Source organism: Nonomuraea turkmeniaca, assembly GCF_005889735.1.
Classification (GTDB): Bacteria; Actinomycetota; Actinomycetes; order Streptosporangiales; family Streptosporangiaceae; genus Nonomuraea; species Nonomuraea turkmeniaca.
The window spans coordinates 1-42,082 of sequence record NZ_VCKY01000077.1 but is presented as its reverse complement, the minus strand read 5'-3'; the positions used below and the strand labels follow the sequence as shown (position 1 = coordinate 42,082).

The 42,082-nt window shown below is 71.3% G+C and carries 25 protein-coding genes; 11 read left to right on the top strand and 14 right to left on the bottom strand.

Annotation, left to right across the window (positions count from 1 at the left end; translation table 11 throughout):
- From ETD86_RS23035 to ETD86_RS23025, 3 genes are all read left to right on the top strand, one after another.
- Positions 1-627: thiamine pyrophosphate-dependent enzyme (locus tag ETD86_RS23035; protein ID WP_211370245.1), on the top strand; the 627-nt coding region annotated here is incomplete at its 5' end.
- Positions 628-632: 5 nt separating this feature from the next.
- On the top strand, positions 633-1,634 hold the full coding sequence (locus ETD86_RS23030; RefSeq protein ID WP_138668235.1) for an alpha-ketoacid dehydrogenase subunit beta: 1,002 nt from the start codon (positions 633-635) through the stop codon (positions 1,632-1,634).
- Positions 1,631-2,737, top strand: a complete 1,107-nt coding sequence (locus ETD86_RS23025; RefSeq protein ID WP_138668234.1) for a 2-oxo acid dehydrogenase subunit E2 — start codon at positions 1,631-1,633, stop codon at positions 2,735-2,737. The genes ETD86_RS23030 and ETD86_RS23025 overlap by 4 nt, the downstream gene beginning before the upstream one ends.
- 11 nt (positions 2,738-2,748) lie before the next feature.
- Here the strand turns inward: ETD86_RS23025 and ETD86_RS23020 are convergent, their stop codons facing one another.
- Genes ETD86_RS23020 through ETD86_RS22985 form a run of 8 tightly spaced genes read right to left on the bottom strand, consistent with a single transcriptional unit; the run spans position 2,749 to position 17,781 of the window.
- Positions 2,749-5,760, bottom strand: coding sequence for a non-ribosomal peptide synthetase (locus ETD86_RS23020; RefSeq protein ID WP_138668233.1), 3,012 nt, complete (start codon positions 5,758-5,760; stop codon positions 2,749-2,751).
- Positions 5,757-7,637, bottom strand: a complete 1,881-nt coding sequence (locus ETD86_RS23015) for a non-ribosomal peptide synthetase (protein ID WP_138668232.1) — start codon at positions 7,635-7,637, stop codon at positions 5,757-5,759. The genes ETD86_RS23020 and ETD86_RS23015 overlap by 4 nt, the downstream gene beginning before the upstream one ends.
- A 15-nt stretch (positions 7,638-7,652) precedes the next feature.
- Positions 7,653-7,817, bottom strand: coding sequence for an MbtH family protein (locus ETD86_RS23010; protein WP_138668237.1), 165 nt, complete (start codon positions 7,815-7,817; stop codon positions 7,653-7,655).
- A gap of 8 nt (positions 7,818-7,825) precedes the next feature.
- Positions 7,826-9,133, bottom strand: coding sequence for a condensation domain-containing protein (locus ETD86_RS23005; RefSeq protein ID WP_170223223.1), 1,308 nt, complete (start codon positions 9,131-9,133; stop codon positions 7,826-7,828).
- An 8-nt stretch (positions 9,134-9,141) separates the two neighbouring features.
- Positions 9,142-9,381: a phosphopantetheine-binding protein gene (locus ETD86_RS23000; RefSeq protein WP_138668230.1), complete on the bottom strand. Its 240-nt coding sequence runs from the start codon at positions 9,379-9,381 to the stop codon at positions 9,142-9,144.
- Positions 9,375-10,895 carry a condensation domain-containing protein gene (locus ETD86_RS22995; protein WP_138668229.1) on the bottom strand — a complete coding sequence of 507 codons (1,521 nt, stop codon included), beginning with the start codon at positions 10,893-10,895 and terminating at the stop codon, positions 9,375-9,377. Before ETD86_RS22995 ends, ETD86_RS23000 begins: the two co-directional genes overlap by 7 nt.
- The gene (locus ETD86_RS22990) at positions 10,892-12,430 is read right to left on the bottom strand and encodes a class I adenylate-forming enzyme family protein (RefSeq protein WP_138668228.1); all 1,539 of its coding nucleotides are present in this window, start codon (positions 12,428-12,430) and stop codon (positions 10,892-10,894) included. The genes ETD86_RS22995 and ETD86_RS22990 overlap by 4 nt, the downstream gene beginning before the upstream one ends.
- Positions 12,427-17,781 carry a non-ribosomal peptide synthetase/MFS transporter gene (locus ETD86_RS22985; RefSeq protein ID WP_138668227.1) on the bottom strand — a complete coding sequence of 1,785 codons (5,355 nt, stop codon included), beginning with the start codon at positions 17,779-17,781 and terminating at the stop codon, positions 12,427-12,429. The genes ETD86_RS22990 and ETD86_RS22985 overlap by 4 nt, the downstream gene beginning before the upstream one ends.
- 544 nt (positions 17,782-18,325) lie before the next feature.
- Here ETD86_RS22985 and ETD86_RS22980 point away from each other — a divergent pair.
- Positions 18,326-18,589 (top strand): hypothetical protein, encoded by a 264-nt coding sequence (locus tag ETD86_RS22980; protein WP_138668226.1) that lies wholly within the window; start codon positions 18,326-18,328, stop codon positions 18,587-18,589.
- Between the two features lie 229 nt (positions 18,590-18,818).
- On the opposite strand, the gene ETD86_RS22975 is transcribed toward ETD86_RS22980, so the two are convergent.
- The 3 genes from ETD86_RS22975 to ETD86_RS22965 all read right to left on the bottom strand — a co-directional run bounded on the left by ETD86_RS22975 (position 18,819) and on the right by ETD86_RS22965 (position 21,997).
- Positions 18,819-19,670, bottom strand: coding sequence for a phosphotransferase enzyme family protein (locus ETD86_RS22975; protein ID WP_138668225.1), 852 nt, complete (start codon positions 19,668-19,670; stop codon positions 18,819-18,821).
- A gap of 170 nt (positions 19,671-19,840) precedes the next feature.
- Positions 19,841-21,067 (bottom strand): MFS transporter, encoded by a 1,227-nt coding sequence (locus tag ETD86_RS22970; protein ID WP_138668224.1) that lies wholly within the window; start codon positions 21,065-21,067, stop codon positions 19,841-19,843.
- A gap of 333 nt (positions 21,068-21,400) precedes the next feature.
- The gene (locus tag ETD86_RS22965; RefSeq protein ID WP_138668223.1) at positions 21,401-21,997 is read right to left on the bottom strand and encodes a helix-turn-helix domain-containing protein; all 597 of its coding nucleotides are present in this window, start codon (positions 21,995-21,997) and stop codon (positions 21,401-21,403) included.
- 90 nt (positions 21,998-22,087) lie between these two features.
- On the opposite strand from ETD86_RS22965, the gene ETD86_RS22960 reads away from it, so the two are divergent.
- The 3 genes from ETD86_RS22960 (at position 22,088) to ETD86_RS22950 (ending at position 26,099) form a co-directional block, all read left to right on the top strand.
- Complete coding sequence (locus ETD86_RS22960; protein ID WP_138668222.1) at positions 22,088-22,723, top strand: class I SAM-dependent methyltransferase; 636 nt, start codon at positions 22,088-22,090, stop codon at positions 22,721-22,723.
- Positions 22,724-23,164: 441 nt separating this feature from the next.
- Positions 23,165-24,682 carry a Na+/H+ antiporter NhaC gene (nhaC, locus tag ETD86_RS22955; RefSeq protein ID WP_138668221.1) on the top strand — a complete coding sequence of 506 codons (1,518 nt, stop codon included), beginning with the start codon at positions 23,165-23,167 and terminating at the stop codon, positions 24,680-24,682.
- A gap of 121 nt (positions 24,683-24,803) precedes the next feature.
- Entirely contained in the window at positions 24,804-26,099 is a 1,296-nt protein-coding gene (locus tag ETD86_RS22950) for a threonine/serine exporter family protein (RefSeq protein ID WP_138668220.1), read from the top strand.
- 28 nt (positions 26,100-26,127) lie between these two features.
- Here the strand turns inward: ETD86_RS22950 and ETD86_RS22945 are convergent, their stop codons facing one another.
- Positions 26,128-26,793 (bottom strand): ATP-binding protein, encoded by a 666-nt coding sequence (locus ETD86_RS22945; RefSeq protein ID WP_246148090.1) that lies wholly within the window; start codon positions 26,791-26,793, stop codon positions 26,128-26,130.
- 67 nt (positions 26,794-26,860) lie between these two features.
- Between ETD86_RS22945 and ETD86_RS22940 the strand changes: the two genes are divergently transcribed.
- On the top strand, positions 26,861-27,961 hold the full coding sequence (locus ETD86_RS22940) for an epoxide hydrolase family protein (protein ID WP_138668219.1): 1,101 nt from the start codon (positions 26,861-26,863) through the stop codon (positions 27,959-27,961).
- 190 nt (positions 27,962-28,151) lie between these two features.
- Here ETD86_RS22940 and ETD86_RS22935 read toward each other — a convergent pair whose 3' ends face one another.
- Positions 28,152-28,871 (bottom strand): hypothetical protein, encoded by a 720-nt coding sequence (locus tag ETD86_RS22935; RefSeq protein ID WP_138668218.1) that lies wholly within the window; start codon positions 28,869-28,871, stop codon positions 28,152-28,154.
- 196 nt (positions 28,872-29,067) lie between these two features.
- A complete protein-coding gene (locus ETD86_RS22930; protein WP_138668217.1) occupies positions 29,068-30,060 on the bottom strand; it encodes a serine hydrolase domain-containing protein in 993 nt (330 codons plus the stop codon).
- A gap of 538 nt (positions 30,061-30,598) precedes the next feature.
- On the opposite strand from ETD86_RS22930, the gene ETD86_RS22925 reads away from it, so the two are divergent.
- From ETD86_RS22925 to ETD86_RS22915, 3 genes are read left to right on the top strand one after another with little or no spacing between them, the layout of a single operon-like run.
- Positions 30,599-32,041 carry a thioesterase domain-containing protein gene (locus ETD86_RS22925; protein WP_170223222.1) on the top strand — a complete coding sequence of 481 codons (1,443 nt, stop codon included), beginning with the start codon at positions 30,599-30,601 and terminating at the stop codon, positions 32,039-32,041.
- Positions 32,038-36,666, top strand: coding sequence for a non-ribosomal peptide synthetase (locus ETD86_RS22920; protein ID WP_138668215.1), 4,629 nt, complete (start codon positions 32,038-32,040; stop codon positions 36,664-36,666). The genes ETD86_RS22925 and ETD86_RS22920 overlap by 4 nt, the downstream gene beginning before the upstream one ends.
- Complete coding sequence (locus ETD86_RS22915) at positions 36,663-42,062, top strand: type I polyketide synthase (RefSeq protein ID WP_138668214.1); 5,400 nt, start codon at positions 36,663-36,665, stop codon at positions 42,060-42,062. The genes ETD86_RS22920 and ETD86_RS22915 overlap by 4 nt, the downstream gene beginning before the upstream one ends.
- Positions 42,063-42,082 lie beyond the last annotated feature (20 nt).

Genomic DNA, 42,082 nt, shown 5'->3' with positions numbered 1-42,082 from the left:
GTCTGCGGGGGCGTGGGCGGCAGTCAGCACATTCTCTCCGGCCGCTACCTGTCCACCGGGATCCAGGGCGAGAGCCTGCCGGTCGCCGCGGGCGTCGCCCTGCAGCTGCGCGACGCCGAGCCGGGCGCGCTGGCGCTGGCGTACGTCGGCGACGGGACGTGGGGGCAGGGCGCCGTGTACGAGGCGCTCAACATGGCCGCGCTCTGGCGGCTGCCGCTGGTCGTGGTGACCGAGAACAACGGGATCGCGCAGACCACGCCGACGTCGGCGCAGATGGCGGGCACGATCGGGGATCGGGCGCGGGCGTTCGGGTGCCGGTTCCTGCACGTCGGCTCGCGGGACATAGGCGAGATCCGGGACGGGCTGCGGCCGCTGTTCGAGCGGACCAGGGAGGGCGCGGGGCCGCTGGTGGTGGAGTTCGCCACGCACCGGCTCGGGCCGCACAGCAAGGGCGACGACACCCGCTCCGCCGAGGAGATCCGGCACGCCCGCGACCACGACTGGTACCCACGCGAGGGTGCTGCCATGTCCCCCCGCTTCGCCCGCATGGACGCGGAGGCGAGCGCGTTCGTCGAGGTGGTGGCCGGTGAGGTGCTCGGACGGCCGCTGTCGGCGCGGGAAGGCTGAGGGCGATGCGGGTCGCGGAGAGCCTCAACCGGGCGCTGCACGAAGTGCTCGCCGACGATTCGTCCGTGCGGGTGCTCGGCGAGGACGTTCTCGATCCGTACGGCGGCGCGTTCAAGATCACGAAAGGGCTGTCCAGCCGTTTCCCCGGCCAGGTGCTGGCCACCCCGATCAGCGAGAACGGCATCGTCGGCGTGGCGGGCGGCCTGGCCCTCGCGGGCGGCAAGGCCATCGTCGAGATCATGTTCTCCGACTTCGTGACCCTGGCCTTCGATCAGATCGTGAATTTTGCCAGTAAATCGGTCTCCATGTACGGCAGGCCCTTGCGGCTGCCACTGATCGTGCGATGCCCGTCCGGAGGCGGTCGCGGCTACGGCCCCACGCACAGCCAGAGCCTGCAGAAGCACTTCATCGGCGTACCCGGGCTCGCGGTGTACGAGGTGTCCCCCTTCGACGACCATCGCGAGCTGTTCGGCGAGATGCTTGCCCGCGGCGAGCCATGCCTGCTGTTCGAGGACAAGATCCTCTACACCCGGCAGATCTTCGGCGGCGGGGTCGCGGACGATCTGTTCCAGTACGACGTGCTGCCGCAGGCCGGCCAGGTGACCAGGGTGTACCTGGACGATCCCGGGCAGGCGGACTGTGTGATCATCGCGCCGGGCGGGATGGCGCACCGGGCCCTGGCCGCGATGCGCACGCTGCTGCTGGAGTGGGAGATCTCTTGTCTGCTGCTCGTGCCGCGGCGTCTGTACCCCTTCGACGTGGCCCCGCTGGCGCCGCTGCTGGAGCGGGCCGGCGCCGTGGTCGTCGCCGAGGAGTGCACCGCCGGCGGCACCTGGGGGGCCGAAGTGGCGCAGCAGGTGCACAGCCGTCTCTGGGGGCGCCTGCGGCGTCCCGTGTCCCTCGTCCACTCGGCGGCCAGTGTGATCCCGGCGGCCGTCCATCTTGAGCGTGACGTGCTGGTGCAGGACACCGCGATCGTCCGCGCCGTACGGGAGCTCCTGCCATGACCGAGCTGCGCGTGCCCAAACTCAACAACAACGACACCGAGTACCTGCTGGTCGAGTGGCTGGCCGAGGACGGCGCCGGGGTGCTCAAGGGCGATCCGGTGGTGGTCCTGGAGACCTCCAAGGCGGCCGAGGAGCTGGCGGCCGAGGCCGATGGCGTACTGCGGCGGGCGGTGGAGACCGGCGCGACCTGCGTGCCCGGGGACGTGATCGCCTACATTTCCGACGACTCGGCGCCTCCGCCGGCGGCCGTCGATGCGCGTGCGGCGTCCACCGCCGGGCCGATCATCACCGCGCCCGCCCAGGCGCTGATCGACGAGCACGGCGTGGACCCGGCGCGGATCCGCGCGCTGGGAAAGAAAGTGATCAGGCGCGCCGACGTGGAGTCCCTGCTGGAAACCGCCGGCGACAGCGCGTCGTCATCGTCGCAGACGCGGCCGCTATCGGCCGTTCAGCGGGCCGTGGCCGCCGCGGTCACCCGTTCCCATCACACGATCCCGGCCGCCTTCACCGCTGTGAAGCTGGACGCGGGCCCCGCGATCGCCCGGGCCCGCGTCCTCAGCAAAGAGGCCAGGGCTCTGATCGGGCTGGCTGAGCTGCTGGTTGCTGCGGTCGCGTCGCTGCACGGGCAGTTCCCGATGTGCTTCGCCGAGCCGGTGGTGGGGGACGGGCCGGGTGGCGAACTGGCCGTACGCCCCTCGCCGGCGCCGAACGTCGGTGTCACCGTCGACGTCGGCCACGGCCTGTACGTCCCGGTGCTGCCCGGCGCCGACCGCCTGTCGCTCAAGGAGATCGCGGAGCAGCTCACGGCGTACCGGACGAAGGCGTTGCGTGGGGCGTTCCGTGAGGAGGACCTGGCGGGCGGGAACATCGTCGTCACCTTGCACACCGACGCGGCCGTGCTCCTCGCCGTGCCGATCGTGTTCCCGGGGCAGACCTGCGCGCTGTCGCTGTGCGCGCCGCAGCACGAGTTCGCCCTCGACTCGGCAGGAAACATCGTGAAGCGCACCACGGTCACGGTCGGACTCGCGTTCGACCACCGCGTCGTCAACGGCCGCGAGGCGGCGATGTTCCTGAACGCCGTACGCAAGATCATCGCCGCCTGAGGAGGGGCGCGTCACCCGGTCAGGGCGCGCCTCGCCTCCTCCTCACTCATCGCGTCGATCTCCTCGATCAGCAGGTCCTCGACGGCCTCGGCGAGCCCGGCCACGGTGCCGCAGCCGAACACGATCCGGATCGGCACCTCCACCTCCAGCATCGCCCGCAGCCGCGCCGCGACCCGGGTGGTCATCAGCGAATGACCGCCCAGCTCCAGCAGATCGTCCAGCACGCCGACCCGTTCGAGGCCGAGCACCTCGGCCCAGATCTCGGCGACCAGCGCCTCGCTGTCGGAGCGCGGCGCCGTGTAGTCCGTCCTGGTGACCCGATCCGGCTCGGGCAGCGCGGCCCTGTCGACCTTGCCTCGGGAGGTGAGCGGCAGCTCCGCCAGCCGTGACCAGCGGGTCGGCACGAAACCCTTCGGCAGCCTGCCCGCGGCGTGCGCGCGCAGCTCGGCGGGGTCGGCGGGACCGGTGAAGTACGCCACCAGGTCCTCGCCGCGCGCGGCCACGGCCACCTGCCCGGCGCCGGGGTGCTCGCGCAGGGCGGCCTCCACATCGCCGGGCTCGATGCGCACGCCGCGCACCTTGACCTGGTCGTCCAGGCGGCCCAGGAACTCCAGCAGCCCGTCCGAGCGCCACCGCGCCCGGTCACCGGTGCGCAGGCGCCGGGCGCCGGGATCGCCGTACGGGTCGGGCTCGAAGGCGGCGGCCGTGCGGCCGGGCAGCCCGGCATATCCGCGGGCGACCCCGGCGCCGCCGATCGCCAGCTCGCCCGCCGCGCCCGGCGGCACCGGCTCCCCCCGGGAGTCCAGCACCCGCACCGACGTGGCGGACAGCGGCCTTCCGATGGGCGGGCGGCCGCCGGTCCCGTCGAGCTCGGCCCAGGTGGCGATGACCGTGGCCTCGGTCGGCCCGTACGTGTTGACCAGCCGGGCCCCCGGCCCCTCCCGGTGCCATCGGGCCACGGCAGCCCCGTCGGCCTGCTCACCGCCGAGGATCACCAGCCGCAGCGCGGGAGGCCACGCCACCTCCTCCGGCGACTCGACGAGCCGATGCCAGTACGCGGTCGGCAGATCCAGCACGGTGATCCGCCGCCCGTCCGGCCCGGCCAGCAGATCGGGCAGGCTCGCGGGGCCGTCCGGCAGCGACACCACCGACGCCCCGGACGCGAGCGCCGGGAAGATCTCCTCGACGTGGGTGTCGAAGCTCAGAGACGCGAACTGGACCACATGATCCCCCGGCCCCAGGCCGTACTCCCGCCGCATCCACCCGACCCTGGCCGCCACCGAACCATGCTCGACCAGAACCGCCTTGGGCAGCCCGGCAGACCCCGAGGTGGTCATCACATAGGCGATCCCCTTGGCCGGGCTCCCCTCCCCCACAACACGGACCCCGTCCTCGCCGATCAGCCAGGCGGCACCCGCGGCGGCCATGGAGTCGGCATGCCGGGCGGGCGGGTCGGCCGGGTCCAGGGGCAGGTACGCGGCGCCCGCCCGCCACACGCCCAGCAGTGCGGCGACCACCTCGGCGGAGGGAGCCAGCCGTACGGCCACCACGTCGCCCTCCCGGACGCCGCTCTCCCGCAGGGTGCCGGCGAGCGTGCCGGCCCGGTCCCAGAGAGCCGCGTACGAGACCACCTGATCACCGCAGCGCACGGCGACGGCGTCCGGTGTCCGGCGCACCACGCCCGCCACCAGCTCCAGCACCCCGTCCGCAACCGGCTCAGCGGGCCCGGCGGCCAGCTCGGCCATCGTCTTCTCGTCTCGTTCCGTCCACGCGGGAAGCCGCGAGATCGGCGTGTCGGGCCTGGCCACGGCCCCGGCCAGCAACGTCAGGTAGCGATCGGCGATCGTCGCGACCTCGTCGGCGTCGAACACCGCGCCGTCGTACTCGAAGCAGATCGCCAGCTCGTCCCCCGCCGGCCAGACCTCCACGAGCAGATCCACCACGATCTGGTCGCGGTGTTCCCCGAAGTTGGACACGCGGACTCCTCCGCACACGCGGTCCTGGCCGGCGGCGTAGTCCTGCATGATGAACACGGTCGGCAGCAGCGTCTCGACGCCGCGCGCCAACCGCTCCAGCAGCGGCGCGGGCCGGCCCATCACGTCCAGCACCACCCCTTTGACCCGCCCGAGCAGCTCGGCGAACGTCGGATCGCCCGTCAGGTCGCCGCGCAGCGGCAGGGTCTGGGTGAGGTACCCGACCATCCGCTCCAGCTCGACCCGGTCCCGCCCGGCGACCACGGTGCCGACCACCATGTCGTCCTGCCCGCTGTGCCGGAACAGCAGCGCCTGGTACGCCGCCATGAGCACCATGAACGGGGTCGCCCGATGGGCCAGGGCCAGCCGCTCCACCTCGGCGAGGTGACGCGCGCTCACCCGTACCCAGTGATATCCGCCCTCCCGGACGGCCGCGCGCGCTCCGGGACGGGCGAAGGGCAGCTCGGTGACCGGAGGCGCGGCCAGCGTCTCGGCCCAGTACGGCATGGCCTTGTCCGCCCTGCGGCGCTGCCAGCGGGCGTAGTCGCTGGGCAGGATGCGCAGGTCGGGCAGGCGGGCGGGGCGGTGCTCCACGGCGGCGGCGTAGTACTCGCCCAGGTCGTCGAGCATGATCTCCAGGGAGTGCCCGTCGGCCAGGATGTGGTGCAGCGTCAGGCACAGCACATGATCGTCCGGGGTGATCTCGATGACGGCGACCCGCAGCGGAACGCCCGCGGCCAGGTCGAAGGCGGCGTTGGAGCGTTCGGCGACCAGCGCGCCCACCTGCCCTTCGGCCGCTGCCAGCCACTCGATCGGCGGCGCCCAGCCGACCGGCGCGGCCACCGCCCAGGGCGTGCCGTCCACCTCCGCGAAGGCGGTCCGCAGGCTCTCGTGCCTGGCCACGAGCGCCCCGACCGCGCCGGTGAACGCGTCGCGGTCGAGCGGGCCGCGCAGGCGCCGAACCAGGTACATCGTGTACGAGGCGTCGTCGGGCACCAGCCGCTGGAGCATCCAGAGCCGTTCCTGCGCGGGCGACAGCGGGGCCCTCATGACCCGGCCGCCAGGTCGTCGAACAATCCCTGGAGCTCCTCGGCGCTGAGGCCGTCCAGCTGGTCGCGCAGCGCGGCGACGTCGGTCAGGCTGAGATCGGCGTCGTCCATGTCGTCGAGCCTGGCGGCGAACCCGGCGATCGTCGGATGCTCGAACAGCGTGATGATCGGCACCTCCAGGCCGTACCTGGCCTGGACCCTGGCGATGATCTGCGTCGCGGCGAGCGAGTGGCCGCCGAGCTCGAAGAAGTCGTCATCGGCGCCGATGGGCTCGGTGGCGCCGAGCACCCCCGCCCAGATCTCGGCGAGATCGGACTCGACCGCGGTGGCCGGGGCGCGGAAGGCGGCGGTGCCGGGGCGCGTCCATGATGGGGTGGGCAGGGCGGCGCGGTCGAGCTTGCCGTTGGGGGTGAGCGGCAGGGACGTCAGGGTCGTGTGCCGGACCGGAATCATGTAGTCGGGGAGCGATGCGCGCAGTCGTTCCCGCAGCACGGCCCAGTCCACGGCCTGCGCCCGCGGGACCAGGTAGGCGACCAGATGCCCGTCGCGGACGGCGACCGCGGCGTCCTTGACCTCGTCGGCCGCTCGCAGGACGGCCTCGATCTCGCCTAGTTCGATGCGGAATCCGTGGATTTTGACCTGCTGGTCGGCGCGGCCCAGGTACTCCAGCCGGCCGGCACGCGTGATCCTGGCCAGGTCGCCCGTGGCGTACATGCGGGCGCCGGGGGTGTCGGCGTACGGGTCGGGCAGGAAACGCGCCGCCGTCTGAGCGGGCAGCCCGTGGTACCCCCGGGCGACCCCCGCGCCGCCGATGTGCAACTCGCCGATCTCCCCGTCGGCGACCGGTGTCCCGTTCTCGTTCAGCAGGTGAACCGAGGTCCGCCCGATGGGCGACCCGAGATCCACGGCCTCGGGTCCCGGCCGCACCCTGCCGGCCGTGGACCACACGGTGGTCTCCGTGGGGCCGTACACGTTCCACAGTTCGGCGCCGTCCGCCAGCAGCGCGTCCGCGAGATCGCGGGGCAGCGCCTCACCACCGCACAACCGGGTCCTGATCGTCGCGGGGATTCCGCCGGACTCCAGCAGGATCCGCCAGCCCGCCGGTGTCGCCTGCATGATCGTGACCCCCTCGGCGGCGGCCCGTTCGCGCAGCGCCCACCCGTCGGAGACCTCCGCGGTGGCCGCGATCACCACCCGGCCTCCCGTGTACAGGGGCAGGAGTAACTCCAGGACCGAGATGTCGAACGACAGCGTGGTGACGGCCAGCCACCGATCCTCCGGCCCGATCGGCAGCAGGTCGGCGAACGCCTCCAGCAGGTTCGCCACGGCGCGACGCGGCACCGCCACCCCCTTCGGGCGACCGGTGGACCCCGAGGTGAACATCAGGTACGCCAGCCGATCCACGTCTGGGGACATGGCCGGGACCTGCGCGGGCGAGCGGGGAGCCCCGTTCACCGGTCGGCCCCCGGGTGAGAGCGTGAGAACGGTGGGAACGCCCTCCAGCAGTGCGGGATCGACGCCCGCCTGGGTCAGTACGAGGCCGATGCCCGCGTCATGGCGCATCATCCGCAACCGTTCGGCCGGAAACGCCGGATCCAGCGGTACATATGCCCCGCCGGCCGTCCACACGGCGAGCATCGCCACGAGCATCCCGGTGGTCCGCTCCACGCACAACCCCACGGGCGCCTCGGGGCCGACGCCATGTCCGCGCAGCACGGCGGCGAGGTCCTCGACGCGGCGGTACAGCTCCCGGTAGGTCACCTGGCCGTCGGAGCCGGTCACGGCCACCGCGTCGGGAGCCTTGTCCAGCCACCGCCATATCGTGCCGGCTCCGCCGTTCACAGCCCCCGGCGGGGGCGGCGTCGTGTCGTCACTCAACGTCGATATCGCCTTTCAATCTCGCAGGCTGAGCGGGCGCATGTCCGTCCAGACCGTCTCGATGTGGGCCAGGCACTCCTCCCGGGTGCCCGCGAACCCGGCGTCGGACCAGCCGGGCGGCAGTTCGCGGTCGGCGACCCAGATGCTGTACTGCTCTTCGTGGTTGACGACCACCCGCATCTCGGCACTCACGTGTTCTCCTCGTTGACCAGTAGCGTCTCGACCTCGCGCAGCATCGCCTCGATCGCCTCCCGGGGCAGGAGGGCGGTGTCGGCTAGCAGGTCCAGCCGGCAGGTGTGGGTGGCGGGTCCGACGGAGAGGAACACGTCGGCGTCCACCTCCGGCCAGGCCCCCACCGGGAAGATCCGGCCGAGGCTCGCGGGCGGCTGCGATGGCAGGTTGGGCCAGCCCCCGGCGACCCGGACGTCGTTGAAGTAGGCGGTGGGCGGCGGCCCGGTCTCCTCGATCAGCGCCCGCTGGGCGGCCGGATCGTAGCGAGCATGCCGGTACGACGCCAGCACCCCCTGGTGTGCGGCCCTCACCACCTCGGCGAGCGACGAGCCCCGTGCCACGTCCAGGACGAAGATGCCATCCTGGACGAGGGCGGCCACCATGGGCGCCAGCCGGGGATCGTGCCGATTGCCCACGACGAGCTGCATGGCGACCGTGCCGCGGCCGGTCAGCCGGGACAGCAGCACCGCGTACGCCCCGAGCAGCACGCTACCGGTGCTCACCCCCCAGCCCGCGGCCAGCCTGGTGACCGCTGCACCGAGCGCCGCCGACTCCATGCCCAGCTTGACGAACCTGGACTCCTCGGGCGCGCCCTGCGGCGCGGCGAACAGCGGGCGCGGCATCCGATCCAGTGCCGCCCGCCAGTATCTGAGCGCCCGCTCGCCTCGTGCCGCGCCCTCGGGCGACCCTTCCTCGGCGGCCAGGTCGAGCGGCTGCGGCACGGCCGGCGGCAGCGGCTCCCCGGACAGCAGCCGCGGCCACTCGCCAGCGATGACGTCGAGCGCCCGCCCGTCAACCGCCATGTGCGTGAACGCGAACGCCACCGCGCGCGGCCGCCCGCCGTCCATGACGACGGCGCAGCGTACCGGGAGCTCGTCGGCGTAGTCGAAGCCCTTGCCCGCGAGCTCGGCGGCGATCTCCCCGGCCAGCGCCCTGGGCCGGGCCCCGGCGGCATCGACCAACCCGACCGTCAGCCACCCATGCCCGGCGACCCGCTGTACCATGCCGCACTGCTCCGCGCCCTGGTGGCCGATGACATCCGACCCGGCGATCCAGTTCGTACGCAGGCTCTCGTGCCGTCCGAGCAACCGCGCGAGGGCGGCGAGCACGGTCGGCAGGTCGGGCTTGCCGTGTACCGGCAGAGCCCACGGCATGTTGAAGTAGGGATCGCCAGGGGGCAGCCACTCGGTGAGCCGCCAGATCGCCCGCTGGCCCCAGGTGAGCGGTCCCTGGCCGGACCTGGCGCCGGCGAACTCGACCGTCACGGGGCCGGTCATGACGGGCGGCCCGCCAACCGGGACAGGTGGTCCACCAGCCCGTCGAGCGTGTCGAGGCTGCCGTCGAGCTCGATGTCGAAGCCGAACTCTTCCTCGATCGTGTCGATCAGCCGGATGTAGCCCAGCGAGGTGAGGCCGAGCGCCGTCAGCGAGCAGTCGGCCGCGAGCACCTCCGCCGTGGTGAGCTCGCCGTCGCTGGCCTGGGCCACCAGCGCGGCCACGCGCTCCCTCAGCATGCCTGCTCCCGCAGGCGGGCGACCTCAGCCGCGACGCCCATCGCGGTCGCGTCGTCGATGAACAGCTCGAAGGAGAGCTCCACGCCGAACAGCTTCTGGGTCCTGGCCATGATCTGGGTGATCGTGAGGGAGTGGCCGCCGAGATCGAACAGGTCGTCGTCGGGTTCCACGTCGTCCAGTTCGAGCTCCTTGGCGAAGATCGCCTGAATCTCACGCACGAGATCGGCGCCCACCGGCCCATCCTTGACCGCGGCGGAAGCAGCGGTGGCCGCGGTGACGGCGGTCACGGACGCCGCAGGAACGGGACGGGGCAGCGGCAGCCGGTCCAGCGGCGCCTCCGGGTCCGCGGCCACCGCCGTCAGCAGGGCGGCGAGGTCCTCCCGGATCCGCTCGGCCCCCGCCCGGTCGAGGAGCGCGGGGTTGTACTGCAGCCGCGCCGCCGTACCCGCGTGGTCATCGACGATCTGCAGGTGGAGCGTGTTGCGCACCCAGCCGTTGAACATCATCCACTCCACCGACGCGCCCAGCCCGGGGAACAGCGGGCTCGTCTCCGGCCGCAGGCGGTAGCTGAGCGACACGGGCGTGAGCGCGGCGCGCGGGCCGATCCCGTCCACGGCCCTGGCCAGCGGAACCTCACGATGCCGGTACAACCGCCGCAGATCGCCCCGCAGGCTCCGGGCGAACTCGCCGAACGTGCCCCCCTCGGGCGCCCCGGTCACGGGCAACTCGTTGACGAAGGCGCCCACGTGGTCCCGGCTCCACTCGGTCCGCGTGGACAGATCCACGCCGACCTCGGGCCGCGCGTTGCCGTACGCGTGCAGCAGCGCGACGAACGCGGCCAGCAACACCTCGAAACGGGTGATCTCCAGCCGCCCGGCGATCCCGCCGAGGTCCTCGAGGACGAAGTCGAGGGCGGAGCCGGGCGCCGCGACCACGGACACGCCGGTCAGGCCGGGCAGGCGCAACTCCCGCCGGCCCTCCCATCGGCCCGCCCAGTACCGCCGCGCGTCCGGCAGCGCGTCCGCGAGCCTGACCTGCTGCTGGACCGCCACCTCCGGGTACGTCCACGCCAGCGGCGGCGGCACCGCACCCCCGTACCAGGCGGCCAGATCCCGCAGCAGAATGTCCTTGGACTCCCCGTCGAACACCGCGTGATGGGCCTGGAACAGCAGCACATGCCGCTTGGCCTCCTCCCGGATCAGCGTGAACCGCGCCGCGGGCCCTTCGACCGGATCGACCGGCGCGGCCAGCTCCTCCTGAAGGTCGCCGCCTTCGCGCAGCGGCGGCATCGCATGAGGGACCAACCGCAGCTCACCACCGTCCTCGGCGAGCACGCCGCCCAGCAGGGGATGCCTGCGCGCCACCTCCGCACACGCCTCCCCCAAGGCCACCACGTCGAGCGGCCCGTCGAGCCACACGGCCAGCGGCATGTGAAAGGCCCGCCCGGCGATCCCGGCCCGCTCGGTGAGCCACATCCCCTGCTGCGCAGGGGAGGCCTGCCACGATCCGGTCATCTTCCGCCTTCCTTCTCCACAGTGCCCGTCTCTTTCATGGGACCCGCCTCATCCGGGCCCTCTTCCACCACAAGGTCCGCCTGCTTCAGGAGGTCACGCAGGTCGGACTTGACGACCTTGCCCGAGTGGTTTCTGGGCAGGCGGTCCACGAAGGTCACTCGTGCCGGCAGTTCGTGCTGGGCCAGCCGTGTCATGAGGAAGGCCCGCAGCTCCGTCACGCGCGGCGCCCGCGAACGGGGCACGACGACGGCGGCCAGTACGGTGCCCATCACGGGATGCGGCACGCCGGTGACCGCTGCCTCGGCCACGTCCGGGTGTTCGTGCAGCGCGGCCTCCACCTGCACGGTCGACACCTTGTACGCCCCGGACTTGACGACGTCGCTCTCCCGGTCGACGAGATACAGGTAGCCGTCCGCGTCGAGGTAGCCCAGATCGCCCATCCGCACCCACCCGTCACGGAAGGTGTGCCCGCTGGCCTGCTCGTCCCGGTAGTACGAGCGCGTGGCGGCGGGGGACCGCAGCCAGATCTCCCCCGTCTCTCCGGCCGCCAGTGGCCCGCCGCCGGGGCCGGTGATCCTCAGCCCGCTGCCGAGCGCCGGCCGGCCCAGGGCCGCGGGCCGCGACGGGTCGTAGATCATGACGGTCTGGGCGGGCGCCGCCTCGGTCGAGGTGTAGTAGTTCGTCACGGTCGCCTTGGGGAACGCCGCCGCCAGCCGCGCGCACAGCGCCGCCGGCAGCGCCGACGCCGCCGACCCGAGCAGGACCACGCCGGAGAAGTCGTACCGTTCGTGCAACCCGGCGTTGAGCAGCTCAAGGGCCATCGCGGGCACCAGGAACACCGTCCCCACCCGCCGCGACTCGATCAGCCTGGCGAACCTCCCCGGGGTGAACCGCGCCAGGGTCAGCACCGCCGGGCGCGCGTCCAGCGCGTTGATCAACATGGCCTGGCCGGCGTTGGTGCCGATCGGAAACGCGTGCAGGAGCAGCTGCGAATGCCCGAACTTTCGGCGATTGGCCCGGGTGGCGCTGCCGTAGGTGAGGTTGGCGTGGGTGGCCGCCACCGCCTTGGGCCGGCCTGTGGTGCCGGAGGTGTAGAGGATCTGCGCCAGATCCCCCGGCCCCGGCGGTTCGGGTTCCCGCGAACCGGGATCCAGCTCGGCCGGCACGGCGCTCCAGTACCCGCCGTCAGAGGGCACGTCCGTCCCCTTGCCTGCGTGCAGCAGGCCGATCGCCGAGCAGTGCTCCAGCATGTACGCCACCTCGGCCGGAGCGAGCCGATCGGAGATCGGCACGGCCACTGCGCCGGCGAGCTGCGTGGCGCAGTAGGCCACGGCGAAGTCGGTCCAGTTCTCGGCCCCGAACAGCAGCCCCAGCCGATCGCCCCGCCGCACGCCGCGCCGGGCCAGCCCGCGCGCCAGCGAGTCCGCCCGCGCGTGCCATTCCGCGAAGGTCAGCGTGCCGCCCCCGGCGACCTCCAGCGCGACCCGCTCGGGCTCCTCCGCGGCTCGCCTGGCGAGCAACCCAGGAACGATCACGACTCGCCCCCCGCGCGCCGCCGCAGCTCCTGGATGCCGACGAGATCATCGGGCGGCGCGTCGGGCACCTCGCCGTCGAACCGGGCCAGCACCCGTACCCGCATCGCGCACACCGCGATCAGCGCGATGGCCAGCCCGAAGACCACGTACATCAACCCGATCCCGCGACCGTCCCCCGTCCCGAGCAACGCTCCCGCCGTCGCGGCCAGCGGCCCGTCCGGCGCCATCAGCGGCTCGAACACCGCCGCCCCGTACGGCGCCACCAGCCCGAACCCGATCGGCAGCGTGGACCAGGCGACGAGCGTGTTGAGCGCGATGACCCGCCCGTGGAACCGCTGCGGCACCTTGACCTGAATGATCGTCGCGTACACCCCGTTGAGCAGCGTCAGGCACAGCGACATCCCGAACGCCCCCGCGGTGATCGCCACCAGATCCGCCCGCACGCCGACGACCACGCAGAACACCGCCAGCGCGAGCGTGGACAGCAGCACCCCGCGCAGCCGCCGCCGGCGCGGGCCGCCCCATACGGCCATCAGCGCCCCACCGGCCAGCACGCCGATCCCGCCCGCCAGCGACACCTGCCCGACGTCCTGCAGCGTCGCGAACGACAACACCAGCGGCGAGATCATCAGGAACAGCGGCGACAGGAACACGTTCAGCACGGCGAAGAACACCAACATCCCGCGGAAGCTCCGATTTCCCCAGGTCAGCCGCCAGCCGCCGGCGATCTCCGCCATGACCGTCTCGCGCCGCCGCCACGCCATGCTCCGGGGGAACCGGACCACCAGCAGGACCGCGATGGCGAAACCGTACGACAGCACGTCGATGATCAGGATCCCCTCCAGCCCGATGACGGCCATCAGCCCGACCGCCACCAGCGGCACCGCCACCTGGGCCGTACCGGTGACGAGCTGCACCACCCCGTTGGCGTGGCCGAGGAACCGCTTGGGGACGAGTTGCGGGATCGCCGAGGCGTACGCGAACCGCTGGAAGGTCAGCGCGAGCGACAGCAGCGCGAGCAGCGGGTAGACGTGCCAGATCTCCAGGTTGCCGGTCCACAACAACACTCCCAGGATCAACTGCACGCCGCCCGCGGTGACGTCCCCGGCGAGCATCACCACACGCCGGTCGTACCGGTCCACGATGGCCCCGGCCAGCGGCGCGACCAGCATGCCCGGCAGCAGCCCGAGCACCGCGAACAGCGCGAAGTCCACCAGCGAGCCGGTGGTCGTGTAGATCCACAGCGGCACGGCGAACTCGGTCAGCGCCGATCCCAGGATCGACACCAGCTGCCCGGCCGCGACCAGCGAGAACCGCCCCATGCTCGGCCGCACCCGACGAGTCTCGGAGGTGTCGGAGACCGGGGAATCTCCAGAGGACACACCCTCCAGCCACCACGTCGATCGTGGTGTACGTGCCAGCCGCTCGGCCCGTCCCTCGGCGATGGCGCGGTGCGTGCCGGTCACGATGGCCGCCAGTTCCCCGGCCCGATATTTCAGGAAGAAGTGCCCCGCCTCGTCCAGCACGACCAGGGCCGTCAGCTCCGACAGCACGTGCCATTCGCGGTACCGCTCCTGGTAGAACTCCATCGCCGGGTCGCGCTCGCCGGCCAGCGCGATCACCGGCGCTCGCAGCGGGGCCGCGGACTCATCGAACATGCGGGTGAAGTAGCGCTCCGCCTGCCGGGTGCCGCGCCGCCGGTTGCGGACCATGAGGTCGAGCTGGTCGCGGCCGACGTCCTCCACGTCCATGCCGGCGGCCCGCAGATCGTTGATCCAGGCCTGGTCGCCGCGGAGGCGCTCCATGAGATCGGTCAGGCCCGCGAGGCGGCTGCGGGGGCGGGCGAAGGGGAAGACACCGCCGAGGTACACCGCCTCGACCTCGCGGCCCGCTTCCTCAAGCCTGCGGGCGATCTCCGCGGCCAGCATCACGCCGAGGCCGCAATGGCCGTACAGAGTGACGGGGCCCTCGATGTCGTCGAGAATCTCCTGTACGCAGCCGTCGGCGACCTCGTCGAGGGGGCGGGCCTCCTCACCCAGTTCGTGCCCGGGCACAGCGATCGAGTACAACGCCCAGTCGGCCGGCAGCGCGTCCGCGAGCGGCTGGTAGATCACCGCGCTGCCGCCCCCGTACGGTGCGCAGATCAGCGTGGAGGCGGCCGTCCTGGCGGGCGTGAGCCGGTGCAGCAGGCGGCGCGGGCCCTCGTCGGCCGACTCCAGCAGCGCGGCCAGCTCCCGCACGGTGCGGTGCTTGAACAGGTCGAGCACGGTGACGGTACGCTCCGGCGCCACCTGCCTGAGCCGGGCCACCACCCGCATGGCCAGCAGGGAGTGCCCGCCGAGCTCGAAGAAGTCGTCCGTGGCCCCGACCTCGGCCCCGCCGTTGTGCGGGCCGAGCAGCTCGGCCCACACGGCGGCGACGGTCCGCTCGGCGGCGGTCCGCGGCGACTCGAACCGCCCGGTCTTCTCTGGTGCAGGGTCGGGCAGGGCGCCCCGGTCCACCTTGCCGTGCGACTTCAGCGGAGGCGGCTCGTCCAGCCACACGTACCTGGCGGGGATCATGTAGTCGGGCAGCCGTTCGGCCAGCCACGCCCGCACCTCGGCGGCCTCCGGCCGGGCCCCGGCGGGCACATCGACGGAGGACTCACCGACGAGGTAGGCCACGAGCAGACCACCGCGCAGGTCGGCGATCGCCGACGTCACGCCGGGATGCCGGCCGAGCACCGACTCGACCTCGGCCAGCTCCACCCGGTAGCCACGGATCTTCACCTGCAGGTCGCGGCGGCCGAGGAACTCCAGGTTTCCGTCGGGAAGGTGACGGGCCAGGTCACCGGTGCGGTACATGCGCGCGCCGGCCGGACCGTACGGGTCGGGCAGGAACCGTTCCGCGGTCAGGGCGGGACGCTCGAGATACCCCCTGGCCAGCCGGTCCCCGCCGAGGTACAGCTCCCCGGCGACGCCGATCGGCACCGGCTCCAGACGCTCGTCCAGCACGTACGCCCGAGCCCCCGGCAGTGGCCTGCCGATGGGCAGCGTGGTGGTCGTGCCGCCCGCGCCCTCGACCGGGTACGTGGTGACGCCCACCGTCGCCTCGGTCGGTCCGTAGTGGTTGACGACCCGGCAGCGCCCGACCGCGGCCAGTTCCTCGGCCCAGTCGCGCGGCGCCGCCTCACCGCCGAGGATCAGCAGCTCGCGCGGCAGCACGTCGGCCTGCAACGCGGCCAGATGAGACGGAGTGATCTTGAGGTAGTCGATGCCCGCGTCCCGGACGTACTCGGCCAGCTCATGCCCGGCCGTGCGCGGCGGGATGATGTGCAGCGTCCCGCCGGTCATCAGGCACGCGTAGAAGACCGTCACCCCGAAGTCGAAGGCCAGCGACTGCAGCAGCGCGTACGAACCGCCGGGTTTGATCTCCAGCCGCTCCCGCAGTCCCGCGAGATAGACGAGCGCCTGCCGATGCTGGATCCCGACGCCCTTGGGCCTCCCAGTGGTGCCGGACGTGTAAATGACGTAGGCCAGGTCGTCGGGGGTCACGTCACGAGTGACCGGTAACGGGTGGCCGCTGAGCTCCCCATCGGGCTCGTCGAGGCCGACCGTGACCAGCCCATCGGGCAACCGCCCCCTGGAGGACGCATCGGTCACCGCGATCCGCACCCCGGCGTCCTGCACCACATCCGCCAGCCGCTCGGCCGGATGCTCCGGATCGAGCGGCAGATAGGCGGCCCCCGACTTGAGCACGCCGAGCACCGCCACGGCCAGTCCGGCCGACTGCTCCAGGCACACCGCCACCCGTTTCCCGGGCCCGGCGCCGAGGCTCCGCAGCCGCCGGGCCAGCCGATCGGCTCGGATGCCGAGCTCGCCGTACGTGAGCGAGACGTCCCCCGCGACCACCGCGACCGCTCCGGGATCCTGCCCGGCGACGACCTCGTGCAGCAGCCGGATCCCGGCGGGCGGCGCCGGCTCGGCGACCCCGAGGGCCAGCACGCGCCGCCGCTCGTCCGGGCCGAGCAGCGGCAACCGGGAGATCGGCAGCTCAGGGTCGGCGACCGCCGCCCGCAGAAGCGTCTCCAGGCATCCCACCAGCCGCCGCGCCGTGTCCTCCCGGAACAGCGCGGTGCTGTACGCGAGCTGGCCGTGCAGCCCGCCGCCGCCCTCGAAGAGATAGAGCGCCAGGTCGAACCGGCTGGCCACGGTGGGGATCGGATACGGCTCCGCGCCCAGCCCGGAGGTGTCCAGGGTCCGGCCGCGATAGTTCTGCAGCGCGAACATGGTCTGGTACACCGGCGTACGGCTGACGTCCCGCTCTACGGCCAGCTCGGTGACGAGCCTGTCGAACGGCAGCGCCTGATGCGCGAAGGCGTCAAGCGTGGCGTCGCGGACCCGGCCGAGCAGTTCGCGGAAGGTCGGGTCGCCGCGCAGGTCGGCCCGCATGGCCAGGGTGTTGATGAACGGCCCGACGACCCCTTCCAGCTCGGGCAGCTCCCGCCCGGACACCGGCGACCCCACCGCGAAGTCGTCCTGCCCGGCGAACCGGCCGAGCAGCACCTGGAAGGCGGCGAGCAGCGTCATGTACGGCGTGGCCCGGTGCGCCGTGCCCAGCTCCGCGATCGACGCGGTGAGGGCGGGATCCACGATGACGTCCACGGCGGCGCCGGTCCAGCGCTGCTCGGCGGGCCGGGGCAGGTCGGTCGGCAGCTCCAGGGCGGGCACCCCGTCCAGCCGGGACATCCAGTAACGCACGTCGTCGTCGAAGGTCCGGCCGCGCTGCCAATGCGCGTAGTCGCCGAACTGCAACGGCACCGGCGGCAGCTCCCGGCCCGCGTGCAGCGCCAGCAGCTCCTGGAACAGGATGTCGCACGACCAGCCGTCGGTGATCGAGTGGTGCATGGTGAGCAGCAGCACGTGCTCGCCGGGGGCTGACCGCACCAGCAGGGCGCGCAGCAGCGGCGGACGGGCCAGGTCGAACGGCCTGGCCAGCTCCCCATCGATCTCGCCGGGGTCGGCGGTGACGCGGAACTCCACGAGCGGCTCCGCGGCGATCACCACCTCCGGGCGACCGTCCGATGTGGTGACCAGGCTGGTGCGCAGGCTCTCGTGCCGCCGCGTGAGCTCCGTCAGCGCCTCTGCCAGCGCGTTCTCGTCGAGCTCGCCGGTCAGCCGGACCGCGAACGGCACGGTGTAGGCGGCCGTGCCGGGGACGTACTGCTCAAGGAACCACAATCGCTCCTGCATGGCCGACGGCGGCGGCGCAGTGCCGGGGTCGCGGCGCGGAACGCTGACCTTGGTGGCGCGCGCTCGGAGGCGACGCTCCAGCAGAGCCTGCTTGGCCGGTGAAAGGGAGCTCCTGGTCACGCGTCTTACTCCTCGGAACACGCGGTTGTACACGTACAGGTACACGTACGAAGTCCGCGGCGATGACGCCCCAGACCGGGATGTGCTGCAGTGGTTCGGTGTAGCCGGAACGGCGATGGCCCGTGCAGGCCGTGGGAACGCTCCCACGAGGGAGGCTAGGTAGCGCCCCCATCGAGGTCAAGGTCTAGATCGACATTTCCGATTGCCCATCGTGGTCCAACAAGTACACATTGCGATATGCGCACGTTGCACCCAGGTTTTCGGTAGCCCTGTTTTTCGAACATTTGACAGTTCGGAAACCTCTTCGTCATTGATCTGGGAGCGCTCCCATCACTCGTCACCCCCCAGACCACCTCAGTCACGAATCGCCGCTCATCGCGGCCGGAGATGACGCCCGGCGGAACCCGCGCCGGGGCGGGCCCGCCGGAGAGCCGGGTTCAGTCCCCCACGCCGAGGCTGGACATGGAACGCGGACGGGTATCGGTCGCCGTGGCGAAACTGGTCCGATGGCCTGCCCCGGCGGCCGCACTGCTCAGACCCGCGGGTGGGGAGGATCGACGGGCGGGCCTACGTCTACCTGGGCACCTATGGCCGCTCGATGTGGGTACGCGCGCCGGACGAGGCGCTCACCGCGGTCCGCAGCGCCCAGCTCGGGGCCGAGACCGCGCAGGGACTGGCCGGTGTCACCGACTACGCCAGTCTCGCCGGAGTGCCGGTCTATGAGCACTCGGACCGGCTCGCGGCCGCGCTCGCGACGCTCGCCCACACGTACTGGAACGACGACAAGCCGAAGGGGGCCGCACCATGACCGACCGGGTCAAGCTATACGAGCGGATGGCGGCCTTCGGCCCCGCGCGCTACCAGGTGAACGCCGGGTTGGCCCTGGTGGACGCCCTGGACTTCCGCACCGCCCTGGACCCGCAGACCGCGCTGCAGGCGGCCCGGCGGGCGGTGGCCATCCCTGGAGGAGCTCGCCGGGGTGAGCGACTCCTCGACGAGGCCGAGCCGAACCAGTACTGGCCCTGGCCGTACCGCGATCAGCCATGGGTATCCAGCCCTTTGCGATCGAGGGCTGCTCGGATCTGGCCGAGCCACTCTGTGCCCAGCTGGCGCCCGTTGGGTAGTTGGTCGCCTCGATCCCAGCGCCACGTTGTGATCATCGCCAGCACGAGGATCCGGCACTCGCGCAGCAAGTCTTGATCGACACCCGGATAGTGCTCGCTGACTTCTTCGGGCGCATGGGCGAGGTCGAATTCGACAGGCCCACGGCAACAAGTCTCGAGGTCTATGAACAGCAGGCCGTTCTTCGTGGTGAGCGCGTTGCCCGGGTGCGGCTCGCCGTGCAGCAGCTGCTCGGCGCCACCACGCTCGCCGATCACTCGTCTCAGGCTTCGCAACGTGTCGCCGAGCAGCTCCCGGTCCGCGTCGGCGAGCGCCGGAGTACGGTCGCGGCTCGCCACGAGTCGTTGAGCCTGCTCCACACGATCCGTGAAGTGCGGCGTCGCGACATCGAGCTTGCGCATGCCGGCATGCACCCGCTCGAGCGCCTCGGCGTAGTCGGCTGGTGAGGCCTCTCGATGTGTCACGGGTTCGTAGTAGGTCCACAGCGTGACCACGAAACCATCACGCTCATGGACGCGTGGCTCCACTCGAGGCTCGAGAGCAGCCACAGGGCACCCGGATTCGGCGAGCCGCTGAGCGAGCTCGACTTCGAACTGTGCGACCTGATGCGCTACAGGTGCCACCCGGGCCAGGACGTCACAAGGCAGCAGCCGCAGAGTGAGCTTGTTCGAGTCATGAAGAACGATCGCGTCGTCGGCTGTCAGGTCAAGCGATGAGGCGGTGGACATGGCCGCGGCCACCGCACGACGGACCTCTGACGCCTGCATCGTCGCCTGGCCCCTCTCCCTTCAGCGCTGCCGTACTCCCAAGCGGTGCGACCTGGGCACCATACCAAGTGGTCGGCGGAGAGCCGCGGTGGCGCGACGGCGGGACGCGACCGGATCGGCGGTATGCCCGCTTCGGCTGCGCACGTGTCCACGCCAAGCCCTTGCGTGGTTCAGGGAGTGTGGGAGCACGTGGTGTCGTCAGCGTGTACGGCTGCTGCCGCAGCGGAACGGCGGCGTGTGTCGACGGCAGGAGCCAGGAAGACGACGGAGGCGACGAAGGCGAGGACCACCAGCATGGCCGAGCGCAGGCCCCAGTGGTCACCGAGGAAGCCGAGGCCGGGCGGGCCCACGAGAAAGGCGACATAGCCGATCGTGGCCACCAGGCTGACGCGGGCGGTCTGCTCCGGTCCCGATTCTCCCGCGGCCGACAGCGCGACGGGGAAGCCCAGCGATGCGCCGAGCCCCCAGAACAGAACCGCCGCTCCGGCCAGCACGGCGTTGTCCGAGAAGATCACCAGGATCAGGCCCAGCGCCCCCGAGACGGCGCTGGCCCGCACGACAGTGGTCCGCCCGAAGCGGTCGAGAAAGAACGTGCCGCTGAAGCGGCCGATGGTCATGGCGGCGGCGAACCCCGTGAAGACGAGGGATCCGGACGTGGCGTCCAAGCCGTGTCCGTCCACCATGAGCAGCGGCAGCCAGTCGTTGGCGGATCCCTCGGCCAGGGCCATCGCCAGCACGATCGCACCGATCAGGAGAAGTTTGCGATCCTTCCAGACCCTCGGCCTGGGGTGGTCGGCGCCGCCGCCGGCCTGGTCCGGGGCGAGGATTCCGATGCCCGCGGGGATGAAGCGCATGGCGTAGCAGAAGGTCGCGGCGGCGATCACGGTGACCGCCGCCAGATGCCAGTGCACCGGGAGGCGGGCGGCCGTGGCGGCGATGCCTGCGCTTGCGCCGATGACGGTGCCCAGGCTCCAGCAGCCGTGCAGGGTGGGCAGCGTCGTGGTGTCAGTGATCCGTTCGACGTCAGCGCCGTCGACGTTGACGGCGACGTCAGCTGCTCCCATGCCCGCGCCGAACACGAACAGGCCCGCCGTGACCAGCGGCACGGACGACACGAGACTGCCGGCGCTGATGACGGCCATGCTCACGATGACCAGTGCGGTTCCCGCGCCGATGACAGGTCTGGTCCCGTAACGCGAGACGAGACGTCCGGAGCACAGAATCCCGATCATGGAGCCGAGGGACAGGCCGAACAACACCCAGCCCATCTGGCTGGTGGACGCCTCCAGCCGGTCGCGGATGTCCGGGGTGCGGGTCACCCAGGACGACATCGCGATGCCGGGGAGCAAGAAGAACAAGAACAGCGCCTGCCGGCGCCGACGCGTGGCGAGGTCCATGCGGATGGGTCTCCGTGGGAGGTCGGATGTCCGGTAGGTCTGGGCATCGGCGCCCACCGAGCGTACAAACGTTCACATGCATGCTAATCGTGAAATAGAAGCATATAGACGATGAAGCGAATCATCTAAGGACAAAAGCCCTCCCGGCGGCACATCATCCTCGACGCAGTGGAGATCTCGCCGCCGCGGCCGTGGCAGATCACCGCGCTGGCACGGTTCCACGCCTCGACCCGCGTTCAGCCCTTCCTCGTTGGTGCGGGAGGCCTTCAGCGTGGCCTGCACGGTGCGCCGGCACACCGGACCCTGGCTCATCGCTGAGATCCCTCAGTTTTCTTACTCGGCCGGGGCATGTCTCGGCGCTACCCGGACGTGCGCGCGTTCGCCTTGTTTCCCGATGAGACTCAGGTACTCGACGGGACCAGCGCTGGTGGCCCCGAACCAGTGCGGGGTGCGTGTGTCGAACTCCGCGGCCTCCCCGGGCTTGAGGATGAGGTCGTGTTCCCCGAGCACAAGGCGGAGTGTTCCGTTGAGGACATAGACCCAGTCGTAACCCTCGTGGGTGCGCAGGTCGGGTTCGGCGACGTCGCTTCCGGCCGGGAGGACGAACTTGTAGGCCTGGATCCCTCCGGGCCTACGGGTCAGCGGCAGGATGACCGAGCCGTCGCCGCAGGGGATGGGACGCAGATTGATGCGCGGGTCGCCGGTCGGCGGCGCATCGACGAGCTCGTCGAGTGTGACTCCGTAGGCGCGAGCCAGCGGAAGCAGCTGCTCGAGCGTGGGACGGCGCAGGCCGGCCTCGAGCCGGGACAAGGTGCTGGTGGAGATGCCGGTCTCGGCCGCGAGGTCGGCGAGCGTGACGTCTCGATGCAGCCGAAGGCGCTTCAACCTCGGTCCGACAGCGTCAAGAGTGCGGTCAACGGCATCATCCATCCCTCCATTTTGCCATTCGGCAACAACGTTTGCACATCCGCCTTCTTCATCAGCACCATGACGAACCAACGCGAGCGAGGAGGATGACCTATGACGCAGCAATTCGACAAGGACTTCTGGGAGCGGCATTGGCAACAGGGGCGAGCTGGGGGCCCCGGATCCATGGGCGGCAACCCGCCGAACCCGTACCTCGCTCGTGAGACCAGCGGCCTGACACCCGGCACGGCACTGGATGCGGGGTGCGGCGGCGGCGCCGAGGCGATCTGGCTTGCCTCCCACGGCTGGCACGTCACCGCAGCCGACATCTCGTCCGAGGCCCTTGCTCGCGCTGCCGAGCGCGCGGCGACGAACGGGGCCCCCGAGCGCTTGCAGTGGGTTGAGGCGGATCTGAGCGTCTGGAGCCCCGGCGCGCAGTTCGACCTGGTTATGACCCACTACGCCCACCCGGCGATGCCGCAGTTGGAGTTCTACGACCGCATCGCCGGATGGGTGGCTCCCGGCGGCACGCTGCTCATCGTGGGGCATCTGGACACCCCGGGCTCTACCGGTCACGGGCACCACCCTCCCGCCGAAGCGTCGGCCACCTCCGCGACCATCACCGCGCGCCTGGACGGCATGGAGTGGGAGATCGTCACCGCCGATGAGCACCTCCGCACGCTCACCGGCCCTGGGGGCCGAGCGGTCCCCCTCCACGACGTGGTCGTGCGCGCCACCCGACGCCGGTAATCACGCCATCCGACAGCGCCAGGGCCCGCTGCGGCGCCGATGGCCGAGGGTGGCGAGCCAGGCTTTGCCGCCGCCGTGGTGCCGGCACGAGCTCACCGGGTGGTGGGCGCCGTGGCCGAGGACGCCTGGCCCGTCCGCGCAAGGTGACGTAGAACGAAACTTGACTTGTTGTGGGCGCTGTCACCGCAGATGGCGGGGTACGTCGCCTCGCACGTGACGTGGGTTCCCGCCGGTGGTGAGGGGCCAGATCAGAGATCTCAAGGGGGAGCCCATGCGGTGTCGGTCGTGGCCGGATGCCGGCGCTTCAGCACAGGCGGCAGGCGTGTGTCCGGCCGCCGGGGAGCGGGCACCGTCGAAGCCGGCACGATCGGGAAGCGCATCGCCGGGCGTGACCGGCGGACGGCGGAAAGCCGGGGCTGCGGGTGCGCGGCTGGCGAGGTCATGAGCGACAGCACGGAGGACAACACCCGGGAGGACACGGGCAGGTCGGTTCGCCCGCCGTCGCTGGCCGATCTGGTGATCGTTCTGGTCACGCTGGTGGTGCTGATCGGTGGGTCGCTGGCGTTGTTCGGCTTGGACGCCCTCGACGGGCCGATCCAGGTGGCGCTGGTGTTGTGCGCGCTGGTCGCGATGCTGGTGGTGCTGAAGAACGGAAACCGGTGGGATGAGGTCGAGGCCAGCGGGCAGCGCGCGCTGTCGTCGGTCACCAGCGCGGTTTTCATCCTGCTGGCGGTGGGCGCGCTGATCGGCACATGGAACATGTCCGGGACGATCCCGACCCTGGTGTACTACGGGATCCAGGTGCTGTCGCCGGGCTGGTACTACGCCGCCGCCGCGCTGCTCTGCGGCATCGTGGCGATGTCGATCGGCAGTTCGTGGACCACGGCCGCCACGATCGGCGTCGGGCTGGTGGGCATCGCGACCATGCTGGGGGTGTCGGCGCCGGTCACCGCCGGGGCGGTGATCTCGGGCGCCTACCTCGGGGACAAGCTGTCCCCGTTGTCGGAGACCACGGTACTGAGCGCACAGATGGTCCGGGTCAACGTCTATGACCACATCAAGCGGCAGGCCTGGACGTCGATCCCGGCGTTCGTGATCGCCTTCGTACTGTTCCTGTTGATCGGCTGGGTGTGGGGGCCGGCCGCGACCGACATGGGTGACACCGCGAGTGAGCTGACCGCTCTGGGCGACATCTACTGGATCACTCCGCTGAACCTGTTGCCGCTGCTGTTGCTGATCGTACTGTCGGCGCGCAGGGTGCCGGCGACGCTGGCGCTGATGGCGGCGGCGATCTTCGCCGGGATCGTGGGGATCTTCACCCAGCCCGCGGTGATCCGCGCGTTCGTTGGTGAGCCCGGGCTGAATCCGGTCGTGGCCGGGATCAAGGCGATCTGGCGGGCGATGGCGAACGGGTATGTGAAGAGTTCCGGTCTGGCGGATGTGGACCGGCTGCTGTCACGCGGTGGGATGGACAGCATGCTGCCGACGCTGTGGCTGATCATCGGTGCGGTCACGTTCGGTACGCTGCTGGAGGATTTCGGCCTGCTCAAGCGGCTGATCGATCCGATGGTGCGGGCGGCCAAGGGCACCGGCCGGCTGTTCGTGGCGGTGTTCGCCAGCGCCTTCGGGCTCAACATCGTCGCCGGTGACCAGTACATCGCGCTGGTGTTGCCGGCGCGGGTGTTTCGGGCCGAGTTCGCCAAGCGCGGTCTTGCACCGACGAACTTGTCGCGGCTGACCGCCGACAGCGGCACGGTCACGTCACCGCTGGTGCCGTGGAATTCCTGCGGCGCGTTCATGGGTGCGGTGCTGGGCGTACCGACGCTGGCCTACCTGCCGTTCTGCTTCTTCAATATCGCCAGTCCGCTGCTCAGCGTCGTGTACGGGTTCAGCGGCTTCAAGATCGAGCATGTGTCCCCGGAGGATCAGGCCAAGGACGGGAAGCCGCGCGGTGAGTGAGACCCACACGCAGGCTCGGGCCGCGCGCGGGGCGTCGCCGCCGATCCTGACCGCGATGGTGGTCGTTCCATGGTCGGCACCGGTCTGAATGCCGCGATCGGCCAGTAGAAGAGATCGCTGAATGAGCGAGACCGTCTCCGACGCCGACGCCAACCGCGCCGTGAGCCTGGCGCTGCGCGTCGGCGAGTTGCTGCTCGCCAACGGAGAGGGCACCGAAAACGTCACGAACGCGATGCGCGCGATCGCGCGAACCTACGGTGTGCGCCGGATCGAGGCAGATGTGAACCTGTCGGCGTTGACGCTGTCCAATGTCCCGGACGACGGCCGTCCGCCGGTCACGGCCGAACGGAGAGTGCGCAGACGCCAACCTGACTTCGCCCGACTGGTTGCGCTGCACGACCTGGTCGGCGAGATCATCGCCCAGAAGTTGCCGCTGACAGTGGCACGCGAGCGCCTGCACGAGCTCAGTAGCCGCGCCAGGATCTATCCACGATGGGTGGCGGCCACGGCGCCCCCACTGGTCGCGGCCTCGGCAGCGGTACTGACCGGTGGCGATCCCGTGGTGGCGCTGGCCGCGTTCATCGCGACCCTCCTCGGGGATCGAGCCGGGACATGGCTGGCCAGGCGGGGAGTCGCGGAGTTCTTCCAAACGGCCGTGGCGGCGGCCGTCGGCGCCGCAACCGCGGTGCTCATGATCTGGCAGCAGATACCCGTCCAGGCCTCAGCGGTCGTCGTCGGAGCGGTGATCGCGTTGTTGCCAGGCCGGCCGCTCGTCGCCTGCGTGCAGGACGGCATCGCCGGCGAATACGTCACCGCCACCGCGCGGCTGTCGGAGGTCGTGTTCATCGTGGCAGCCGTCCTCTCGGGAATCGGCATCATGCTCACCTTCGCCGTCAAAGCGGGTGTGCCGATCACCCTGGACGATGCGCCCACAGCACCGCTGTCGCTGGCAGCGCCGCAACTGCTCGGGGCGCTCATGCTGGGGCTGACGTTCGCCGTGGCGCTACGCGTGCCGCCCAGGCACATACCACCGGCAGCCCTCGGTGGCCTGATCATTTGGAGCGCTTATGTCTGTCTGCGCTGGCTGGCCTGGCCGGCGGTGCTCGCCACCGCGGTGGCCGCCGCCGTGATAGGGCTGCTGGGCTCGATGTACGCGAACCGGGTGCGAGTACCACCGATGTTGTTCGTGATTCCGGCGATCGGGCCACTGCTGCCGGGCTCGGTGCTGTTTCGCGGAATGTTGAAGCTGAGCCTCGGTGACGTGCTCGGCGGCACACATTACCTGATCGAGGCCCTGTCAACTGCCTTGGCCATCGGCGCCGGAGCGATCCTGGGCATCGACGTGCTCCGTGCTCTGAGCGGTCGCGACATAGCGCGTCGCATCCGCCCAGCCGCCCGCCGCACCAGGGGCTATTGACGTCCGCCAGCGGTGAGACACGCGTGAATCACGTCCCAGGCGGGCCGCGCCTCGCGACACCGCAAGCTGACGACGCAGAACCAGAATTTCCGCCTCCTTCGACCTCTGCGAGCGGCCCAGGAGCTCCGGCCGACCCGCGAGACGTACGAAGATCAGATAGCTCGATGAGGGCCAGCGGGTTGCCGTCGGCTTCGCCGAGCACACGGTGGCGCAGCCCGACCGGCAGCTCGCCCGCGGTGGCGTCGAGCAGCTTGGCGGCGTCGGCGGGCAGCAGGCCGCCGAGCCGGTACTCGGGCAGTCCGGGCGCGGGGAAGCCGGGGTCGCGAGCGGCGAAGAGCAGGGCGACACCGTCGGCGTCCAGGCGCCTGGCGGCGATGAGCAGCGCGTCGGCCGAGGCGTGGTCGAGCCAGTGGGCCTCGTCGACCAGGCAGAGCAGGCCGCCCTCCTCGGCCAGCTCCGACAGCAGGGACAGCACGCCGAGGCTGACGAGGAAGCGGTCTCCCGCGGCGGGTCCGAGACCGAAGGCGCCGCGCAGGACGCGCATCCCGTCCGCGGCCGAAGCGGCGTAGTCGAGGAGCGCGGTCTTGCCGATGCCGGGATCACCGCGCAGCACCAGCACGACGCTCGCGCCCTCGCGGGCCTCGGCCAGCAGTTGGTGCATGGTGGCCTGCTCGCCGTCGCGCCCCCACAGCACAGGGCGCAGCCTATTACCTATGAGATGACTCATTCGCCCTCTCCCGACAACGCCCTAGTTTCGCACCATGACGCCCTTCCAGATAGACATCCCGCAAGAAGCCCTGGATGACCTGCGCGAACGCCCGATCCGCACCCGCTGGTCGCCCGAGCTGCCCGGCGCCGGGTGGGAGCGCGGCGTGCCGGCCGACTATCTCAGGGGGCTGGCCGACTACTGGGTCAACCACTTTGACTGGCGCAAGGCGGAGGCCGAGCTCAACCAGTGGCCGCAGTACAGGACCGAGATCGACGGCCAGACCTTGCACTTCCGGCACATCCGCGCCGAACGTGAGGACGCGCTGCCGCTGCTGCTCATGCACGACAACCCAGGCGGGATCATCGGCCTGCTGGACGTGCTCACGCCTCTGTCGCGCCACTTCCACGTCGTGGCCCCCACCATGCCCGGCTTCGGCTTCTCCACGCCGCTGGCCAGTGTCGGCTGGACCGTCCCACGCACCGCCGCGCTGTTCGACGAGCTGATGTCCCGCCTCGGATACGAGCGGTACGGCGCGCACGGTGGAGGCGGCGGCGCCAACCTGTCCATGGAGCTCGGCCGCCAGGTTCCCCAGCGCCTCGCCGGCATCCACGTCAACGCCTACGTCACGATCCCAGCCGGTGAGCTGCCCGAGCTGAACGAGGACGAGCAGCGGCGGCTGGGCCTCATGCAGAGGCTCATGCAGGACGGACTCGGCTTCAACATCATCATGACCACCCGCCCGCAGACCATCTCGCATGGCCTGCACGACTCCCCCGTAGGCCAGGCCGCCTGGATCGTGGAGAAGTTCAAGGAATGGACGGACGACGACGCCGAGCTGCCCGAGGACGCCTTCTCCCGCGACCGCATCCTGACCGAGGTGAGCACCCAGTGGTTCACCGGCACCCAGGGCTCGATCTCGCAGAGCTACCACGATGTCTCCCATGACCCGAATGCGTGGGGGCCGAAGGCCAAGGTCACGGTCCCGGCAGCCTTCGCGGTGGCGGCCGGTGACGTGACGGTGCGCAGCTTGGCCGAGCAGGAAGCGAACGTCGCCCGCTGGACGGAGTTCGACCGTGGCGGGGCCTACCTGGCGCTGGAACAGCCTGAACTGCTCACCTCCGACGTGCGCGACTTCTTCGGCGGCCTCCACTAGACAAGGACGCGGTCTCCACCGGGACGAAGAAGGCGGCGGTGCCCTCGCCCTCCAGGTGGGATGGCCGCGGTGCTGGCCGCCATAGTTGCCGCACCGCCGACCGCCCAGCCGTCCCTGCGATCACCAGGGCGATCGCGGCGGCCGCGGTCGACACCCACAAACGCGACTCCCTGGCCGCCGCCCGCGGCCCCTACGCAGGGTCCGCTCTGACCAGCCGCAGGAACGCCTTCAACCCCGTGATGACCTCGTGGTTGTCGGCCAGCCCGTCCACGGTCTCGTCGAAACGCCGGGTCATGAGCGTCATCCGGCGTCCCAGATCATGGTCGGCCAGCTCCAGCCCGTGCCGAGCCGCGGCCAGGTCCGCCGTGAGCCGGGTGAACTCGCGCTCGAGGCGTTCGGTCGTGGCGTGCAGCGCGGCGACCTGATCTCTCAGGGCAAGCACGTCCGCACGGGGGTAGCGCACCTCGCGTCCCAGCGTCTTGATCCGGTCGCGCAGGTGCGACGTGTACGCCCCGATCGGCCGGAAGCAGGTCGCCAGCAGGTAGAACGCGGCGAAGTAGTAGCCGACCTGAGCGCCGGAGAAGTACGTGATGATCGCGATCACCACCGCCGACACGACGTGACCGGAGATCGCAAGCGCGAGCATGCGGCGGGCGATGCTCCCGGCCTCCTCCTCGCGGTGCCGGGCCACCTCGATGCCGGCCTCCCTGGACACCTGGATCTCGTGGACGACGTGGCGGGCGGTGAAGCACAGATTCCAGGGGACGGTCAGGATGACGAGCAGCCAGAGCAGGCTGATCGCGCCGAGGCCCAGCGAGACGAGCGTGGACAGCGCCACGCCCGCGTAGAGGATCAGCCAGGCGGTGAGCAGCGTGACGAGCAGGCAAGCGAGTAACAACCACCATTTCATACGCCTCAGCGTCCCCCCGGGGACCGAGCGGGCACGAGCGCTGATCTACTCAGATCACGCCTGAGCATGTCGCGGCCACGCCTGTGCGGCGCGGGCCGGCCTCTCGGTCAGGATGTCCGGTCCACGAGAGGTCGCCGGCGTCGAGCCGTTGGAGGGTTCCGTTGTCCATGCTGTCGTGCGTCGTCCGCTGTCTCTGCTATGCGGCGCACATGAGCCGCTCGGCTGCGGCGATGGCGTCGGCCGGTTGGCCGGAAGCCAGCTGGACGACCACCTCCGTCTCGCCGTCCGCACTGCTCATCGCCATCCCGCTGTAGCCGAAGATCCACCCGGAATGGCTGAACACGCGCCGCCCGCAGCGGAGCGTCTCGGCGAAGATTCCGAAGCCGCCGGTCTGCAGTTGCCTGCCCAAGGTCTGGGTGAACACCCAGTGGTAGAAGCTCGACACGTCGGCCGCGGTCGAGATCAGCCCGCCCGCGGTCCAGAAGATCGACGAGTCCAGCTCGGCGTTGTCCACCCCGTCGGTGTGGACTCCGTGCGCGAGATCCTTGGGCAGGTCGTCGGTCGGCAGCTCGGTCGCGGTCAAACCCTGCGGGCCCGTGATGCGCTCGCGCAGCAGTTCCCTGTACGGCTTGCGGGACACCTTCTCCAGAATCATGCCGAGCAGGATGAAGTTGGTGTTGGAATAGCCCTGTGCCTCTTTGTCCGCATATTTCAGCAGTTCTCGCGGCGGCCAGTGCCGCAGGTGGGCGCCGTTGCCCAAGGCCTTGACGAAACGCTCGTCGCGCAGGTAGTCGGAGATGCCGCTGGTGTGCCTGAGCAGGTCCGCCACGGTCGCCTTCGTCTTGATGACACCGGGCAGGACTTTGCCCACCCGGTCGGTGAGCGCCAGCCGCCCCTCCTCGACCTGCTGCAGAACGAGCGTCGCGGTGAACGTCTTGGTGATGCTCGCGATCCTGAACCGGTGATCGGTCCGCATCGGCACCCCGGTGTCCGCCTGCCCTGCCGCCGCCTGCCACGTCTGATCGCCCTTTCTGACGTGCACCACCGCGCCCGACGATCCGGCCTCGACCAGCCGCGTGGCCTCCGCCTGCACGGCCGGCGCCGGGGAGGGCCGTACGGACGGCGTCCGGGGGACGGGAGAGCTGCACGCGACCGCGCAGAGCAGGGCGAGGACGGCTGGGATCCGCATGACTTGATAGTGATGTCCGAGCTTTTCGGGGGGAAGGCCGGCCCGCCGCAGTCCGACTGCTGTCAACACCCCGCAAGGCTACTGCCAGCAAGATCATCAGCTCTCTGACCGATATGTCGAATAAACTCGACTCAATTAGTCAATATGGGAAGAAGTCTTATCAACACCAAGACCGAAACCCCGGTTACGGGCATTCCGTGGATGAACGAGATCTTCACGCAGCGTGACAGACGCCCCTGGCGCAGGGCGGAGCAGTGATCATCCGCCCAGCTGGAGAGGTTGCACCACCCACCGAGACGCCCACGGGCAGCGGAAATTCGATGCCCGAAACCTCTATTCCGTCATTGGTTGAAATTTCACTCCTTGACTGACTTTCGGACAAAATAATAGGAATGGCGTGGCTTTAGGCGTTAACCGGTCCTCGCCACGACGAACCCTGACGAGCGGCCCATAGTTCCTGCTGCCCGCGCGACGACCTCGCACGGCGCGGTGGATCCGTTTGGGGGGGTGACTTCGCGTAGCAATGCGAGAGGAACATGTGCTACCCGAGACACCGTTCGCCTCGCTGAGGCGATACCCGACCGGCGCTCCGCTCCTCTTCTGCCTCCCCTACGCCGGTGGAGACGTCTCCGCGTTCTGGGCGTGGCGGCACGCGTTCGACGGAGTCTTCGACGTACGGGTGGTGATGCTCCCCGGTCGTGAAGGCCGGGTGGCGGAACCCGGGGCCCTCTCCCCGGAGCTGATCGCACGGTCCATCGCCGCCCACCACCGCACGCCGTACTCGATCTATGGGCACAGCATGGGCGGCCGGGTCGCCTTCGAGGTGGTGCGCGAGCTGCGGCGGCTGGGCGTGCGCGGGCCCGAATGCCTCTACGTCGGCGCCGCGCACCCGCCGGAGCGCCAGGAGACGCTGGGGCGGTGGACGGGCCTGAGTGACGAGGACCTGATCGAAGAGCTGATCCACCGGCTGGGAGCGCCCCCGGAGTTACGGACGCAGCCCGAGGTCAAGGCTCTGTTCATCCCCGCCCTGCGGACGGACATGGAGTGGCTGCGCCGTTACCGCTTCACCAGGCAGGAGCCGCTCGACGTCCCCATCGTCGCCTTCGCCGGCGCTCATGACCGAGAGGTCGCCCACCCCACCATGCTCGGCTGGGCCCGCCACACCTCCTCGACCTTCCGCCTGCACACGCTCGACGCCGCGCACCTCTTCCTCGCCACGCACGGCGATCAGGTGGCGCGGACGATCGCAGCGGGCCCCCAGCAGCGCCTGACCCCGGACGAGGTGCACGTGTGGCTGGCCGACCTCGAGGAACTGCCCGAGATGTGCGCGGCCGTCGACGAGCTGTCGCCCAGGGAGGCGGCACGAGCGGCCAGGTTCGGGCAGGAGGATCATCGGCGCTGGTTCGTCGGCAGGTCGGTGCTGCTGCGGCGGCTGCTCAGGGAGTACGGGGTCGAGCCGGGCGTCGGCGAGCTGCGTACCCGGCCCGGCGGCAAGCCGTACACCGGGACCGAGCTCACCTACAGCCTCAGCCAATCGGGCAGGTTCGTGCTGGTCGCGCTGGCGACGGGCCGGGAGGTGGGCGCCGACCTCGAGCGCTTCCGCCCGCCGGCCGACGAGCAGGCCTTCTTCGAGGGGGCGCTGGACGAGCGGGAGCGCGATGAGTTCGCCGCGCTGCCCGAGGAGCTGCGGTCGCACAGCGCGCTGCGCACGTGGACGGCGAAGAAGGCGGTGCTGAAGGCGACCGGTGACGGGCCGCGGGTGGATCCGGCGCTGTTCGGGTTCGCCGGGCAGCGGCCGGGCGCGACGTGGGTGCCCGACGTGGCGCCCGAGGTGGCGCGGCTGGCGGAGTGGCGGGTGACGCACCTGCCGCTGGGCCGGGCGATCGCCGCGATCGCCGTCCGCGCGCCGCGTTTCCTGCTGCGTTTCGAGACGGTACGGCAAGGCCGGCTGGCACGGCAGGGCGTGGAGGCCGCAGGATGACGCTCCTCAGCAGTCTGATCACGGCCCAGGCCGCGAAGACCCCGGATGCCCCGGCGGTCCGGCAATGGGAGAACGTGCTGACCTACGCCCAGCTGGTCGAGCGAGCGTGGGCGCTGGCGAGCCGGCTCCGCGAGCTCGGCGTCGGGCCGGAGACGCGGGTGGGCCTGTGCGCCCGCCGTACCCCGCTGATGCCGGTGGCGGTGCTGGGCATCATGCTCGCCGGCGGCGCCTACGTGCCGCTGGATCCGGGTCATCCGCGCAAGCGCCTGGAGGAGGTGCTGGAGGACGCCGGGATCGCGGTGGTCGTCGTGGACGGGCACGGCCGCGAGCTCCTGGACGGCTGCGGCCGTACCCTCGTCCCGGCTTCGGCCGGCGCCGCGGCGCCGCAAGAGAGCGACGCCGTGCCGGGCAATGCGGCCTACGTCATCTACACCTCGGGCTCCACCGGCCGTCCCAAGGGCGTGGTGGTCAGCCATCGCAGCGCGGTCGCCTTCGCCACCTCGACGGTCGCGCACTTCGGCCTGGACGCGAGCTGCCGCTCGGTCGCCTTCTCCGCGCTGGGCTTCGACGTTTCGGTGCTGGACATGCTGGCCCCGCTGGCCGCCGGCGGCTGCGTGCAGCTGGTGCCGGACGAGGACCGTGTGGATCCGGCCCGGTTACAGCGCTTCCTGGAGGAGCACGACGTCACCTGGGGATTCATCCCGCCTGCGTTGCTGCCACTGGTGGATCCGGCGCGCCTGCCGTACCTGAAGGACGTGGTGACGGCGGGCGAGCCGCCCGGGCCCGAGCAGGTGGCGCGGTGGTCGGCGCACGCGCGCTTCCACAACTGGTACGGCCCGACCGAGTCGACCGTCTGCGTGGTGGGCGGCGAGTTCGACGGCGTGTGGGAGCGGCCGCTGCCGATCGGGCGGCCGTTGCGCGGCTGCCGGGCGCACATCCTCGACGAGGAACTGAACGAGTGCCCGCCCGGTGTGCCCGGTGAGCTGTTCATCGGTGGGCCGCAGGTGAGCCGCGGGTACCTGGGCCGGCCCGGGCTGACGGCCGAACGTTTCGTGCCCGACCCCTTCGCGGCGGAGCCGGGCGCGCGGTTGTACCGGACCGGCGATCACGTGGCGTGGGAGGAGGACGGCCAGATCTCGTTCATGGGCCGCCTCGACCGCCAGGTGAAGGTCCAGGGGCAGCGAGTGGAGATCGGCGAGGTGGACTCGGCGCTGCGCGCGCATCCCGGGGTGCTGCAGGCGGTGGTGGACTTCGCGGGCGAGCTGGTGGCCTACGTGACGCCCGAGGACGCGCCCGACCTGGCCGAGCTGCGCGAGGATCTGGCGGTGCGGCTCCCGCCGTACATGCTGCCGAGCAGGCTGGTACGGCTGGCCATCCTCCCGCTGAACTCCTCGGGCAAGGTCGACCTCGCCACGCTGAGGGCGCGGTCCCAGCCGGAACGGGGAAGCGGCACGGGACTGGCCGGGATCTGGGCGCGGGTGCTGGAGGCGCCCGCCCCGGACGACGCAGACGACTTCTTCCAGCGCGGCGGGCACTCACTGCGGGCGATGCGGCTGGTGACCGCGGTACGCGCGGAGCTGGGCCGGGCGGTGTCGGTCGAGGACGTGTACGCGGCCAGGACCTTCGGCGGGCTGCGTGCGCTGGTGGAGCGCGCGCCGCGGGAGACCGCCGCAGCGCCGCCTACCGGGAGCCCTGCCGCGCTCTCCCCCGCCCAGCGCCGGATGTGGTTCGTCGAGCAGCTGGCGCCGGCGTCCACCGCGCACAACATCGCGATGGCCGAGCGGATCCGCGGCCCGCTCGACACCGGCGCGCTCCAGCGCGCGCTCACGGCCGTGGTGGCGGTCCACGAGGCGCTGCGCTGGCGGGTGGGCGCGCGCGAAGGGATCCCGGAGGTGACGGTCGCGCCGCCGGGCGAGGTGCCGCTGCCGATCGACGACCGCTCCCCCGAGGATCTGGCCGAGGCGTTGCAGGCGGAGGCGCGGGCGCGTTTCGACTTGGCCGCCGGGCCGCTGTTCCGGGCGCGGCTCATCCGGCTCGGCCCGGAGGAGCACGTGCTCTGCCTGACGGCGCACCATCTGGTGTTCGACGGCTGGTCGCAGGATGTGCTCTACCGGGACCTGGCCGTCGCCTATCGCGGCGAGCAGGTCGAGGTGCCAGGGCACGGGTTCGCCGACTACGTGCGCTGGCTGCGCGGGCACGGCGACGGCCAGGCGCTGAGCTGGTGGCGAGAGCACCTGCGCGATGCCCCGCTGGTGCTGGATCTGCCGAGGGATGGAGCCAGGCCGCCCGCGCAGACCTTCCACGGCGCCTCCTGCCAGGGCGCGCTGGATGCGACGCTCGCCAAGCGGGTGGCCGAGCTGGCCGCGGGACTGGGGGCCACGCCGTACGCGGTGCTGCTGGCGGCCTTCGGCCGGCAGCTGTCCAGGCTGTCGGGGCAGGACGACCTGGTGGTGGGAGCGGCGTACGCGGACCGGCCGCACGTGGCGTTCGAGTCGTTGGTGGGGATGTGCGTGCAGGTCCTGCCGCTGCGGCTGCGCCCTCAGGGGGACTTCGCGGAGCAGGTGACGGCGTGCGCGGCCGAGCTGGGCGCGGCGATCAGGCACCGGGACGTGCCGCTCGGGCAGCTGCTGGAATCGCTGCGGCTGCCGCGCGACCTGAGCCGCAACCCGATCACGCAGGTCATGTTCAACATGTACAACTTCGCGCAGGCCCGGCTGGAGCTGGCTGGTTGCGCGAGCGAGCCGTTGCGGCCCGGGCTGCCGGGGGCGCTGTTCGACCTGACCATGTACGTGAGCGAGCAGCGCGACGGTTACGCGCTGGAGCTGGTCTACAACCCCGACCTCTATACGGCCGAGCGCATGGCGGCGCTGGTCGACGGCTACGTCGAGCTGCTCGACGAGCTGCTGACGGGGCGGGTGGGACACGACTCCCCCGACGTGGAGCTCCCGGGCTGGGCCGGGCCCGGGCTGCTGGAGCTGGTCGGCGACGCGCATGCGCCAGCGCGGCGGCGGACCGAGGCGGCGCTTCGGAAAGCGGGTGTCGAGCCGGGGGCCGTGGTGGCCGTCGTCGCCTCTCGGGTGCCCGAGCTGCCGGGGATCCTGCTCGGCGTGCTGGCGGCGGGGGCACGGTGGGTGGTGATCGACTCGGCTCATCCTCCTGCCGTACAGGAGAGGCAGATCGCCGCCGCGGGAGCCCGGGTGATCTTCCGGGACCACGAGATCGAGCTGCGCGAGGGGAGCGCTGATCTGCCGGGGCCCGGCTATCTCTCGATGACCTCAGGCACCACAGGCGATCCCAAGCCGGTCGTCACCGCCGAGAGGCCGCTGGCTCATTTCCTCTCCTGGTATGTCCGCACCTTTGCCATCGAGCCGCACGATCGGTTCGCGCTCCTGTCCGGGCTGGCCCACGATCCGGCGCTGCGCGACATGTTCGTCCCGGCCGCGGCGGGCGCCGAGCTGTTCGTGCCCGAGCAGGAGCTGACCCGCGATCCCGCCAGACTCGTCACCTGGCTGCGCGAGCACGCGATCACCGTCCTCCACCTGACGCCACAGCTCGCGGCGATGCTGGCGGGCACCGGCGCCACGCTGCCCGACGTGCGGCTGGCCGGCGTGGGTGGCGACCGGTTCACCGGTGCCGAGGCGGGCAGGCTGCGCACGCTCGTGCCTCATGCCCGGCTCGTCGCCTTCTACGGCACGACCGAGACGCCACAGGTGCACGCGTGGCACGAGCTCGCGGAGCCGTACCCGGAGATCGTGCCGATCGGGCGGCCCATCGAGGGCAGCGAGATCATCGTGGTGGCGCCGGACGGCAGGCGGGCCGGTGTGGGCGAGCTCGGCGAGGTGGTCGTCCGCAGCCGCCACCTGGCCACCGGCTACCTGGATCCAGCGCTGACCAGCCGGCGCTTCGCCGGCGACCGCTTCCGCACCGGGGACCTCGGCCGGCGCAACCCCGACGGCACGATCACCCCGGCGGGGCGCGCCGACGACCAGGTGAAGGTGCGCGGGTTCCGGGTCGAGCTGGGCGAGGTGGAAGCGGCGCTCGCCGCCTGCCGGGACGTGCGTGCCGCGGCGGCCAGGGTCGAGGGAGGCACGCTCATCGGCTACGTGGTGCCCGCCCGGCCGGGGCTGGCGGCGCATCGAATCCTGGAGGAACTGCGGCGCGTGCTGCCCGAGCACGCCGTACCCACTGAGGTGGTGGCGCTGCCCGCGCTGCCGCTGACGCCCAACGGCAAGGTGGACCGCGCCGCGCTGCGCGGACGGCCGGTCGAGCAGCCGAAGGCCAACGGCCGCCTCGACGGTCCCACGCAGAAGGTCGACGGCCCCACGCAGAAGACGGTCGCCCAGGTGTGGCACGCCGTGCTGGGCATGCCGCGGCTCGGCCCCGACGACAACTTCTTCGAGATCGGCGGCCACTCGCTGGCCATGGCCGCCGTGCAGGCGCGGCTGAAGGCGGCGATCGGCCGCGAGATCCCGATCGTGGAGCTGTTCAGGCATCCCACGATCCGCACACTCGCCGCTCATCTCGATGGCGCGGGCGGCAGTCCGGGACTGGACCGGGCGGCGCGCCGCCTGGCCGTACGACGAGACAGGTTGAGGAACCGCAACGAGAAGGGGACTGCCCCATGACGGACGAGCCCACGGCTGAGCCGATCGCGATCATCGGCTTGTCGTGCCGGGTCCCGGGAGCGGGTGACGCGCAGCAGTTCTGGCGCAACCTCGCCGACGGCGTCGAGTCGCTGACCACCTACACCCTGGAGGAGCAACGGGCGCTGGGCGTGGCGGAAGGTGTGCTGGCCGACCCGAACTTCGTGCCGGCCGCCATGGTGCTGGAAGACCATGAGGACTTCGACGCGGCGTTCTTCGGCATGTCGATCAGGGAAGCAGAGGTCCGCGATCCACAACATCGGTTGTTCCTCGAGCTGTCGCACACGGCGTTGGAGGATGCGGGCTACGACCCGTTCCGCTATCCGGGCGAGATCGGGGTCTACGCCGGGACCGGGACGGACGCCTACCAGTGGCGGAACATCCGCAGCAACGCCCAGGCCCACAAGAACGCCGGCTGGCTGGCGGTCATGGTGGGCAACCACGTCGACTACTGCGCGACCCTCACCTCCTACAAGCTCGACCTGCGCGGCCCCAGCTACACCGTGCACACCGCGTGCTCGAGCGCGCTGGTGGCCTTCCACATCGCGTGCGAGGCGCTGCGCAACGGCGAATGCGACATGGCGCTGGCCGGCGCGGCCATGCTGGACCTGCCGCAGGGCGAGGGGTACGTCTACGACCAGGACGGCATCGTCTCGCCCGACGGGCACACCCGCTCCTTCGACGCCGACTCCGGCGGCACCATCTGGGGCAGCGGCGGCGGCGTCGTCGTGCTGAAGCGGCTGTCCGAGGCGATCGACGACCGCGACAACATCCGCGCGGTGGTCCTGGGCAACGCGATCAACAACGACGGCGCGGGCAAGGTGGGCTTCTCCGCGCCGAGCCTGGACGGGCAGGCCGCGGTGATCGCGCAGGCGCTGGGTGTGGGCGGCGTGGATCCTCGTACGGTCACCTACGTCGAGGCGCACGGCACCGGCACGACGCTCGGCGACCCGATCGAGGTGGCCGCGCTGTCCAGCGTGTTCGCGCAGCATACGACCGACACCCAGTGGTGCGGCATCGGCTCGGTCAAGAGCAACATCGGCCACCTCGGCCAGTCGGCCGGCATGCCCGGCGTGATCAAGACAGTGCTGGCGCTGGAGAACAAGCTGATCCCGCCGACGCTGCACTACACGAGGCCCAACCCGAAGATCGACTTCCCGGCGAGCCCGTTCTACGTCGTCTCCTCGCCGACGAAGTGGGAGCGCAACGGCTTCCCGCGCCGCGCCGGGGTCAGCTCGTTCGGCATCGGCGGCACGAACGCGCATGCCGTACTGGAAGAGGCGCCGCCGCGCCCGCCGCTTCCCCGCGAGCGGCCCGCGCACCTGCTGAAGCTGTCGGCCAGGACGGAGTCCGCGCTGGCCGCCGCGCGGGAACGGCTGGCGGCGCACCTGGCCGCGCACCCCGAGACGGACCTGGCCGACGTGGCCTTCACGCTGCGCGTGGGCCGCCGCGAGCTCAAGCACCGGGCCGCCGTCGTCACCACGTCACCGGCCGACGCGGTGGCCGCGCTGGCCGACCCCAAGCGGATCGTCGCCGGTGCCAAGCCGAAGCGACCTCCGCAGGTGGCCTTCCTCTTCTCCGGTCAGGGCTCTCAGTACGGCGGCATGGCCGCGGAGCTGTACCGGAACGAGCCGGTCTTCCGCGAGGCGATCGACGAGTGCGCGGCCGTCCTGGACGTGCGTGAGCAGATCTTCGCCACCGGCGAGGAGGCGGACGAGGCGCTGAGGCAGACCTCGCTCACCCAGCCCGCCCTGTTCACGGTCGAGTACGCGCTGGCCAGGCTCTGGCTCTCGCTGGGCGTCGAACCGGCCGCGATGATCGGCCACAGCATCGGCGAGTACGCGGCGGCCACCATCGCCGGCGTCTTCACGCTGCCCGACGCGTTGCGGCTGGTCGCGGCGCGCGGGCGGCTGATCCAGGGCATGCCGCCGGGCTCCATGCTGGCCGTGCAGCTCATGCCCGACGAGATCGCGCCGATGTTGCCCGACGGCGTCTCCGTGGCCACCATCAATGGCCCCGGCACGTGCGTGGTGTCCGGCCCGTCCGAGTCGATCAGGGAACTGGCCGAGATGCTGGAGGAGGAGGGCATCGGCTGCACCCTGCTGCGCACCTCGCACGCCTTCCACTCGGCGATGATGGAGCCGATGCTCGGCGAGTTCCGCGAGCTGGTCGCGGCCACCGAGCCGGCCGCGCCGAGCCTGCCGTTCCTGTCCAACGTGACCGGCACCTGGATCACCGCCGCGGAGGCCACCGACCCGTCCTACTGGGCCAGGCATGTGCGCGAACCGGTCCGCTTCGGCGACTGCGTCTCGACGCTCCTGGCCGACGGCGAATGGATCATGATCGAGTGCGGGCCGGGACGGCAACTGTCCGGCCTGGCGGACATCCAGCTGCCCGCCGGTGCGATCGCCCCGCTGCCGTCGCTGCCCGGCCCGCGCGATCGGGCCGGTGACGTCGCGGTCTTCTCGCAGGCCGTGGGCACGCTCTGGGTCCACGGCATCGAGCTGAACGACTTCGGCGCTCCCGGCTTCCGCACCTCGCTGCCCACTTACCCGTGGGAGCGGCAGCGCGCCTGGATCGACCCCGACCCGCAGGGCGCCTTCACCGGCGGCGCCGCCCGCCCGCAGCAGGCCGACGGGCCCCTGCCGCCCGAGCAGTGGTACGGCGTGCCCGTCTGGCGCCAGGCACCCGCCCGTCCGGCCCAGGCGATGGCGGGGCCGTCGCCGATCGCGCGCTGCCTGGCCTTCGTGGACGAGGACTCGGCCGAGCTGGCTGACGCACTGCGCGCTTCCGGGGCCGAGGTTCTGGAGGTACGGCCGGGCACCGGGTTCGACGCGGTGTTCGACGCTTTCGACGGATATTTCACGGTACGGCCAGCCGTACGGGAGGACTACGACGCGCTGCTCGAAGCGGTCGGCGAGATTCCCGAGCGGATCGTGCACGCCTGGGCCCTCACCGGCGGCGAGCAGGCGTGGGCGGCACAGGACCGCGGCTTCTTCGGTGTCTTGGCTCTCGTGCAAGCGCTGTCGGCGGCCCAGCCTTCGGGTGGTGTGCGGCTCGATCTGGTGACCGCGGGCACGATGGACGTCGTCGGCGACGATCTGACCAGGCCGGAGCACGCGACGCTGGCCGCCTTCGCCCGGGTCGTCCCCCTGGAGACGCCGTGGCTGAGTGTCCGCCACATCGACGCGCCGGACCGGGATGCGGTGCGTGGCATCGCCGCCGAGCTGGGCCGCGAGGCGGAGCCCGGCGAGGCCGGGCTGCTGGCCCCAGTCGCCCTGCGCGGCGGGAAACGGTGGCTCCTCGGATACGAGCAGGTGGAGGTGGCGAGCGAGCCGAGTGTGCCGCGCGACGGCCAGGTGTATGTGATCACCGGCGGTCTGGGCGGCATCGGCATCTCGCTGGCCGAGGATCTGGCGGCGCACGCCCGCGTCAACCTCGTCCTGCTGTCCAGGAGCGGGCTGCCCGACGGCCCGCCGCGGTCGGCCCGCGAGGCGCGCGCCGTCGCGGCGATCCGCCGCATGGAGGCCGCCGGGGCGCGGGTGCTGACCCTCGCCGCCGACGTGACGGATCCGGCGCACATGCGCCGGGTCAGGGACGAGACGCTCGCCGCCTTCGGCCGGGTGGACGTGCTCGTGCACGCGGCCGGCCTGCCCGGCGGCGGCATGGCCCAGATCAAGGAGAGGGAGGCGGCGGAGGCCGTGCTCCGCCCCAAGGTGCTCGGCACGCTGGCGCTCCAGGAGGCCTTCGGCGACCTGGAGCTCGAGGCCGTGGTGCTCTGCTCGTCGATCACCGCGGTGGCCGGCGGGTTCGGGCAGATCGACTACTGCGCGGCCAACAACTTCCTCGACGCGCACGCCCGCGCCGGACGAGGCTGGAAGGCGGCCCAGATCGTCAGCGTCAACTGGGGCAAGTGGCTGGAAGTCGGCATGGCGGCGGAGACCGCGGCGCCCGCCGGATTCGTCGCGTTGCAGCGCGGCGACCGGATCAAGGCGATCGACCACCCGGTCCTCACCGCGCGGCACGCCGGGGAGGCTGGCAACGGGCTCGACTGGTGCAGCGGCACCCTCTCGCCGAGCACGCACTGGGTGCTGGACGAACACCGCATCGCCGACGTACCGGTGCTGCCGGGCACCGGTCACCTCGAGCTGGCCAGGACGGCCGCCGAGGCGGTGCTGCCCGGCAGCGGGCTCGTCGAGCTGCGAGACGTGGTGTTCGTCGAACCGCTGTCGGTGGCCGACGGGGCGACCGCCGAGGTAAGGGTGATCTTCACCCCGGAGGCGGACGGCGCGGAGTTCCAGGTGCAGAGCATCATCGGCGGGACACACCGTACCCATGCCAGAGGCATGGCGGCCAAGGTGAATCCGCCGCATGCTGACCGCGTGGACCTACGCGCGATCATGGATCGCTGCGTGCCTTCGGTGGACGGGCAGGGCGGCGTCCCGCTGTCGGGTCTGCTCACGCTGGGCGGGCATTGGAGCAGGACCCTGACCGCCACGCATATCGGCCAGCAGGAGGCGCTCGGCCTGTTCGAGGCCAACGACGTGCTGCTGGCCGATCTCGACCGCTGGGGGCTGCACCCGGCCCTGCTCGACGCCGCCACCACCTTCAGCTGGACCCGAATCGAGGGTCACTACCTGCCGCTCGGCTACGGCCGCATCACCGTGCGCGGGAGCCTGCCCGAGGCGTTCTGGAGCCATCTGCGTATCACCAGCACCGACACCGACGAAGTGCTGGTCGTCGACGTCACGTTGATCGCGCCCGACGGCACGGTGCTGGTGCAGGTCTCCGACTACGTCCTGCGGAGGATCGACACCGATGCCGTGGTCACCGGGGTCGTCGCCAGTGCCGACTCTCAACGCGCCGCCCCGGATGCGGCCGACGATGCGGTCGGCATCAGGCCGGCCGACGGGGCCGTCTCCCTGCGCCGGCTGCTCGCCGCCCCGCTCGGCCCTCAGGTCGTGGTGGCAGCCAGTACGGTGGCCGAGCTCGTCGCCGGCGTCGGCTCGCTGACCCAGGAGACCGTCGAGACCGAACTCGATCCGGCGGCGATCGCCGACCGGCAGGACAAGGCGCCTGCCGAGGATTACGTCGCCCCGCGCGACGACGCCGAGGCCACGATCGCCCGCCTGTGGGGCGAGGTGCTCGGCGGCGACCACATCGGCATCGACGACGACTTCTTCGAGCTGGGCGGCAACTCGCTCATCGCGGTCCAGCTCATCGCCCTCATCCGCAAGGAGCTGGGGGTGCGGCTGCCGATGCGCAGCCTCTTCGAGGAGCCGACCGTGGCCGGGGTCGCAGCCCTGATCGACGCCGCCGCAGCGTCCACCACCGGGCCCACCACCGGGCCCCCCCTGTCGCTTATACACATCTCCTAGCCCCCGCGGAGCCCAGAAAG

Excerpts from the sequence above, each read along its gene's own strand:
- ETD86_RS22930 (WP_138668217.1), bottom strand. The coding sequence starts at position 30,060 with ATGCGGATCCCAGCCGTCCTCGCCCTGCTCTGCGCGGTCGCGTGCAGC.
- ETD86_RS22915 (WP_138668214.1), top strand. The coding sequence starts at position 36,663 with ATGACGGACGAGCCCACGGCTGAGCCGATCGCGATCATCGGCTTGTCG.
- ETD86_RS22965 (WP_138668223.1), bottom strand. The coding sequence starts at position 21,997 with ATGGATGATGCCGTTGACCGCACTCTTGACGCTGTCGGACCGAGGTTG.
- ETD86_RS22920 (WP_138668215.1), top strand. The coding sequence starts at position 32,038 with ATGACGCTCCTCAGCAGTCTGATCACGGCCCAGGCCGCGAAGACCCCG.
- ETD86_RS23010 (WP_138668237.1), bottom strand. The coding sequence starts at position 7,817 with ATGCGGGTGGTCGTCAACCACGAAGAGCAGTACAGCATCTGGGTCGCC.
- ETD86_RS22960 (WP_138668222.1), top strand. The coding sequence starts at position 22,088 with ATGACGCAGCAATTCGACAAGGACTTCTGGGAGCGGCATTGGCAACAG.
- ETD86_RS22940 (WP_138668219.1), top strand. The coding sequence starts at position 26,861 with ATGACGCCCTTCCAGATAGACATCCCGCAAGAAGCCCTGGATGACCTG.
- ETD86_RS23000 (WP_138668230.1), bottom strand. The coding sequence starts at position 9,381 with ATGCTGAGGGAGCGCGTGGCCGCGCTGGTGGCCCAGGCCAGCGACGGC.
- ETD86_RS22935 (WP_138668218.1), bottom strand. The coding sequence starts at position 28,871 with ATGAAATGGTGGTTGTTACTCGCTTGCCTGCTCGTCACGCTGCTCACC.
- ETD86_RS23020 (WP_138668233.1), bottom strand. The coding sequence starts at position 5,760 with ATGAGGGCCCCGCTGTCGCCCGCGCAGGAACGGCTCTGGATGCTCCAG.
- ETD86_RS23025 (WP_138668234.1), top strand. The coding sequence starts at position 1,631 with ATGACCGAGCTGCGCGTGCCCAAACTCAACAACAACGACACCGAGTAC.
- ETD86_RS22970 (WP_138668224.1), bottom strand. The coding sequence starts at position 21,067 with ATGGACCTCGCCACGCGTCGGCGCCGGCAGGCGCTGTTCTTGTTCTTC.
- ETD86_RS23030 (WP_138668235.1), top strand. The coding sequence starts at position 633 with ATGCGGGTCGCGGAGAGCCTCAACCGGGCGCTGCACGAAGTGCTCGCC.
- ETD86_RS22995 (WP_138668229.1), bottom strand. The coding sequence starts at position 10,895 with ATGACCGGATCGTGGCAGGCCTCCCCTGCGCAGCAGGGGATGTGGCTC.
- ETD86_RS22975 (WP_138668225.1), bottom strand. The coding sequence starts at position 19,670 with ATGCAGGCGTCAGAGGTCCGTCGTGCGGTGGCCGCGGCCATGTCCACC.
- ETD86_RS22950 (WP_138668220.1), top strand. The coding sequence starts at position 24,804 with ATGAGCGAGACCGTCTCCGACGCCGACGCCAACCGCGCCGTGAGCCTG.
- nhaC (WP_138668221.1), top strand. The coding sequence starts at position 23,165 with ATGAGCGACAGCACGGAGGACAACACCCGGGAGGACACGGGCAGGTCG.